Below are 57,671 nucleotides of genomic sequence, written 5' to 3' on the forward strand. Positions count from 1 at the left end.
TGCTGCGGCGGAAGGTAGGTTAAACCGGTAGCCGCGTGTTAAGCCCACTACTTTACTAAACTCCTGCCCCCACCATTGTTTACCGCTATTCAGGAAATTAAGACTGTCTCTTTCATAAAAGGCATGATAATCAAAAGTATATTCCGGCACTGCTCCCGCCGGCTCATCGCCTGCGGTGGTTACCCGGAGCCCTGTTCCGGTAGTGGTGATGTAATACCAGGCGGTATCTGCATACAGGTGCCGCTGATGGGTAAAGGTTTTGATGCTGCTGTTATACAGCCAGCGATGCGGACCGGGGGCATAAAAAAGGGCATAATCGCTGCCATCCAGCACCCCGTCGCCGCCGTCTTCCACCTGCAGGGCCACTTCCGGCAAATCGTCGTACCGCGGAGCTGCATTAGGCTCCCCCAGCATCTGGCCTCCGCTTCCAAAAAGCCGCAACCCGGCAGATGGCAACCCCGTGATCCCCATACTTTGGAGGAAGGCGGCATCTATTTTATAGATCCCGGGAGCGCTGATACCTATCTTATACCAGCTGCCTGCTGCCAGCACAGAATTTTTTTTATACTGCCGAAGGCTGCTTTGGGCATATATTTCCCCTCTTCCTAAAAAAGAAAGCAGGAATACACCTATAAAAATATAACTGAGTTTCATTACCTTAATCGCAGTTTTTCGGCCGGTTGATATAGAAAGACCCTTATCAGCGGGAACGATTGGCAGCAAATTACAAATTAATTTTTTTCGCCATAAAATAAAAAAGAGTACATTTGCGTTTACTGTAAATATACTAGACTAAAGCTGTATCGCATGCGTAGATTAACCTCTTTATCATTGCTCGTAGGTACCAGCGTAATGCTATCCATGAGTGCCTGTCATAAGGACGGCGGGGGACTTTTCGGCAAGAAGAAGGAAGCTTCTTCCGCTACGGGCTGGAACTATAACGACCAGAAAATGGGCGGTTTCAGCGTAGCTAAAAACGTGAACCAGCAAACTGGTCCGGGCCTTGTTTTTGTACAGGGTGGTACATTCGCTATGGGAGCGACAGAACAGGATGTAATGGGCGACTGGAATAATATTCCGCGCCGTATTACGGTTTCCTCCTTCTATATCGATGAATCTGAAGTAGCCAACGTACATTACCGCGAATATCTCTACTGGCTGAACCGCGTATACGGGGAATCATTCCCGGATGTATACCGCAACGCAATGCCGGATACCCTGGTATGGCGTAGCGAACTCGCCTACAACGAGCCACTGGTAGAATACTATTTCCGTCACCCGGCTTACAACGACTATCCCGTAGTAGGTGTTACCTGGAAACAGGCAACCGACTACTGTAAATGGCGTTCTAACCGTGTGAACGAAAAACTGCTGATGGATAAGGGTCTCCTCTCCAAAGCAGATGTGGGCAACCAGTCAGACGACAACACCTTTGACACCAAGTCTTACACAGCCGGCTTATACGAAGGTACGCCCGGTAAAATGTCGAAGAGTGCAAAAGACCAGTTCAAAAATTCCGACGGTACTCCCCGTAATGCTGCCTTTGAAGATGGTATCATGTTACCAAACTACCGTCTCCCGACAGAAGCAGAATGGGAATATGCCGCACTGGGTTATATAGGTCAGAACCCTGGCCCTTCCAAAAAAGAAGGCAAACACGGGGAAGAGCTGATCATGAACAAACAGGTGTACTCCTGGGGCACCAACACCAGCGGCTTACGTGATATCCGCCGCGGTACCATGCAGGGTCAGTTCCTGGCCAACTTCAAGCGCGGTTCCGGTGATAACATGGGTGTGGCCGGTGGTTTGAACGACCGTGCTTCTATCCCTGGTCCTATCCGCTCCTTCTACCCTAACACATTCGGCATCTATAACATGTCCGGTAACGTGGCAGAATGGGTACTGGACGTTTACAGACCACTGAACCCGATCGATGGTGAAGATTTCAACTACTTCCGTGGTAATAAATTCCAGACTGTTTACCAGAACGAAAATAAAGAGTTCGAAAAAGATAGTCTTGGTCACCTGAAAATGCGTGATGTAACAGACGAAGAAAGTGCTAACCGTCTTAACTACCAGAAAGGGGATGTGATCAACTACCTCGATGGTGACTCCCTTTCACAGGTGGAATATGGTTATGGTATCACTACCCTGATCAATGATAAATCACACGTGATTAAAGGTGGTAGCTGGAACGACCGTGCTTACTGGCTTTCACCAGGTACACGCCGTTACATGCAGGAAGATATGGCTACTAACACCGTTGGCTTCCGCTGCGCAATGGACCGCGTGGGTAGCCCTGAAGGTAATAAGTTCAAAACAGGTAACCTGTTTAAGAAACAACGCCAGAAGAGATAACACTCAACAGATATAAAAAGAGAAGGGAGATAGTTTCGCAACTATCTCCCTTCTCTTTTTTAATATCCTCTTACTTCCACAATTCCAGGATCTCTTCTGTATGATTTTTGGTGTCGGGCTTTTTGATGATGTGTGCAATCACACCGCTTTCATCAATGAGGAAAGTAGTACGGTGAATACCATCATACGTTTTACCCATCATCTGCTTTTCGCCATACACACCGTACTGGTGTACAATCTTTTTATCTTCATCTGCCAGTAAGGTAAAAGGCAGTTCGTATTTCTCTATAAATTTCTGGTGACTCTGCTCGCTGTCGGTGCTTACACCTACTACTGCATATCCCTTTTTCAGCAGGGTATCATAGTTGTCCCGCAGGTTACATGCCTGGGCCGTACATCCCGGGGTCATATCTTTCGGATAAAAATACAGCACTACCCGTTTACCTTTAAAATCAGTCAGGGATACGGTTTTGCCATGCTGATCTTTTCCTTTGAAAACGGGGGCTTTATCGCCTTCTTTTAAGTTTCCCATATTTACGGTTTTAGCTGTTTGAAATGATATCTTAACGTTTGAATGATAATCTGTAGATGCCTTCATTTCCTGCCACATCGGTTACTTTCAACACCAGCATATGCGCTCCCGGCGGACAATGTTCATCAAACGTATAGGTAAGTACGTTACCTCTCCGGGAAAACAGCAGCCATTTACCATCCAGTTCTGCACGGTAGCTTTTGATTCCGCTGGCATCATTCATGGCAAAAGACAGTTTAGCGGCTTTTGAAAGAACAGCGCCCGGCTTCACGCCCAGTGGCGTTACCTTTGGCGCCACGGTATCCACTTCCAGGTGGAAGTTGCCGAAGTCGCGGAAAGTGCCTTTGTACCAGCCGTTTTCCAGCGTGGTGGCGGAAGTGCTGTTGCTGCCCTGTGCCTCTCTCACCATCACTATTTTCGATTGCAGGTTTTCCGGAACAGCCCGGGTAGCGCGAAGACGTACATCAAAGAAATCGTGTACGGGCACCAGTGCGTTGTGCAGGTGGTACACGTTGGAATATGCTTTGGTGCTTACAGACGCTGTTTCCAGGTAATTGAAACACACCTGGTCGTACAGCGCGGTTTCATCCAGGTAAAATTCCACCTGGTTGTTTTCAAAGATATTGCGTGAATCGGGGTACATGGTGTTGGCGCATGCTTTCTGCGCGTCGTCCACGTCTGACTGTTGCAGGGCCAGTTTCACGGTGGAAGTATTGCCGTATGCATCCTTTACCAGCAGCTTTACATTATGCACGGCGCCGTCGGACAAGTGGATGGTACCATCGCCTTTCAGATCGTGGTAAATATCCAGTTTATTGCCGGGCAGGGAAAACACCAGCTGGTAGTACGGACCACCATCTTTTTTTGTTTTATAATCGATGTGTGCATTCAGGTAACGGGTTTCTTCGTAGCCGATGTTATCCAGCTGGAAGTCGATATCCGGTTCATTATTCTGGAACAGGGTCACTTCATAAATGCCGTAGATATTACCGGTGTTCATCCGGTCGATAGCGCTTACGCCGATGCCTGCCTGCGCAGCGTTAATTTTAACCACCGGCTGGGTGGTAACATATTCGCCGCCCACTTTTTTTAATGCTACTACGAGCGGCTTTTGTTCATAAATACTTTTTTCACGGTCGTATATCGCCAGGCGGTATACATCCGGGGCTTTGGTATCTGCAATATCAAAACCAAAGAGCAGTGGGTTCAGTGGTTTTTCTGTTGTGGTATTCCTGATTTCAAAGTGCAGGTGTGGTCCTGCAGATCCGCCTGTGTTACCACTCCAGGCTACAAAGTCACCTTTTCTTACAGGGAACATGCCGGCGGGGATGGTGAGATCGCTGGCCCAGCTTTCGGCCTGGTATTGCTGCTTTTTCACGTACTGCTGCAGGGCAGGAAAAAAGGCGTTAAGGTGGGCGTAAACCGTCGTATAGCCATTAGGGTGAGTAATGTAAAGTACATTCCCGAAACCGGTATGCGATACGCCGATGCGGCTTACATAACCATCTGCCGCAGCGTGTACCGGCAGATTTTCTTTTTGTTGCGTTTTAATATCCATTCCTGAATGGAAGTGGTTGGGTCGCAGCTCCCCAAAGTTACCGGCCAGTATGATCGGAACATTCAATGGGTTCCTGAAATAGCCTTGCGGATAGTCCTTTACCGGGATGGATTGCGCCTGTAATAGTTGCGGAAGCAAACAAAGTAGACCGATGACTCTCTTCATAATATGCAAATGTAGGGAAAAGCGGATTTATGCGGATTTTGTCTTATTCAGGATTACACTGATTATGCTGATTACTTTGATTTTATTTTTATTTTTCGGGAGATAGGAAAACAAGGTTCATGCCAGTGGCCGGCAATTTATTTTCATATACACGTATACGTATTAAGCATGCCTGTTGAAAAGCCCGGAAATGAGTGTCAGCATATCCGTTATCCATCTCCCTGAAAATAAAAACAAAATCAAAGTAATCAGCATAATCAGTGTAATCCTGAATAAGACAAAATCCGCATAAATCCGCTTTTTTAAGTACATTAGTTCCCGCAAAACGTGCAAGCATACATGTCTATCCAGGTATCAGAACTCAGTAAAGTATACGGCGAACAACGGGCAGTGGATGCTATTTCCTTTGAGTTAAAAAAGGGAGAGATCACTGGTTTCCTGGGGCCCAACGGCGCAGGGAAATCCACTACCATGAAGATGATCACCGGATTCCTGCCGCCAACCAGCGGAAAGGCCAGTGTGTGTGGTTTTGATATTGTATCGCAATCGCTGGAAGTACGGAAAAGGGTAGGATATCTGCCGGAATCCAATCCCCTGTATTATGATATGTATATCCGGGAGTTCCTGGAGTTTGTGGCGGGCATCCATCAGCTGGGAAAGGCAGGAGCACAGCGGATTACCTCGGTAATTGAGCTAACAGGACTGCAACCGGAGCGGCACAAAAAGATCGGCGCATTATCCAACGGCTATAAACAGCGGGTGGGGCTGGCACAGGCCTTACTGCATGATCCTGAAGTATTGATCCTGGACGAGCCCACTACCGGGCTGGATCCCAATCAGCTGGCCGATATCAGGCGGCTGATCAAAGAGCTGGGCGCCAACAAAACGGTGATCCTCTCCACGCATATTATGCAGGAAGTTGAGGCGCTGTGCGACCGGGTAATCATCATTAACAAAGGAAAAATCATTGCAGACGATAAATTATCGTTAATCCAGCAAAACAACAGTGGGAATGGTTATTTACAGGTTACCTTTGCGGAGCCGGTAAGCGAAGCCGAATTGATGGCAATTCCCGGCATAAGCCGTGTGGTGGCCAGGGAAGACCACAGCTGGCAGTTATTTACCAGCCAGGTAGATGAGGTGCGAAAAAACCTGTTACAATTTGCTTTGATTAATAACAGGAACATACTTTCTTTGCAGAGCAATTCACAAAGCCTGGAAGCAATATTCCGGGAACTGACATTGACAAAAGCTTCCGGCAACTAACTGTGGCCTTTGGCAACCCGAGAGTGGTGAGGGACTAACAGCTACAGCAAACGCCAGATGCTAAATAAATAGCTAACAATAATAACTTTTCGAATTATGAGTATTATTTCAGAAATCCATGCCAGGCAGATCCTCGACAGCCGTGGTAATCCTACAATTGAGGTTGATGTAACCACAGAAGACGGACATTTTGGCCGCGCAGCAGTTCCATCCGGTGCTTCTACCGGTAAACACGAAGCAGTAGAACTGCGCGATAATGATAAGGCTGTTTACATGGGCAAAGGCGTACTGCAGGCTGTAAGCAATGTAAATGATATCATCGCTGAAGAACTGATTGGCTGGGAAGTAACGGATCAGGCTGGTATCGATAAAATGCTGATTCAACTTGATGGTACTCCTAATAAAGCTAAACTGGGCGCTAACGCTACCCTGGCAGTGAGCATGGCGGTAGCCAAAGCTGCTGCTGAAGAAAGCAACCAGCCACTGTACCGCTACCTCGGCGGTGTAAACGCTTTCACCCTCCCTATTCCTTTAATGAACATCATCAATGGTGGTGCGCATGCGGATAATAAAATCGACTTCCAGGAATTCATGATCGTACCGGTAGGCGCTCCTTCTTTCTCTGAAGGCCTCCGCTGGGGCGTGGAAATTTTCCACCACCTGAAATCCGTACTGAAAAAGAAAGGATACAGCACCAACGTAGGTGACGAAGGCGGCTTTGCTCCTGAAATCCAGAGCAACGAAGAAGCTATCGAAACCGTACTGGAAGCCATCAAAGCAGCCGGTTACGAACCAGGTACCCAGGTAGCTATCGCCCTGGATGCCGCCAGCAGCGAAATGTACGATGACGCTACCAAGAGCTATAAATTCTACAAAAGCTCCCAGAAAGTAATCAGCAGCGACGAAATGGTGGCTTATTGGACTGAATGGGTGAATAAATATCCAATCGTTTCCATCGAAGATGGTATGGCTGAAGACGACTGGGATGGCTGGAAAAAACTGACTGAATCAGTAGGCAACCGCGTACAGCTGGTAGGCGACGATTTGTTCGTAACCAACGTACTCCGCCTGAAAGAAGGTATCGATAAAGGTATCGCTAACAGCATCCTCGTAAAAGTAAACCAGATCGGTACCGTAACAGAAACCATCGATGCGGTGAACATGGCGCACAAAGCCGGTTACACTTCCATCATGAGCCACCGTTCCGGCGAAACTGAAGATACTACCATCGCTGACCTCGCCGTAGCCCTGAACTGCGGTCAGATCAAAACCGGTTCCGCTTCCCGTACCGACCGTATGGCGAAATACAACCAGTTACTCCGTATCGAAGAAGCACTGGGTGAAGTAGCGATCTATCCTACCAACTCTATCAGTGTTAAAAAATAATCCTTCGGGAAAAACTTTTGGATCTCGGATATCCGGCAACATCACCGCCGGATATCTGAAATCCAAAAATGATTTGTAAATTGCTGTATGTCCGGATTAAAATCTATAAAAGTGCCAAAGGTCCTGAAGAATAAGTTCTTCATAGCTTTTGCTGCCTTTATAATCTGGATCGCCTTCCTGGACAAAACCAACCTCATGTACCAGTACCAGTTCCAGTCGGAGGTGAATAAACTCGAAAATCAGAAAGAATTCTTTATCCAGGAAATCAAACAAACCCGCGAAGAGCAGCAGGAACTGCTTTCCAGCCCGGAAAAACTGGAGAAATTTGCCCGCGAAAAATATTATATGAAGAAAGATAATGAAGACCTGTTCATTATCACCCCTGCCCCCGCTCAATAGCTCTTCCTTTCCCCCTTGTGCATCTTAAAAATTTATCTTAAATTAACAATAGATTCCGGGCAAAATCCGTTATAAAAGAGAACCTATTATTAGTATTAAAATAATAATGCATGAGTAATTTTACACTTTCTGTACTTTCAACCCTGTGTCTTGTTACCAAAAGCGATATCAAACATCACCAGGAGGATCTTTCTTTAACCCGGGAAGAACAAGCCAGCTTTGACGACACCAAAGCAGCCCTGAACACTGTACGTTATGCGCCAAGAGTGGCCACCCTCCAGCTGATTTTCGACTACGCCGCCAATAAACAAAAAGCGGAAGAGCAGTAACAACGACCATACTTTTTTCATTTTTCCTATCTTTATGGCATGACTCAAAAAGAGCGTTATGCATTTGTTCTCAAATACTTTGAGACACATGCTCCCAATGCCGAAACGGAACTCATCTACGACAATCCTTACCAACTGCTGGTAGCCGTTATCCTGTCTGCGCAATGCACCGATAAAAGGGTGAACATGACCACCCCTGCTATCTTTGCGCAGTACCCGGACGTATACGCCCTCAGCACCGCCACCTTCGACGACCTGTTCCCGCTCATCCGGAGCATCAGCTATCCCAACAATAAAACCAAACACCTCATCGGGATGGCGCAAATGGTGGTGGAAGACTTTAACGGCGAAATACCCGCTACCGTACCGGAACTGATAAAACTGCCCGGTGTAGGCCGTAAAACAGCCAATGTCATCACTTCCGTAGTACATCAGCAACCCAACATGGCAGTAGATACGCATGTATTCAGGGTATCCGCCAGGATAGGACTCACCGTCAATGCCAAAACACCCCTGCAAACCGAACTGCAGCTGCTGAAAAATATTCCGGAAGAAAAGGTACACATCGCCCACCACTGGCTCATTTTGCATGGCCGCTACATTTGCGTGGCCCGTAGCCCGAAATGCGGCGAATGCGGACTAAGACCCGCCTGTAAGTATTATGCAAAACTGGTAAAGGCAAGCTGATATGCGCCCATTCCTCACCGCCGCCTGGAGAAACCTGCTGATGATCAACTTTGAAGCAGATCCCGCTGTACTCAACGCTTATGTACCGGCTCATACCGAGCTGGACACCTGGAACAATACCACTTACATAAGCCTCGTGGGCTTTCTCTTCCAGGACACGCGGGTGAAAGGATTGGCCTTTCCCGGCCACCGTACTTTTGAGGAAGTGAACCTCCGCTTTTATGTGCGGTACAAACAGGCCGGTGAATGGAAACGCGGGGTAGTGTTTGTAAAAGAACTGGTGCCCAAAGCACTCATCACCTTTGTAGCCAATACACTGTACGGGGAAAAGTATGCCACGCACATCATGACGCACTCCTGGGAAAACCCGGATGAAGCCACGCTGAAAGTGGCCTACCGCTGGAAAGTGAAAAACGAATGGAATCATTTATCAGCCACTGCTCTGCAGGCAAGTCAGCCTATTGTTGCAGGCAGTGAGGAACAATTTATCACGGACCACTACTGGGGCTATACCCGGCTTGATCACCAAACCACCGGCGAATACCAGGTAACTCATCCGCAATGGGAAATTCATCCGGTCACCGGATTTGATTATCATTGCAGTACCCGGATACTATACGGCGCCGCGTTTGAAAACATGCTGCAACAAGCGCCTAAAAGTGCTTTACTGGCCGCCGGTTCCGGTATTTCGGTAATGCCCGGTAAAAAGATCAGAAACAATACTCTATGAACCGCAGGAGTTTCTGTTATCCATCAATAATTTCATGCTGCAATTATGGAATTTTATTATCTTAAGCGGTTCATCAAGATTCAATCAATAAAGCATTAGTCGTTATGAGATCAGCTGTTAGGGTACAACTATCATTTATGATGTTCCTGGAATTTTTTATCTGGGGCGCATGGTTTGTGACATTAGGAACATTCGTATTAAAAAATCTGCAGGGCGCCACCGATACCCAGGTGGGTTATGCCTTTCTTACACAATCTATCGGTGCAGTGATAGCGCCTTTTATTGTAGGCATTATTGCCGACCGGTTCATTTCCGCACAGGTCATCCTCGGAGTGATACACCTCGCTGGCGCAGCGCTGCTATGGACCTGCTCGGGCATGACCAGCTACGACAGCTTCTATCCCGTGTTGCTGGTTTATATGATCCTTTACATGCCCACGCTGGCACTGGTGAACTCTATCTCCTTCCGGCAGATGAGCGACCCAAGTAAAGAGTTTTCTTTTATCCGTGTATTCGGCACCGTAGGATGGATCATCGCGGGTTTACTCATCGGGTGGCTGCAGTGGGAAAAAACCAACTCGCTGGACCTTACCTTTAAAATGGCTGCAGGCGCTTCCCTCCTGCTGGGATTGTTCAGCTTTACCCTGCCTAAAACACCGCCGGCAAAAAAAGGCACCCAGATCTCTGTAAAAGAAATCCTCGGCCTGGATGCCATCCGGATGCTGAAAAACCGCTCTTACCTGCTGTTCTTCCTGGCGTCTATTGCCATCTGTATTCCACTGGCATTTTACTATAATTTCACCAATCCATTCCTGAATGAAATAGGCATGAACGCCGCTGCCGGCAAGCAATCTATGGGACAGATGTCTGAGTTCCTGTTCATGCTGGTAATGCCGTTGTTCTTCGCCAGGTTAGGTGTGAAAAAGATGCTGGCATTAGGTATGCTCGCCTGGGTAGTACGCTACGCCCTCTTCTCTTTCGGCGACATCGACGCCAACTACTGGATGCTGATTGTAGGGATCATCTTACACGGTATCTGTTATGATTTCTTCTTTGTAACCGGGCAGATCTACACCGATAAAATTGCCGGTGAAGAATTCAAAAGCTCTGCACAGGGTTTTGTAACACTGGCTACTTATGGCGTGGGAATGTTAATTGGTTTTATCATCTCCGGGCCTATTGTAGACGCCTATAAAACAGGCGCCAACAGCCACAACTGGCATACCATCTGGCTGATTCCTGCAGGTATTGCTGCAGTAGTATTAGTACTGTTTATGTTGTTTTTCAGAGATAGCAATAAGAATACGGTTGTTAAACATTAATCATCGGCAAAACGATTATTATGGCAAAAATAGCAATGCTTGGTTCAGGTTTTATTGCGCGGTTCTATGCCGATTCCCTGCAGGGGCAGCGTAGCCGCGATAAAATTGTAAGTGTATATTCCCGCCGGGAAGAAAGCGCGCAAAAATTCGCCACAGATTACGATGTTGCTTTTCAAACCACGGAAATGGAAGCTGCCATTGCCCGTCCGGAAGTAGACGTAGTTTGTGTATCTCTTCCCAATAACCTGCATGAAGCAGCGGTTAATCTTTGTTGCAAACACAAAAAAGCAGTGATCTGCACCAAGCCGCTGGGACGTAATGCACAGGAAGCAAAGCGGATGCTGGAAGCAGTAGAAAAAGCGGGCATCTTCCACGGTTATCTCGAAGACCTGGTGTACACTCCCAAGTTCCTGAAAGCGCTGCAAAGCGTGAAAGACGGCGCCCTGGGAAGGATTCTCTGGGCCAAGTCCAGGGAAACGCATCCCGGCCCCCACAGCGAATGGTTCTGGGATAAAGAACAGGCCGGCGGCGGCTGCATCCTGGATCTGGGCTGCCACTGCGTGGAAATTGGCCGCAACTTTATCGGGAAGGATATTAAACCGGTAGAAGTGATGTGCTGGGCAGATACACAGGTAAAACCTATTGATGCAGAAGATCATGCTATTGGCCTGGTGAAATATGAAAACGGCGCCATCGGCCAGTTTGAAGTAAGCTGGACTTTCCGCGGCGGTCTCGATCTGCGCGATGAAGTAATGGGTACCGAAGGAACCATCTGGCTCAACAGCTTCCTGCGTACCGGCTTTGATATGTTTACTACCGGCAAAGGCGCTGATTATGTGGCAGAGAAAGCTGAAAGCAATTCCGGCTGGCTGTTTCCCGTAGGCGATGAACTGAATGAACTGGGTTATAATCACATGTTCACCAATATGTTTGATGCAATGGAAGCCGGTAAGGAAGCCAATGAAACGTTTTACGACGGCTATGTGGTGAACGCCATTCTGGATGCTGCTTATAAGAGTGCAGCCACCAAGCAGTGGGAACCGGTGCAACTGGAAATATGGCGCGGACAGGAAGGGCTTACCAAAGCAAAAACCTTAACGGAGTACAACGACCAATATTATCTGGTAAAAGAAGAGATGACGCATTTCGGGGCGAAGAAGCTGATCCTGAAAGATAAAGTGAGCGGTCAGATCATTGAACAGGTATTGTAATTTTTATGATAGATGTGATTGTCCTGGTAAGCTATCAGGATAATCACATCCTTCGCAGTTAGCTTATTTTTACAAAAAAGGCTTTGCCCAGTGTATGATTTACCTCTACCTGTTTTAAGATGCCGTTTTCATATTTGAATACATTCTTTTTTCCCTCCGGCAATATAAGCTCATACACGCCCCCTCCCAGCGATTTCACAGGCAGGAAACGGCCCAGCGTTTCAGAAAACACACGGCTCAGTTGCCGGGGTTCCATAAAATAAAGATCCGCCACACACTCTTCTATTTCCGTATCTATTACTGATTTTGCGCCGTTAACTATTATCGTGTATTCCTTACCGTTACGATGGATAGTAGTCTGTTTATCTTCGCCCGATTTACCGGATACCCGTGAAACCTTTGCAGTGGTGAGTACATTATTGCTGTATTCATTCGCAATGTCGCTGTTGATCTTCGACAACATGATCTGGATCCGTGTTTTGATAATGATGCTTTTGGCGTTTCCGGCGAGCTTGCGGTTAGCTTCAATGGTCCCTACTGCGTGATTGGCAATACGCACTTCGAAAGTATTGGTTTGGGCTTTTGCCTGTAAAAACAATACAGCTACTGTGAAGGTGATAAACAATACCCTAAAAAGACTATTCATAATAGTTGACTTAAACTAACAATATTTTCCCGGGGAAGTAGTAGCTGCAAGTGTTCCTCCCATCAAGGAAAATACAAAAAATCCTGCCACTACGGACAGGATTTTTTATTGTGTACTTTAAAATAATATACGGCAGTAGCTTATGCCAGCATTTCCCTGATCTTTGTGATCAGTTCACCTTTGGTAATAGGTACGCCCATAATTTTATGATAGCCCTGTGCATCAATCAGGAACTGATCACGGATAATTTTGATCAGCTGGCCGTTATTGATTTCAGGAATCAGCACTTTATCATAGCTGTGCAGTATTTCCCCCAGGTTTTTGGGGAAAGGACGGATGTAGCGGATATGTGCATGCGCTACTTCATGTCCTTCTGCCAGCAGGTCCAGCACAGCGCTTTTGATGGCGCCATAGGTGGAGCCCCAGCCCAGTACCAGGATCTTTCCTTTTTCCGGACCGAGTTCTATTTTCTGCAACGGAATATGATCCGCGATCTTATCTACCTTTTCCTGGCGGATCTTCACCATCAGCTGGTGGTTTTCCGGATCGTAGCTCACGTTACCGGTGATGTTCTGTTTCTCCAGGCCACCAATACGGTGTTCCAGGCCAGGTGTACCGGGTACTGCCCAGGGGCGCACCAGGTTTTCATCACGGTGATAGGGCAGGAATTGTTCCTCTCCTTCTTCCAGTCCCTTCTTGAATTTCACTTCAATTGCGGGCAGGTCGGCAGCTTTAGGGAAGCGCCACGGTTCAGAACCGTTGGCGATATAGCCATCACTGAGGAAAATAACCGGGGTCATGTGCTTTACAGAGATCCGGAAGGCTTCAAATACCGCCTCGAAGCAGTCTGCTGGTGTGGATGCGGAAACAATTGGCATCGGGCACTCTCCGTTACGGCCATAATATGCCTGTAACAGGTCGGACTGTTCCGTTTTGGTAGGCAACCCGGTAGAAGGGCCGCCACGTTGAATATCAACGATCATTAAAGGTATTTCCAGCATTACTGCCAGTCCCATTGCTTCACCTTTCAGTGCCATACCGGGGCCGGAGGTAGTGGTAACGCCCATATGACCGCCGTAGGAGGCGCCAATGGCGGAGGTGATCCCCGCAATTTCGTCTTCCGCCTGGAAGGTACGGATACCAAAATTCTTAAAGCGGCTCAGTTCATGCAGGATATCGGAAGCCGGCGTAATCGGGTAAGTACCGAGGAACAGGGGCAGGTTTGCTTTCTGCGATGCTGCCACCAGGCCATAAGCCAGGGCGGTGTTACCGGTAATACTGCGGTAGGTACCAGGTTCCATCCGTGCCTTTTCCACGCGATAGCGGGTGGTAAAGGCTTCTACAGTATCAGCAAAGTTGTAGCCGGCATGCAGTACTTTCAGGTTACTGTCCAGGATATCCGGTTTTTTGCCGAATTTCTCTTTCAGGAACACTTCTGTATTTTCCATGTTACGGTCGTACAGCCAGTAGAGGAATCCCAGCACAAACATGTTTTTTGCACGGTCTTTCTCTTTCATACCCAGGGTAGTATCCTTCAGCGCTTCGCGCGTCATTTTGGTTACATCCATTGTATGCAGCTGGTACGGCGCCAGGGAACCATCTTCCAGCGGATTTACGCCTTCCGGGTAATTGGCGAGGCGAAGGTTTTTAGCGTCAAACCCATCGGTATTGGCGAGGATAATGCCGCCTTTTTTAAGTCCTTTCAGGTTAGCCTTCAATGCTGCAGCGTTCATCACTACCAGCACATCGCAGGCGTCGCCCGGGGTGAATATTCTGTTAGAAGAAAAGTGTAGCTGGAAACCGCTCACGCCGGGTAATGTACCTATCGGGGCACGGATCTCCGCCGGAAAATCCGGGAATGTGCTCAGGTCATTACCGAATAATGCGGTATTGTTTGAAAACTGGGTACCTGTTAACTGCATCCCGTCTCCACTGTCGCCTGCAAATTTTATCACTACATCCTCCAGCTGTTGAATCGAAGTATTAGGCATCTATTTATTCTTTTTAAGATATTCTTTTTAAAGATGTAAATTTAGGTAATCGGGAGGTAGGAACCCACAGCCCTGCAATATTATTCCCGATCCGATTACAAAAGTACACAACTTTAGTAGACTATTCTTACCGGAATAAAGCATTCCCATTACTTATAGTTATGGCTGATAACGGGAAGTTATGGTTATAGAAATGCTAATTTTGCCCTTTTTCAGTGGTATAACTGCCCCTGATATCAAATCAAATCGTATTTTTAACCCATAAATTTAAACTATACTTTATGGCACTCTTTCAATCGAACAACCCTGTACTGAAGCAAAGTGTATTTGATAAAGCGCCTCACATCGCAGGGGAGACCATGACCATCCGTGGAACCGTTAACAAAATGTCTTTTATGCTCCTGCTGTTAATGGCGGCTGCAGTTTTTTCCTGGGGAGAATTTTACAGAAATAGCGGCAGCGTAATGCCATTGGCATTTGGTGGCGCCATCGGTGGATTTATACTGGCATTGGTGATTATTTTCAAAAAAGAATGGTCGGCTTACCTGGCCCCCGCATACGCGATAGCAGAAGGTTTATTCCTGGGTGCTATTTCCGCCATGTTTGAAACCAAATGGCCTGGCATCGTAATGCAATCCGTAGGTTTAACCTTTGGTACTTTCATTGCCATGCTGATCCTCTATCGCACAGGGGTGATCCGGGCAACGGAGCGTTTTAAATCAATTGTGATGACTGCCACCCTGGGTATCGGTATCTTTTACCTGATCGCCATTGTATTGCGCATGTTTAATATTGAGATGCCGCTGATTCACAGCAGTGGTACCTTTGGAATCATATTTTCCCTGGTGGTGGTAGCTATTGCGGCCCTGAACCTGATCATGGATTTCGATATGATAGAACAGGGAGCTTTACAGGGCGCCCCTAAATATTTTGAGTGGTATGCCTCCTTTGGTCTGATGGTGACACTGGTATGGTTATACCTGGAAATACTGCGCCTCATGAGCAAGTTAAACAGAAGATAAGTATTACAGATACAAACGTCATAGAAAGGCCGCCACAGCGTATGTGGCGGCCTTTCTTTTTAAATATATGTTCCATTGTTTTTGTTAATGTCTTCCAAAAAATATGTTAAATGGCAAGGCTCCAAAACAGTATGGCATCGTAATTGCAAAATCGGGCTATAACAACAAGTTCTTTTACATCTTAAAACAGTAATAAAAAAAATGCTAACACCTTTACTTACCATGTAACCTTTATTGTTAAACCGTTTAAAATTGTAAGCTATGAAGAAGATAAAAGTAAGCATGTTAGCACTTGCAGCTGTGGCGATTGGAGCCTTCGCATTTAAGGGCGTTGATGGTGGATCCATAGCAGGTAAAGTAACACCGGCAGATGGGGCTACTGAAGCCTGGGCCATTCAGGGAACAGATACATTAAAATCGCCTGTTACTGATGGCGCGTTTAGTTTTCAGGCAGCGAAGGCCGGTGCGTATACCGTTATAGTAGGAGCGAAAGCGCCGTATAAGCCTGCAACTGTTACAGATGTTAAAGTGGAGGATGGAAAATCCACTGATTTAGGAGAAATTAAATTAGCACATTAAACAAGAGCAATAGTTTGTTTTCATAGGGGTTAATCAAAAAGCCGGTTCCGTACGTCTGTACGGCCGGCTTCTTTCATTTATAGCCTTCCTGTCTTCTCCCAAAAACTATCTTTTTTCACCCCATAGGGGTAAGTGTTTCTCTAAACGTCATTTCTTTAAGCACCTCTTTTTTAAAATGATGTTTATGAAAAAGCAGTTTATTATAACGTATACAAGTTTGAGTATTGGATGGCTGCTGCTGATGATTGCCATCTTTAGCATTATTTTATCCGGCTGTACCAAAGAAAACATTTCGGGCTCCGGTAATGTGGTGACGGAAACCCGCACCACAGACCCTTTTACGGATGTGGACATATCAGGACCATTTGAGGTACACCTGTTGCAGGAAAACAACGCGAAGGTGGAAATAAAAGCGGAAGACAATATTATAGGCGTGATAGAAACAGGCATGCGCAGCAACACTTTATTCGTCCGGGTAAAAAACGGGGTCAATATCCGGCATCATCAGCCCATGAAAGTATATGTTCACAATCCTCTTTTTCAACGGGTAAAATTTGATGGTTCGGGATCCTTAGATAATCAGGATACCATACATACTTCCTTATTTAAGTATGAACTAAACGGCAGTGCCGATGCGGCGCTTATACTGGATGCTGCCACTCTTAACACTACTATCAACGGTTCGGGCAACATTAACATGCGTGGATTTGCCGGCTCGCTGAGCAGTGATATCAATGGCAGCGGCAACATTGCCGCAATGAACCTGGAAGTGCAAAATGCCAGTATTACTATCCGTGGTTCCGGCGGGCATGGCGTGTATGTAAGGAAAAACCTGGACGCCAGGATCTATGGCAGCGGAAATATTGTTTATACCGGTGAAGCGAAAGTGGTAGCGGAGGTAAAGGGTTCCGGTAAGGTAGTAAAGCAGTAATGATGTAAACTTCGTATATCCTACACTGTTATACTGTCTGTGTTTAAAATGAAAAGGCCCCTGCAAGTGCAGGGGCCTTTTATTATTTTAAAGATGGGCATTTATCAGGCGCCACCTAATTTGCATTTCTGCAGCACTTCCCATGATTTACCGTTGTGACGGAGGAAGTAGAGGTTGTTTACTTTAAAAGTAGCCTCGTATTCCTTGTTCTCATATTCAGGCCATGCTTTGTTGAACTGATCATCTTCCAGGTCTTTAAATGCCACGGTAACGTGTGGGGTAAATCCTGTACGTGCCAGCATGGTGCTGAAGCCAAATTCCTTACGCAGGAAGTTGATCAGCTGACGGTGCATAGCAGACATGGTTTCACTTTTTTCCACGTTGATGAACAGTACACGGTTCTGTTTATTCGGGAAAGTACCGAAGCCTTTCAGGGAAACTTCGAAAGGCGCCTGTGTTTTGGCAAATTCCGTCAGTTCATCACAGAAAGCTTTTTCCAATGCCGGATCAGCAGTGAAAGGTACCTGCAGGGTAATATGTGGCAGCACTTTCAGTGCGTACATAGGACCGTATTGTTCTGCAAATTCCTGTTTGATCTTTATAATTTCTTTACCTACTTCTGCAGTTGGCAGCAGTGCGATAAAGTATATTTTGTTATCTGGTTTTGGCTCAAAGCGCTGAGGTCTTCCACCTTGTCTTGGAGCGCCGCCGCCACGGTATCCACCGCCGCCGCCACCGCCGCGATTGTATCCACCGCCACCGCCGCCGCGATCGTAACCACCGCCGCCACCGCCGCGATTGTAACCACCGCCGCCACCGCCACGATCGTAACCACCGCCGCCACCGCCGCGATTGTAACCACCACCGCCGCCGCCACGGTCGTATCCACCACCGCCGCTTCCGCCGCGATCGTATCCACCGCCGCCACCGCCGCGATTATAACCACCGCCGCCACCGCCACGGTCGTATCCACCACCGCCGCTTCCGCCGCGATCGTATCCACCACCGCCACTGCCGCCGCCGTAGCCACCACCACCACGGTTGTAGCCTCCGCCACCGCCGCCGCGATCGTATCCACCGCCGCCACTGCCGCCGCCGTAACCACCACCACCGCGGTTGTAGCCACCACCGCCGCTTCCGCCGCGATCGTATCCACCACCACCGTTGTAGCCGCCACCTGCGCCATCTCGGTTGTAATTACTGCCACCACCATCTCGGTTGTAGCCACCACCACTGCCGCCATCACGGTTGTAACCACCACTTCCGCCTTCACGGTTGTAGCCGCCACCTGTGCCGCCATCACGATTGTAGTCTGTGCGCGGACGATATCCGCCTTCTCGATTGTAACCAGTGCGCCCTTCTGAGCCACCACTGTTGTAGTCGGGTTTGCCGCCTTCCCGCTCGTTATTTAAATTGGGTTTGTCATCGCCTTTCTCCTTATTGGGATCATTCTCTTTGTTGGTATCAGAAGAATAAGGCCTGCGGGGGCGTTCGTTTCTCTCAAAAGTCATCTTACTTAATTAAGCGTTTGAAGCAATATTAGCTATGATTTCATAAAAATGAAATACGTCCTGATAGGAGTTATATAAGGGTGCCGGTGATACCCTGATAACTCCGGGCTCTCTCCAGTCAACGATTATACCGGCATCGGTCATCCGTTGATGTATCTCTTTACCTTTGTCTAGGAACAACAAAGATAACTGAGCGCCGCGTTCATTACAATTTTTCGGTGTTATAATCTGGAAATTTATGCCTTTTAACTGTTGCAAAAGAAATTCAAGATAATTGGTCATTCCTTCACTTTTGATACGTAAAGCGCCGATACCGGCTGCTTCAAATAATTCCAGGGATGCTTTCAGGCTAACCATGTTAAACACCTGAGCGGTGCTCTGTTGCCATCCTTCAGCTTCTTTTTTAGGCACAAACCCTTTTCCCATTTTAAAACGTGCACTCTCTTCATTGCCCCACCAGCCACCCAGTCTAAGAAAATTACGGTTGCTGGCGTGTTTCTCATGCACAAATGCGCCTCCTACTGCGCCGGGACCACCATTCAGGTACTTATATGAGCACCAAACGGCAAAATCTACTTCCCAATTGTGCAATTCTACCGGTATATTTCCTGCTACGTGTGCCAGGTCGAAACCTGCGTAAGCGCCGGCCTTATGCGCAGCTGCTGTTATAGCGGGTATATCAAAAAACTGTCCGGTATAATAGTTTATACCTCCAAACAAAACCAATGCTAAGCTATCACTTTCTGTGTTAATAATCTCTAAAATATCTTCCAATCTTATCAAATGTTCTCCGGGTCGCGGGGAAACTTCTATGATGGCACTTTCCGGATCGTAGCCGTGGAACTTTACCTGGGTTTCAACTGCGTACTGATCGCTCGGAAAAGCTCCTGCTTCCATTAACACTTTAAACCGCTGTTTGTTTGGCCGGTAAAAACTAAGCATCATCAAATGCAGATTCACCGTCAGCGTATTCATCACCGTCAGCTCCTGCTGACTCGCACCCAAAATCGCCGTTAAAGGCTTACTGCAATACTGCTGATAATATAACCATGGATTCTTAGCCTCCCAATACCCCTCTACCGCACATTGTTGCCAATCCGCCAACTCCTGTTCTATCGCCGATTTCACATTTTTCGACTGCAATCCGAGCGAGTTGCCACATAAATAAATAGCATCCTTTCCGTTACGTTGTGGAAAATAAAACTGGTCTCTGAATTTGTTTAAGGGATCCTGTTGGTCCTTCTCCTTAGCAAACGCTAATGATGCTACATACTCCATGGTCTTCCAATCTTTCGCCTTAGTATTCTTTTAATGGCGGTGCTGCTATTGTCAAGAAAGCTGTGCTGATTATCTTATTTCTCTACTTACTGATTATTACAGGCTAAATGCCCTAACTGTTCAAAACAGGCGTCTCTTATTATAAATTATCTCTTATTTTATCATATGGCATATAAGGCTAAGGCTGTATATGGCTAGTAACGTGTCAACAACTGTCTGAAGGGTCAAAAGTAATAAAGGCTTTCCAAATGCCACTCATTCCAAATGTTAAAATTTGTTAATGAAAGAAAAAAAGTCTTTCCGGCCGTAATATACGAAAAAAATCCGTCCCGAAGAATCGGGACGGAGACTGTTAACCTACAACTGTTACACTGTATTGAAAAAAAACTTAATTAACGGAGATACCATCCACTTTCTTCTTCCCCAATACCGGCTCCTCTTCAGCAACCTCCGGCTCCGGGAAGAAATCATATGGTTTTGGCGACAGGTACTTCGGATCGTGCATTTTCCTCACCTCATCCCGTTTCATGAACACCGCCTTGATGATCAGCACCAGGAAAGGCACGTACTTCAGCCACCGTGGCATATTAAACCTATCCAGCACGTCAATGGAACGCTTGTTCATCGCGTACATCACCGGCACCAGTACCAGGGTCAGGAAGGTCGCAAAAATCAACCCGTACACCATTGTCCAGGCCAGCGGGCCCCAGAACGCCACGTTATCCCCACCAAAGAAGATATGCGGCTTAAACTCACTGAACAACGCGGCAAAGTCGATGTTAAAGCCCACTGCCAGCGGGATAAGACCCAAAATAGCAGCAATAGCCGTTAATATTACCGGCGTCATACGGGTACGACCCGCTTCCACCACCGCTTCATATACCGGCATCTTCTGCTGGATTAATAAATCCGTGAACTCTACCAGTACGATACCATTACGTACCACAATACCCGCCAGGGCCATAATACCCACGCCCGTCATTACAATGGAAATATCCATTTTAAAGATGGAGAAGCCCAGGAACACACCTATAATACTGAACAGGATCTCCATAAAGATGATCATCGGGCGGCCGATGGAGTTAAACTGGGTCACCATAATCATCAGGATCAGCCCAAATGCACCCAGCATCGCCATCATCAGGAAGTTCATGGTTTCCTGCTGGTCTTCCTGTTCACCGGTCATCTTAATAGTCACAGAATTCGGATGGGTAAAGTCCTTCAGGGATGTTTCAATATGCTGCACCACTTCATTCGCATTTGCACCGGTTAAGATGTTGGAATACAGGGTAATTACGCGTTTCTGGTCGATACGCTTAATACCCGCATAAGTATTGGAATAATGAATATCCGCTACCGCCGACAATGGCACCTGGCGTATTGCCCCGCCCATATTCATGTCGCGGTATACCAGGTTGAGGTTCATCAGGTTATTGATATTATTCCGCTGATCCTCATTTAATCTTACCATAATCTTATACTCATCCTTCGCATCACGGATCTTGGAAGCCTCAAATCCAAACAGCGCTGTACGGAGGGCGCCACCAATCTGACGGGTGGAAATACCTTCTGCATTCGCCCGCTCACGGTCAATATTCACTACGATCTCCGGTTTATTATCTTCAAAATCGCTCTTCAGTTCCTCCACACCCGCAATCTGCAGGGAATCGAGATAACGTTTAAGTCTGAACGAAGAACTGGTCAGCTCATCAAAATTATCGCCGCTGATTTCAATATTGATAGGCTTACCGGTTGGCGGACCACCCTGCTCCTGCTCTACCGTGATATTGGTTCCCGGGATACCTTTTACCGCGTTACGGATTTTATCAAGATATTGTACGGTCGACTGCCCATCTCTCGCACCAAATTCCACGAAGGCTACCGTTACTTTACCTTTCTGCGGCTGCACGCTGAGATCCATCTGTGAAGGATCGCCGGCGCCTTTGGCCACATTGGAAATAATAGATTCCACTATCGGGTTCTTTTCACCCACTACCTTAGTGATACGCTTTTCTACCAGGTTGGTGATAGAATCGGTATACTTCTGATCAGTACCATTGGGTAACTCTATATAAGTATAGATGAAGTTGGGATCTGCCTGCGGGAAGAACACCACTTTCGGATTTCGTATAGCCGTCAGCATAATACTGAAGATCAGTAATCCAAACGTGGCCACCACAATCCATACCGGGCGCCATCCCAGCAAACACCACTGCAATATGCGTTTGTAACGATCCTGCACTTTGGGCCAGAATCCGTGCTGGAAACGGCGTGCCACGCCACCTAACCAGAAACGTTCCAGTACAATCACCAGGTAAAGGAATACTACAAAGTTGCCCACACCCATGCTGCCATTGGCATAACCCACCAGGGCCAGGAAGGCAAACACGGCGGAGAGGATCGTGAATTTCTTATCAAACTTAGGCTTGGGATGATTCTCCCCTTCATGCCTGTCCATGAAATCCACTGCAAACACCGGGTTAATGATATAGGCCACCACCAGGGACGCACCCAATGTAGTGATCAGCGTAACCGGCAGGTAGAACATGAACTTACCGATCACACCAGGCCAGAACAGCAGTGGCACAAACGGCGCCAGCACTGTAAGGGTACCGGAAAATACCGGCAGGAACACTTCTCCCGCAGCTATCTTAGCGGCCTTCACAATGCCCAGGTCCTTTCGCTGGTTATAAATACGGTGTACGTTTTCTATCACCACAATGGCATCATCCACCACAATACCCAATGCCAGCAGGAAGGAGAACAGCACCATCATGTTTAACGTAAACCCGTACATCGGCATCAGTAAAAATGCAATGAACATGGAAATTGGTACGGATAACGCCACGAAGATCGCGTTCACCGCTCCCATGAAAAACATGAGGATCACTGTTACCAGCAGGAAGCCGATAATGATGGTATTGATCAGGTCATGCAGGGTTACACGGGTAGATTTAGATTGATCTGCCGTGATGGTTACTTCCAGGTTTTTAGGGAAGTAATTTTCCTTCATGTCTTTTGTAATCGCCTGGATCTTATCGGATGCGTCGATCAGGTTTTTACCACTCTGTTTAATAACGTTGAGGGTGATTACATTTTTACCGCCGAGGCGTGCATAGCTTTCCTGTTCCAGGAAACCATCTACCACGTTGGCAATATCTTTCAGGTATACCGTTGCGCCGGACTGGCCGCGTACAATGATGTTACCTATTCTTGCAGGGTCTTTATATTCTCCCTTTACACTCAGGGTACGTTTCTGACCATCCATCGCAACAAGACCACCGGAGATGGTGATGTTTTCTCCCTGGATGGCGCCGATGATATCTTCGAAGCTGATCTGCGCCGCGTCCATTTTGTATTTGTCCACGTTGATCTGGATTTCGCGTTCCAGTTCCCCTACGAGGTCTACACGGGTAATTTCATTCAGCGCTTCAATCCGGTCTTTCATGTCATCTGCATACTTTTTCAGTGTTTGCAGATCGAAGTCGCCGGAAAGGTTTACGTTCATGATAGGAATCTGCGACACATCTATCTTCACAATCTGCGGTTCCTGGGTCAGGTCCTTCGGCAGATCTTTCTTCGCATCATCTACTTTTTCACGCACCTGCTGACGGGCAGCTTCAATATCTTCATTGGCATTGAACTCGATGGTGATCGCAGAGAAATCCTGCATGGAAGTACTCTTGATCTTCTTTACACCGGAGATGCCGTTTAATTGTTTTTCTATCGGTTTGGTTACCGTTGTTTCCATATCTTCCGGGGAAGTACCGGCGTTAATGGTATTGATATAGAACTGCGGGAACACTACCTCCGGGAACTGTTCCTTCGGCAGGTTAATATAGGAAAGTATACCTGCCAATGCAATGATAATGGTGGCTACGTATACGCTCACTTTATTATCAATGGACCAGCTGGTAGGCTTAAATTCTTTATGGAGATTGTCTTGCATACACTTGGTTTTAGCTGTTTGAATCAGCTTTATAATTTAATCAGGTCGTTATCGTTCAACCCCTGAAAACCGGTGGTGATAATTTTATCACCTGTTGTCAAACCACTCTTTATTTCAGCCTTATCGTTGTATGTGCGGCCCATATCTATTGTTTTGCGTTGTGCCACCATTTTACCATTGGCATTCTGCGCTACCATTACATAGGGTTTTCCGGAGGTGTACTGGATCACGCTTACCGGGATCACTACCGCGTTTTTAGCGGTATAATCTACGATCCTGATGCGGGCAATCATGTTAGGACGCAGGCCTGCATCCGGTTTCAGCGGCACTTCAATTTTGATGGTGCGGCTCAGCGGATCAATGGTCCTGGAAGCAAAACCAATAGTACTGCGTATTTCACGGTTAATATCCGGGAAAGACAAGATCACTGCGTCGCCTGATTTCAGCAAACCGGCGTAAGCTTCTGCTACGTTGGCAGTTACTTTCAGGTTGTTGGCGTTTACCACGCGGAAGGCAGGTGCGCCAGGTGCTGCATTGTCGCCTACTTTAGCAATTACCGCATCTACGGTACCGCTGATAGGTGCAATGATGCGGGTTTGCGATTGTTGATCCTGCAGGGTAGCCATCTTCCTTTCCAGGCTTTCTTTCTGGTTTTTGGCATTGAGATACTGTACCTCAGAACCTATTTTCTGTGACCACAGATTTTTCTGTTTTTCAAACAGGGTGTTAGCCAGATCCATCTGGGTGCGGAGTTCGGCCATGTTGGCTCTCAGCACCTGGTCGTCTACCTGGGCCAGTGTTTGTCCCTGTTTTACTGCCTGTCCTTCTCTTACAAAAATGTTGGTAATTACTCCCGGTACACGGGCGGAAACGTTTACGTTTTCACGGGCGTCCACACTTCCCTGCACATCTATATAATGTTCAAATATGGTATCCGTGATAGCGGTTACGGTTACATCTTTCATTTTCTGCGCCGTGGTATCTTTCACACCCACTTCTTTTTCCAGCGCGGCTATTTTTTTGTCGATGTTTTCGTTATATTTTACTTTCTCCTGTTTCAGCTTCTCCAGCTGTTCAGCTTTATTTCCGCCACCACCGCAGGCTGCGAGCACCAGGGTAATAAAAGGGATCAGGAAAGAATATTTTTTGATCATATAGTTAGTAGTGAATGGTGATTGAAATAATGAAGCTTATAGTTTGCCGTACGATTTCAGCAGATCTACTTTGGCTACAATAGCGTTAAACAATGCAGTGAAATAATTATTCTGTGCAGTAAGCAGATCGTTTTCAGCGGTGGTCATTTCCAGGCTGGAACCTACGCCCTCCCTGTATTTGATCTGGGTGGTGTTATACACGTCCTGCGCCAGCTCCATGTTTTTCTCCTGTGCTTCCAGCGTGAGTACGTTGTTGCGGAAAGTGGAGTACGATTGTTCTCTTTCCAGGTCGATGCCCAGCTTTGCATTTTCAATAGCCACTTCACTTTTCTTTACAGCCAGCCATGCCTGGTCTACCTGGCGTTTACGCTGCATCCCACTGAAAATAGGAACAGAGAGGTTCAGTCCTGTGTTTACATAACCGTACCACATCTGGTTCTGGAGGTAATCAAATTTATCGCTTCCCCTGATGGCGCCGGTAGAACCGAACAATTGCAGGGAGGGTAAACCTTTCAGCTTATATCTTTTCAGATCATATTCATTTGCTTTCTTTTGCGTTTGCAGCAACTGGTATTCGATCCGCTGTGAGTAGTCGAATTTATCCATGTCCAGCACATCTGCAGCAATCCTTTCTGTAGAAAGTGTATCCGTTAACGTTATGGCTTGTTTCAGTGGCATGCCCATCTGGTATTTCAGCGAAGCGGTACCAATTTCAATCAGGTTACGGAGTTTGGTTTGTTCTGTTTGCAGGTTGGTGTATTGTACCACCAGGCGGTCTACATCCAGTTTTTCCGCGAGGCCGTTTTTATAGATCTCTTTGGTTTCATTGAGGATCTTTTCCAGGGAACTGATGTTTTCGGAAAGGATGGTCAAAGCCTTGTTGGCCGACAGTACATTGTAATAGGCCTTGTACACGGTGGATTTCACGTCTATTTCCGCTTTTTCCACGCCCTGCGATACGAGATCTTCCAGTGTTTTACGGGCCTGTAAAGCTACGAGTACACTGGGGTCGAAGAGTGTTTGTGTAAGTTTCACTTCACCGAGCAGGTTATGCGGCAGCTGGAAGGAAACTGCGGTAAAGGAATCTTTGGGCAGGCCAAAGTTCCTCATGTTAAACATTTGTTTCTGGGTGATCGGGTTGTACTGGTAAGAGCCGGTACCAGCGATGTTGGGCAGTGCCAAACCGCTAACCTCCTTGTTCTTGGCCAGCTGGATGAGTTCGTCCAGTTTAGCGGTTTTAACGGTGCTCTGATTAGCCAGTGCGTAGTCTACCGCTTCTTTGGCAGACAAACGGATGGGTTCAGGCGAAACCTGCTGCTGGGCGCCGGCGATGGTGGCCAGCGACAACAGCCACACCCCAAAAGCCATACTGGTGAGCCTTTTGATTGATAGCATAGTGTTATTTATTTTGCGATAGTTGTTTATATTCTTCAATAAGCTGGTATCCTTTTACGGAAGCCACCCCATATAAAAAATTCTCCAGCAACACTTTCTGCACTTTGTTCATATCATTGGCGCCAGGGAACACTTCCGGTTGAAAACAGATCATACAAGCGTATATCCTGTATTGGGTCAGTATTTTAATGTCGATGTCGGGCCGGTATACTTTTTCACTGATGCCTCTTTCCATATTTTCACGGATCATGGTGGCCAGGGTGTTGTTCCGGTAGTCGAGGAACAGCTGGTAGGCTTTGGAGTGAAATTTCTGCAGGTCCAGGAGAATGACAGGGTTCATATTGCGCAGGCGGCGATCCAGCATGTCCATCACCAGGAATAACTCATCAATGGCGTCTTTCGATTTTTTCCGGTCTTCAATACAGTCTTCGGTAACGATATTTATGAACCGGCCGATGGTTTGGCAAACCATATCGTCCTTGTCGGTGAAGTGGGCGTAAAGCGTTTTCTTCGAGATCCCCATTCTTTCAGCGATGTCATCCATCGTAATAGAGCGGGTACCAAACTGACGAAAAAGGCCAAAAGCCGTGTCCATAATACGTTCCTGTACTTCCATAAATTTACAGCATTAACCCTGTTGTTATGCAGGACAAAACTATGGAAACTTTCCAAACTTCCAAAGTTTCCAGTATTATTTTTTTAAATGTGGCAACATTCAATTAACCGCCCTTACTTCCTCCTTTAAGCTTTATTGTCTAATTTGCAGCCCTAATCACAAACCATGTCGCCAAAGCTTAGATTAAAAGTATTTGCATCAAGATTGCTGCGTTACTTCTTTCAGGGATTGCTCATTCTGGCGCCCATTGGTATTACTGCGCTTACCTTGTACTGGGCCTTTATTACTATTGATAATATTATTCCGAAAGAGCTGATTCCGGAAGGCGCCTCTTTCAGTTTTCTGAAGTACAAAGGAGTAGGATTTGCACTGGTACTGCTGCTGATCATCGTGGTAGGTTATCTCAGCTCCTCCTTTATTATCGGGCGGATCTTTGATTTGTTCGACCACCTGCTGGAGCGTACGCCTTTTATCAAATACATCTATACTTCTATCAAAGATGTTTTTGATGCGTTTGTAGGGGAGAAGAAAAAATTTGACCATCCGGTGCTGGTGCAGATATACGGAGTGGATGTTTGGGAGATGGGGTTCATTACGCAGACAGATGTCAGCAACCTGGGCCTCGAGGGATATATGGCAGTATATGTACCGCACGCCTATGCCATTACCGGTAAGGTGTTTATGGTGCCGAAAGAGCGGGTTAAACCACTCACCAACGTTTCTGCCGGCGAAGCCATGAAGTTTGCCGTAAGCGGTGGCGTTACGCATATCTGATCCGGGGATGCGTCGTAGATGAAGCGTAGATACCCCGTAGTTGAAGCGTGCTTAAATTATTTGTCTGTATAACAATGCTGATATTTTATTATCCCTGGAGATAAAATATCAGCATACTTTTTTTCGCTATATTCGTCTTCCCAAAAATATAGTGACATGTTAACCCACACCTGGCTACGGATTCCCGTATTATTTACTGTAATCATATTTTCCTGTACAGATGTTTGTGCATGGGGATTTTTTGCGCATCAGCGGATTAACCGGCTGGCTGTATTTTGCCTGCCGCCGGAAATGATGATCCTCTACAAGCCGCAACTGGAATACATCACGGCGCATGCCACTGATCCGGATAAGCGCCGCTACGCGGTAGCCGCGGAAGGCGCGCGGCACTACATTGATATCGACCTGTTCGACAAGCCGCCCTACGCGCAGATTCCCCGCAACTGGGCCGATGCGGTGACTAAGTATTCCGCCGACTCCCTGAACCGCAACGGTATCCTGCCCTGGCATCTTGAAAAGATGATGGCCATGCTCACCGCCGCATTCCGGGAAAAGGACCAGCAGCGCATTCTCCGGCTCTCCGCTGAACTGGGACACTACATTGCAGATGCACACGTGCCCCTTCATGTTTGCTCCAATCATAACGGCCAGTTTACCGGCCAGCAGGGCATTCATGGCCTGTGGGAATCCCGCATCCCGGAATTACTGGCAGATAAAACGTTCGATTACTGGGCAGGAAAAGCCGTGTATATATCCGAACCCCGTAAATATATCTGGGACATTATCAGGGTAAGCGGAATGGCCGCAGATACAGTACTGGCTTACGAAAAGCGGCTTAGTGAAAAGTTTCCGCCGGGCAGGCGTTACGGATATGAAAACCGGAATGGGGTATTAATCCGTACTTACGCAGAAGACTATACGAAAGCATACGCGCTTTCGATGGGCGACATGGTTGAACGAAGGATGAAAAATGCAATAGCCGCCGTGGCTGCAGCCTGGTACACCGCCTGGGTAAATGCGGGACAGCCCTCTTTGCAGGAGCTGAACCACACCGTCCTTACCCCGGAGGAGGTACAGGAGATGGAGCTGCTGCAGCGTCAATGGCTGGAGGGTAAGCTGCCGGTGAGGGAGGAATGAGCCGGTTAAAATATTTATGCTAATACTTAATAATTAGAAAAGAAATTTTATCTTTGCCCGTACCATCTTTTAGCCTGTCCTACACCACGCGCCTTACTGGTTTTAAAACACCCGTGCCGTTTTTTTTCCGTTTCCTTAGAAAAACCAAAACAAAGTGGAAAGATCAAAAAATGAATTTAATCTGAATCGCAACATGAAGGTGCATAATTTTAACGCAGGTCCTTCTGTATTACCCAACGAGGTATTGTACAAGGCCAGTAAAGCTCTGATTGACTTTGAAGGGTCAGGGATGTCTATACTGGAAATTGGCCACAGAACGCAACCGTTTATAGCGGTGATGGACGAGGCGCGCAACCTGGTGAGGGAACTGATGCAGCTTGATGACGACTTTGAAGTACTCTTTTTACATGGCGGAGCCACCACGCAGTTTATGCAGGTGCCAATGAACCTGCTGGAAAGCAGCGAATCTGCCGCATATGTGGATACCGGAGTATGGTCCAACAAGGCCATCAAAGAAGCAAAATTGTTTGGCTTCGCCGACGTTGTGGCGAGCTCCAAAGAAAGCAACTACAATCACATTCCCAAACAGTTCACCATCCCCCCAAAGGCAAGTTATCTGCACATTACCACTAACAATACCATCTATGGTACACAGTGGCAAATGACACCTGTTACCGACGTACCCCTGGTAGCAGATATGAGCAGTGACATCATGAGCCGCAGCATGGACTTTAACAAGTACTCGCTGATCTATGCCGGTGTACAGAAAAACATGGGCGCCGCAGGCGCTACAATGGTAGCTGTACGCAAAAGCATACTGGGCAAGGTAACGCGCAAAATACCAGCCATACTGGATTACAGGAACCACATAGAAAATGGTTCTATGCTGAACACCCCTCCCGTATTCGCTGTGTACATTTCCATGCTCACACTCCGCTGGCTCAAAGAGCAGGGAGGTATCCCGGCCATTGAAAAAATCAATGATAAAAAAGCAGCACTCCTCTACGATGAAATCGATCACAACCCGCTGTTCCGCGGCACTGTAGTGAAAGAAGACCGTAGTAAAATGAATGCCTGCTTCATCATGGATAAACCGGAAATGGAAGAAGAATTCCTGAAATTCTGCAAGAAAGAAGATATCGTTGGTATCAAAGGACACCGTCTCTCCGGCGGATTCCGCGTATCTATGTATAACGCATTGCCATATGAAAGCGTTGAAGTAATGGTGGAAGCCATGAAATACTTCTCCCTGAAAAAGGCATAAGAAAATATCCTTATTGTATTACGGAGTTGCAGACAGATCCCCTGACTGCAACTCCGTAATTCGTTAGCGGTAATCCGTAATTTTTTTATTATTACATTTACCACTCACACATATCTACATCATGGCTATTATCAGACCCTTTAACGGATTAAGGCCTACAGAAGATCTGGCAGCAAAAGTAGCTGCAAGGCCGTACGACGTACTCAGCTCGGAAGAAGCCAAAGCAGCGGCATCCGGTAACCCCTACTCATATTATCATGTTTCAAAATCTGAAATAGATCTGCCCGAAGGAACAGATACCCACAGTCAGCCCGTATATGATAAAGCAGCGGAAAACCTGCACCGCATGGTTCAGGAAGGTACCCTTTTCCTGGAACCACAAGCGGCCTATTATATCTATAAACTGGTAATGAATGACCGCGCACAAACCGGACTGGTATGCGTTTCCGCCATATCAGACTATAACAACGGCATCATCAAAAAACACGAGTTTACCCGGCCCGATAAAGAACTGGACCGCATTAATCATATTAAAACCACCAAAGCGCAAACCGGCAACGTATTCCTCGCTTACAACGATGTACCGGAAGTAAACGCCCTGGTTGACCACTGGCAGGAACACAACAAACCAGTGTATGATTTCACCGCCGAAGATGGCATCCAGCACACCATATGGGTGATCAATACTCCCGCTGCCATCCAGGACATCACTACCCTGTTCGCCGAAAAGGTGCCCTGCACCTATATCGCCGACGGCCATCACCGCGCCGCTTCCGCCAGCCTCGTACAGGCTGCATTTGAAAAAGAAGGGAAGATCACCTCGGTGGATAACCCCGTTAACTATTTCCTCACCACCATTTTCCCGGCCAGCCAGCTGGCCATCCTGGATTATAACCGCGTGGTGAAAGATCTTAACGGCCTGAGTAAGGAAGCACTCCTCTCCCGCCTGGACTACGATTTTACCGTGGAAGAAATCGGGCACCTGCCGCAACAGCCCTCCATGCTGCATGAATTCAGCATGTACCTCGATGGCAGGTGGTACCGCCTGGTTGCAAAAGAAGGTACCTACACGACCGATCCCATCGGCATCCTGGATGTAACCATCCTTTCCAATAACATACTGGACAAACTGCTGGGCATCAAAGACCAGCGCACCGATAAACGCATCGACTTCGTAGGCGGTATCCGCGGATTGAACGAACTGGTGAAACGCGTGGACAGCGGCGAAATGAAAGTAGCATTCGCCCTTTTCCCGGTAACCATTCAGCAATTGTTTGATATTGCCGACAGCGGAAATGTAATGCCACCGAAAAGCACCTGGTTTGAGCCTAAGTTACGCGATGGACTGATTACGCATATTATTTAAATATACTATACGCTTCCCCGGTGATTTATCCGCCGGGGAAGCTTTTTATTTCATCATCCCCTTTTTACCCAACCCATGAAAACAACTGACAACACCCACTCTATCTTTGATGATGATCCCTTACTCGCAGAAAAGAAAAAGTTTTATCCCACACTGGGGCACGCATGGCTGATACCCGTTTATAGCCTCGTAGTGTTCATCACTTTTTATATTGCCGCCACGCTTGCCTACCCGGGCATTATAAACGACAAGTTGCTGAGCAGCCTGATCACAATACCCATCTATTGCAGCCTGCTACTGGTGATGCTGATTTACAGCTACAACAGGAAAAAGAAAGTGGAACCGGATTATATACTCCCCTTCAGAACGCCTTCTGTTGCCGTATTGCTGACAGGTCCTTTCCTTATGTTTTCCCTCTATTTATTTGTATTTGGCGTCCAGGAATGGATTCATCTGAGCGCATTGCAGGAATGGGATTCCGTTTTTTTACTGATCCGGGAAAAACCGGTATTCTATTGCTTTATTTATTTCCTCATTGATCCGTTTATCCAGGAAAGCCTGATGAGAGGAGTGATCCTGGATAGTTTCCTTAAAAACTATTCTCCGGTAAAAGCCCTCTTAAATGTGGCTGCTATCAGCTTTGCCTTCAGCCTGTCTCCTTACACATTGCTATATACCACCTCCTTTTCCCTGATGCTGTCGTGGATATATCTGAAAACAGGCAACCTCGGTAATACTTTTTATATGCAGGTATTATGCGGTCTTATACCCGCCTTGCTGGTATTTATCCTGCAGGATCAATTTAATACATATGTACAACAGGCATTACGTTCGCCTGTTTGGGTGGGCGCGGCCGGTATTATTGCCATCCTCTGCATTATTGTTCTGCAAACAAATCTCCCGTCAACAAATAAAGCAATAAAGTAATATAATAAACATATCCCTTCTATCTCCCTTCTCATAGATTGATCTGTGGGACATTACCCCATTTTCCTTACTTTTACAGCAAACGACAGACAGGGATGAACATACGGTCTTCTTTATTGAAAGCACTTTTTGTTGCGGGAGTTTTATTTTCACAGGTTGCAGTTGCACAGGATGCCAAAGAGCTGTATAATACAGCCACAGGCTTTATTCGTGGAGGAGATTATTCCAATGCCATACTGGTACTGAACCAGGCGTTACAACTGGAACCGGATAATTTTGAATTAAAGAAACAACTTGGTTTTACTTATTACCTGAAAGGAGACCTTGTAAAAGCAAAAAGCATCATTGAGCCACTACTTGGCAGCAAAGAAGCAGACGTACAGGTATTCCAGATTGCAGGAAATATTTATGTGGGAAGGGAAGAGTGGAAAACGGCACAACGCATGTTTGAGCGCGCCATCAAAAAATTCCCGAATAGCGGTGAATTGTACAACGATAACGGCACACTGCTGATGAACTTCAAAATGTATGACGGCGCCCTCCGGAGCTGGATCAAAGGCATTGAGCAGGATCCCGGGTTTCCCGGCAACTATTACAATGCCACCAAAACATACGACTTCAGCAATAATCCGCTGTGGTGCATACTCTACGGCGAAACCTTCATGAATATGGAAAGTTTCACCACCCGCACGGCAGAAATCAGGAATATTGTATTGGAATCTTATAAAAAATTATTCAACGACCCTTCGCTGTTTGAAAGCGCCATACCAGAGGATAAGAAGGGCAAAAAAGGCAGCAACGCATTTGTAGAAGCATATAAAGCCTGTATGGGCAAACAAATCAGTGTAGTAACAGGCGGTATAGATCCTGATGTGTTAATTATGGTACGTACCCGCTTTTTACTGGACTGGTACAACTTTTACGGTATGAAATATCCGTACGCCCTTTTCGACTATCAGCGCAGCCTGCTACGGGAAGGAATGTTTGAATCGTATAACCAATGGCTGTTTGGCCCGTCAGCCAACCAGGCCAGCTACAAAGCGTGGGTAGGATTACATAAAACCGACTATGATGCTTTCCTGAAATTTCAGCGCAGCAATCCATTAAAGCCGAAGCCTGATGAATATTACAACGATGGAAGGTTTACGCTGATCAATTCCGGGTATTAGTATTTAGATATTTTTTGATTTACCGGTTTAGTCAATTAGTTGCTGTAGCAACTGAATGACTAAATCCGTAAATTGTAAATCTCAAAATCTGAATATGCTCGTTAACAAACACCAAAACATTATCGACAATGCTGTAAAGGCGAACCACGAACGAACCTTCTATTCGCAATACCCGGAGCATCCCAAAGCTTACGGTGAAGAAGCCCATGCCAAAGGCGTACAGAGCTATCAGCAATTACTGGGGAAACCTTTCAAACAATTACTGCAAACCGGCGAAACCGGCTGGAGCGGAGAAGAAGTATCCCCTTACACCCGCGAAGTGCTGGGCGTTACCTACCCCGTTTTTGCTATAGGCGACCTGCTGAAGAAAGCCACTGAAGCCGGCAAAAGCTGGTCAAAAGTACCGGTAGCCGAAAGAGCCGGTATTCTCACCGAAACGCTGGAAAGGATAAAGGACTACTTTTTTGATATTGCCAACGCCACCATGCACACTACCGGCCAGAGCTTTATGATGAGCTTCCAGGCCTCCGGTCCGCATGCAAACGACCGCGCACTCGAAGCAGTAGCCACCGGCTATCACGAACTGCAGCGATACCCGCCCACATTGACCTGGGAAAAACCAATGGGTAAAACCAGTATCAAACTCTACAAAACTTTTAAACCAATACCCAAGGGGCCGGGTGTAGTAATTGGCTGCTCTACATTCCCGGTGTGGAACACACTTCCCGGCGTTTATGCCGACCTGATCACCGGCAATCCCGTGATTGTGAAACCGCACCCGAAAGCGGTGCTGCCTATAGCCATTGCCGTGAGCGCCATCCAGCAATCATTACAGGATAACGGCTATGATCCGAACCTTTGCCAGCTCGCGGCAGACAGCTCCGATCACCTCATTGCAAAAGAGCTGTGCGGACACCCCGACGTGAAACTGATTGATTATACCGGCGGCAGCGCCTTCGGCAATTATGTGGAATCACTCCCGGGCAAAACAGTATTTACAGAAAAAGCCGGCGTTAACTCGGTGATCCTCGACAGCGTAACCGACCTCGATGCCGTAATTCAGAACCTTGCCTTTTCTGTTAGCTTATATTCCGGGCAGATGTGTACTGCGCCGCAAAACTTTTTCATCCCCGAACAAGGTATCAAAACCGCCAATGGCCAGGTGCCTTTCAATGACGTGGTGCAAAAGTTCAAAGAAGCAGTAGTGGGCCTGGTAAACCATCCGAAGATGGGCGCAGGCACATTGGGTGCCATACAAAACGACAGCACCCTTACCCGCGCACAGGAAGCACGCCACCTCGGAGGAAAAGTGATCCTGGAAGGCACCCCGGTAGTGAATGAAGAATTCTCCAATGCAAGGGTATGCGCTCCTACTATTTTAGAAGTAACCAGCGCCGATACTGCTATCTATGAGAAAGAACTTTTCGGACCGGTGATCCTGATCATCAAAACCAGGGACACCGCACATAGTATACAACTGGCTAAACAGATGGCATCGAAATACGGCGCCATTACCTGCGGGGCTTATACCACAGATCCATCTGCCAAAGAAAAAATAGCAGAAGAAATGAACAGTGTTTTCACACCGGTATCTTTTAATCTTACCGGGTTTATCTGGGTAAACCAGCACGCTGCATTTTCTGATTTCCATGTTACGGGCGGTAATCCGGCAGGTAATGCCAGCTTTACCAACCAGGAATTTATTGTGAAAAGGTTCGTGTGGGTAGGCAACCGGGAGCTGGCGGAATAGAGCAATTTCCTGACAAGCGCCCTTTTAAACGGGCGCTTGTTTTAAAGCATACAAGTATTTATGAAGAGCATCTTATGTATAATACTCGTTGTTACCTGTGGCATCATGGCATGCGAGCAGGCGCCTAAAGCAGATAAGGCCCGGATCACCGATGCACAAACCGTGCAGGCCGGTACCGGCAATGCTTATCTTCCTGATACCGCCGTAAGCGTGGTACGATGGGTGGGTACAAAGCCTACCGGTAAACACTACGGCAGCCTGAAACTGGCCGGTGGCGCATTGTATCTAAAAGACAGCCTCATTACCGGAGGCCAGTTCATCATCAATATGAGTTCCCTCCAGGATATAGACCTGGCAGGCGATTCCGCTATGAAACGCAAGCTGGAAACTGAACTGAAGGGAGAGATGTTTTTTGATGTAAAAAAATATCCCACCGCTACATTTGAAATAACTGAAGTAACTGCCTTTCATCCCACCGATGGCGATGAACTTACCCTCAGGAATGCTACCCATATTATCAAAGGGAACCTGACCCTTAAATCCGTTACCAAAAACATTTCCTTCCCTGCCAGGGTAATATTCAAAGACAACAGCATAAGCGCAATAGCTAATTTTAACATCGATCGCACCGAATGGGGCATCAGCTACCGCGCAGATAAATCATTACAGGACAAACTCATCAATTCACAGGTAAATATCTCTTTCGATATAAAGGCCAGCCGTTAGGCCCTCTTTTTTCGTTTTTTCTGCGTGAAGCCAATAAAATATTTTAAATTTAGTACAACCACTAGTACCTAAAACTGACTTCCATGGAAACAAATCAAGAAAGAGATAACCGACTTTGGCGCATCGCAAAAGCCAGGGCAGGATTTAAGTCCCACCTGATCATCTATCTCGTGATTAACCTGGGACTATGGGCAGTATGGTTTCTGACAGACAGTGATAAAACAAGCGGCACTCCCTGGCCCGTATGGCCTGCACTGGGATGGGGCATCGCACTGGCTTTCCAGTATTTCAACGCATACCACAAAGATCCTTTCGGTGACGCGTTAGGGGAATATGAAAAGCTAAAAGAACAGGAACACACGCGTATCTGATATTTGAGCCAAAACAAAATTACAGCAGCATGGACCAACCGCAACGACTATTTGATGTGATTTCTTACCAATTAGCCAACTTTCCTAAAGAGGATATGCTGGCCGGAAAAGAAAACGGGCAATGGAAAAAGTATAGTACAAAAGAAGTAGCGGACCTTACCCTCAGATTCAGCTCCGGCCTGCTCAAACTGGGTATCAGACCGGGAATTAAAAAAAATGAGGAGAAAGATAAAATAGCCATCATTTCACCCAACAGACCGGAATGGATCATCACCGACCTGGCATGTCAGCAGCTGGGCGCCGTGCTCACACCCATTTACCCCACCATCAGCGAAACAGAACTCGCCTATGTACTGAATGACGCGGAAGCGCGCATTCTTTTTGTGAGCGACAAAGACCTGCTGGAAAAGGTAAATGCCATGAGGGATAAATTCCCCTCCATCCGTGAAATATTCACCTTCAATAAAGTAGAAGGCGCCCGCCACTGGACAGAAATCCCCGCGCTCGCCGACACTACCGATTTTGACCAGATCAATGAAATAAAGAAGAACATTTCCCCGGAAGAACTGGTAACCATCATCTATACTTCCGGTACCACCGGTACCCCAAAAGGCGTAATGCTCAGTCATCACAATGTGATAAGCAATGTACTGGCCTGCCAGCCCTACCTCCCTGTTAATAAAGAAGCAAAGGCCCTTAGCTTTCTGCCGCTGAATCATATATTTGAAAGAATGGTGACCTACCTGTATCTCCGCGCCGGCGTACCGGTTTATTACGCGGAGAGCATGGAAACCATTGGCGATAACCTGAAAGAGGTGAAGCCCACCATCTTTACTACCGTTCCCCGCCTGCTGGAAAAAGTGTACGAAAAGATCATGACTACCGGTCTTGAACTCAAAGGCATAAAAAGAGCCCTGTTCTTTTGGGCTGTAGACATCGGCAAACGGTATGAAATCAATAAAGACCAGGGCGCCTGGTATAACCTTCAGCTCAAACTGGCCAATAAGCTGGTATTCAGCAAATGGCGTGCAGCCCTGGGTGGCAACATCCAGTGTATTGTAAATGGCGCCGCCGCCTGCCAGGTACGTTTACTGAAGATATTCACCGCCGGCGGCATTCCCATCCTGGAAGGATATGGCCTTACGGAAACGTCTCCGGTGATCAGTGTAAACCGCTTCAATGAGGAAGACCGCATGTTTGGCACCGTAGGACCTGTTATCAACGGAGTAGAAGTAAAACTCGCGGAAGATGGTGAAATCCTTTGTAAAGGCCCCAATGTAACTATTGGCTACTACAAACGCCCCGATCTCACTGCCGATGCCATCAAAGATGGTTGGTTCCATACCGGGGATATCGGCGTAATGATCGATAACAAATTCCTGAAAATAACCGACCGGAAAAAAGAACTCTTTAAAACCTCCGGCGGCAAATTCGTGGCGCCGCAACCCATCGAAAACAAGTTTAAGGAGTCGCCTTACATTGAACAGATCATGATTGTGGGAGAAGACCGCAAATTCACGGCTGCGCTGATTGTTCCCTCCTTCAGTAACCTCCGCAACTGGGCACAGAAACGCGGCATTACCGCCACCTCCAACGAAGAATTGGTGAAAAACCCGGATGTACAGGACCTGTACAAACAGGCAGTAGACAAATACAACCAGTTTTTCAGCCATATTGAGCAGGTGAAAAAATACATTCTCCTCCCACATGAATGGACGGTAGACAATGGAGAACTCACCCCTACCCTCAAGGCAAAACGGAAGGTAATCCTGGAGAAATTCAAGAAGGAAATCGACAGTATTTACGCCCCCGCCGGTGGAAAAGTAGATATAGAAAGTCTTTAAATATTAAATTAAAACCCTTACTTTTGCCACCCGATCCCAGAATTGGGGTTAAAAAGTGCTGGCCTCATAGTTCAATGGATAGAATAGAAGTTTCCTAAACTTTAGATACAGGTTCGATCCCTGTTGAGGCTACAAAAAAGGAAAAGTGATTAATCACTTTTCCTTTTTTATTTTGAGGCAATCCGTTACCAAGTAAGCTTATTTCACTGAGAAGGCATTAGCCATACCACCATCCGCTAAGATATCGGCGCCCACAATGAATGTTGAATCGTCGGAGGCTAAGAATACAGCCGTTTTCCCAATCTCAGCCGGCGTCCCTTGCCTGCCAAGCGGCGTAAGATTTATCCAGACTTGCTTCACCTGGTCCACGAACTCCTGTGGTACCATCTTTCCAAAAACCGGCGTATCAATTGAGCCAGGTGAAATGGAATTCACCCTTATTCTCCTCGACAATAAATCGAGCGATAAGCCTCTGGCCAATGAAATAACAGCTGCTTTTGCAGCGGCATAGATTGTTGCTCCGGGTGCAGCCCGGTGTGCGGCGTTCGACGCGATCAGTATAATGGATGCGCCGTCATTTAAATAAGGAAGCGATTTTTTCACGGTGAAATAGGCGCTTTTTAAATTCAGCTCCATGTAGCGGTCGTAACCTTCTTCCGTTACATCGGTTATGGTCATCAGGGGAATCCCGTCCACAACGCCACCTGCATTCACTACCAATGCGTCTATCTTCCCAAACTTATCAGCTGTAGTCCTATACAGGTTCTCCAGGTCATCAAGATTGGTTACATCTCCTTTTACACCTATAAAATTACCCCCCAGGGTTTCAACAGCATTGTTTAACGTAGTTTCATTCCTTCCGGCGATTGCACCAACTGCGCCTTCGTTTTTAAATGCTTCCGCAATACCAAACCCTATACCGCTATTGCCGCCTGTAATCACGGCAACCTTGTTTTTCAGTCTACTCATTATTTCCATTTTTAAATGATTGAGCGACAAAGCTAGACTATCAAAGTTATTTTTAGTAACTTTGTACCGAAAAGTAACAGTAACACAGGTGTAACAAAGTAACATTATGGGGTGTAAAATAGAAGAGTTCCAACAGGAACAAAAGAAAAGGATAAAAGCCGTTCAGGATTCAATGGACGTGCTTAATGGGAAGTGGAAGATTGCTATTATCTCATCTATTTGCTGTTACGGCCAAAGGCGGTTTTCAGACATTTTGAATGATATTACCGGAATTTCCAACAGAATGTTGAGTAAAGAATTAAAGGAATTAGAAATAAACCAGTTGGTAAAACGAACCATTTTGGATACACAACCCATAACGGTTCAATATGAACTTACAGAACATGGCAATACGCTACAAACGATAATCAGTAATCTTACAGATTGGGGAATTGTACACCGAAAGAAAATTGTTGGGAAATAGTAACAGTCCACTCGCCGCCACCACTATCTTATTTAAGTTCCCACACATATGCTATCTTCCAAAATGCAGCACCAGGAATTTGAACCTCCTGAAGAATTACGGGATACCATTAAGTGCTTTTGGCACAACAAAATAGACTTCGGAGAACTACCACCGGATTTTGAGGTAGTACCTGATGGCTATGCTGAAATTATTTTTTATTTCGGGAACCTGTTTAGCAGTTCTTACAAGGAAGGCCAGGAGTCACTGCCCTCACCGTTTATGATGGGGCTGCTCAATCAGCCTGTTCATTTTTTTTCGAAAAACCGTTTAGAGATTATTGCTGTCAGGTGTTTTCCCTGGACGGTGTTTGACTTGCTCGGGCTGCCATCCGGGAAAGGCGGCATGCGCACATTTGATCATCCTATTGCCCAACTTCAATCCACGTTGAATAAGTATATTGAAGCCGGTAAAATAGAGGAAGCGCTGGCACGGTTAAAACAGTACTTCCTGCAGGCACGGTCGCAGGTTGCTACTGACAGCATGCTATTCAAAGCGGGAGCTGCTATGACGGCTGCAAACGGCACTATGCCGGTAAGCCAGGTAGCGGCAGCGGCGCATGCAACGGTTCGTACGCTGGAAAGGAATTTCAAGCAATCCTCCGGCTATACTGTTAAAGACGTATCTGGCCTGATGCGCTTTGAGCAGGTACGCAACCGGTTATGGCATTATCCGGATTCCAATATCGCCGGCCTGGCTCATGAGCTGGGCTATACAGATCAATCCCACCTAAGCAGGGAATTCAAACGTTACAGCGGCACTACACCAGCGGCATTCGCGCGGAAAGCAAAGAAAGGGAAGCAGGCTGTAAGCAACGATTTTGTCGCGTTTGTACAAGCCTAGTGCAAAAGCATTTCAGAATTTTGTGCTTCAATCATACTAAATGAAAGCAACATCTGAAAGCAATACATCTGCACAAAATCATACTATTTACGATGTAATCATTTCCGGGGCCGGCCCGGTAGGACTTTTCCTCGCCTGTGAACTGGCCTTAGCCAAATGTTCAGTTTTGATACTGGAAAAAGAAGAAGATCCACACTCTCCATTGAAGCAACTTCCATTCGGGATACGGGGACTTTCAGCGCCTACTATTGAAGCGCTTTACCGCCGTGGTTTGCTCGATGAACTGGAGATACATAAGCGTCTTAAAAATCCCCACTCAAACGCTGTACAGGGGCCACGCCGGCAGGGAGGGCACTTCGCCGGCATTCCGTTTCTTGATGGCAATATTGATATCTCACAATGGAAATATCGCCTGCCAGGTTCCACTGATACCAATCTGATTTCTGAAATAGCCGAGCTTGAAACGGTGTTGGCCCGCCGCGCAGCATCCCTGGGAGTAAGCATCAAACGCGGACTTGCCATTACGGGCTTTCATCAAACCGCCGAAGGAGTAACAGTGCTGGCCGGCGACCAATCTTTTCAAAGTAAATGGCTCGTAGGCTGCGATGGCAGTCGTAGTGCTGTTCGCAAGGCCGGCGGTTTTGAATTCGCCGGTACGGAGCCGGAATTTACCGGCTACTCCACGCAGGTGGACATTGCCGACCCGGAAAAGCTCAACCCGGGCCGGAATGTAACACCAAGAGGCATGTACATGCAATCGCAGCCGGGTTACTTATTAATGCAGGATTTTGATGGCGGGGCATTTCATCATTCAAAGAAGCCAATCACGCTGGAACATGTGCAGAAGGTGCTACGCCGCATCTCAAACACCAACGTGACCATCAGCGCCCTTCATATTGCAACCACCTGGACTGACCGGGCACGGCAGGCCACCACGTACCGCAACGGACGGGTACTTTTAGCCGGCGACGCCGCGCACATTCACTCGCCATTAGGTGGCCAGGGACTCAACCTGGGGCTGGGCGATGCCATGAACCTGGGCTGGAAGCTGGCCGCAACCATTCAACACAAAGCGCCGGAAGGCTTATTAGACAGTTATTATACCGAACGGCACCCAATTGGTGTCCAGGTGCTGGATTGGTCACGCGCACAGGTGGCCATCATGAAACCAGACCCCGGCGCGCATGCGCTGCATGCAATTATCCGCGACCTCATCAATACGCGCGATGGCGCTACCTATATCGCAGGAAGAGTGTGGGGCATTGCCACGCATTACAACCTGGATGGCCACCACCCTCTTGCAGGCCACAGCATTCCCAACTTTGAACTGGAAGACGGTACAAAGATTGGTGAACTCATGCGCGATGGTAAAGGGATGCTGCTTGACTTTGCTGTGAATCCCTCACTTAAAGCTCTGGCAAGTGAATACGGCGACCAAATCAGGTATGTTGCTGGCGGGGCGCAGGAACAATTGGGCCTGAGCGCTGTACTGGTACGCCCGGATGGGGTTATCGCATGGGCTTCTGATAACGGGCCGGATTACAACGAACTTCAAAAGGCCGCCGGTCGCTGGTTTTGTTCGTAATTCAGGAGACAGGTATTAGAAAAAGCTGAATAATATGGCTATTACTTCCCGGATACATCTCCGATACTTAGGACCTGCGTATGGCATGGATCATCTATGCACTATCCATACAGTCACCATACTGTTCCCATACTGTCCGCATGGACTCCTCATGCACTCCTCATGCACTATTGATGCACTATCCATGCACTATCCATGCACTACCAATACTGCTGTGCCTGCTATCTTCTTCACCAAACCAACCCCGCACCTGCTTTGTTATTAAGTTATGCCACGCCGCCATAATCCTGACCAGTTGACCTTATTTCCGCTGGATACCATTCCTACCACAATGGTATCCTATGCTGTTGTTATTTCACCACCCCGTAACATAGTGGATCATGTCAAAATCATGGAGAACAAGGTGTATGATTTCATCCCGGAGGCAAAACACGAACAATATCTGAAAGCCCATATCTCCCTCCTAAAATTCACATCAGAAGAGGATGATACCCGGATCATTCACCTGGTTAGAAGAGCAGTAGCTGCTTTGCCGTCTTTTGAAGTGCAGTTGAATGGTTACGACATTTTCCAGCACGGATATACTTCCGATTCACTGGTATTACAGATCAGTAACCCCCAACCAATAATTGAGCTTCATAAATCACTGTTTAAAGCGCTTAAACGGAAAACGCCCAGGATAACACCACACATGACCATTGTGAAAGAAGTACCACACCATAAGCTTCGCAAAATTGATCTCTCCTCATTCAATTATTATGATTCCTTCCTATGCACGCAAATTACTATTCTAAAGAAAATACCTGGCGCTAAACGGTATGATAAGCTCTTTGAAGTATTATTATCCGTTTAATAACTCGCCTGCCCGATATCCAACCGGTTAATCTTACCGTTTTTATCGATATGAAACTTAAAATAGGTTTTAAAATCGCCCCATTGATCGCTGTGAAACCGGCCATATACGTCCAGTCCATTGTTCTCTACTTTATCAATACTGGTAAAACGTTCGTGACCAACGGCCTTCTGCCAGAAAGATTTGAAATCCATTTTATTTCCATCATCAAACATTTCTGCCTTATCGGTAAATAAAGCAAACCATGCTTTGCTGTCGTTTGTTTGCAGGGCATTGATGGCCTGCTTCACGGTTGCGTGAGTGAGTTTATCTGTGTTCATGGTACGATTGTTTTGCTGTGCAAAGAGTATCACCGGCAGGAAGCCGATAATTGCCAATAACAATACTTTCATTTTGCGAGCGGATGTTGCAGATAAATGATAACAAGATTCAGGAGAAAGAAAGGCACTTCAATAGCAGCACCTTTCAGATCACGCCCATACAAAGAAAAACAGATGATCATCAGGATAGATGCTGCCATCAGGAAGTTACCCAACAAAAACGTTCTGGGAAACAGGATCATTAAAGCACTCAACACTGTTACCACTCCATTGATGATGATAGCTGTTTTACTAAAGTGCCACCGGCTGAACATGGTGATCATTTCCGGCTTCTGGCCAATCATAGCAAGTCCTTGTTTCAGGCCCATGAATACAGTAAAAATTATCAGAACGGCATTGAGTACTTTAATTATCATAGTGGTAGATTTTTTAGTTGGTGGCGCCTCCGTTCACCAGCAGGTGCTGACCGGAAACGAAAGAAGATAAATCGCTGGCGAAAAACTCTGCCAGGTTAGCTACATCTTCCACTTCTGCGAGTCTTCCCATCGGGCAGCTATCCAGTAATTGTTTTCTCAGTTCAGGATAAGCTGCCGGGTCCACAAAAATACCGGAGTGATCTACTGCAAAAGGGATAATCGAATTTACGGTAATTCCTTTATGTCCTATTTCTTTTGATAAAATATCTACCAGGTATCTTGGAGTGGTTTTGCTGCCACCATAAACAGCCATACCGGGAACCGGGAAAGAAGTGGTACTGGAAGCGATATAAATAATGCGGCCGTTGTTCTCTACATGTTTTGCGGCCTGCTGCATGGTAAAGTAAGTTCCTTTTGTGTTGATAGAAAATACGCGGTCAAACTGTTCTTCTGTAAAATCTGTTACCGGTACTTCCACCATTTCAATACCTGCGTTGGCCACTACTATATCTATCTTGCCAAATGCCTCTTTTGCCGCTGCAAATAATTTCTCCAGGTCGGCTACTTTACTTACATCTGCCTGTACGGCTGTTACACGGGCGCCCATAGCAGTAATGTTACTCACTACTTCATCGGCAGACGACTTATCTTTTGAATAGTTAACCACTATATCCGCGCCCAGGGCAGCATAGCGTTCTGCAATGGCTTTACCTAATCCCCTGGCTGATCCTGTGATCAGCGCTACTTTATTTTTTAAGCTGTTCATAATACTTGTATTTAATAATTTTTTGAGAGATATATTGAAAGAAGGATACCTGATCATCAGGCCATGCCACCATTTACACCGATGTTCTGTGCGCTGATCCATTTAGCGTCGTCACCTGCGAGGAATACCACTACCTGTGCAATGTCATTGGGCTCACCAATGCGGTTGAAGGCAGAAAGGGAAGCCAGGCGGGCAATCAATTCTTCTGATTTACCATTGGTAAATAGTTCTGTGTTAGTGGGGCCGGGAGAAACGGAGTTTACATTGATACCCCGGGCGCCTACTTCTTTGGAGAATACGCGGGTGAGTTGTTCCACTGCTGCTTTAGTGGCTACATAAGTTCCATAGCCAGGCAGCATAATACGGTTTACAGAAGTGGAGAAGTTAATGATACTGCCTTTGTCGGCCAGGCGGGTAGCGGCTTCTCTCATGGTATTGAAAGTTCCTTTTACATTGATATCAAACTGACGGGTGAACTCTTCATCGGTAGTATCCTTAATCAGTTTGGTGATCATGATGCCGGCGTTGTTCACCAGTACATCAATACGGCCATAATGCGCGATAGCGGCGTCGAATAAGGCTTTCACTTCTTCGCTTTTGCTTACATCCGCCTGCAGGGCGATGGCGTCGCCGCCTTGTTGTTTAATGTCTTCCACCACCTGTTGCGCGGCATCTTTACCACCGGCGTAATTAACAATTACTTTCGCGCCAGCAGCCGCCAGCTGACGGGCAATAGTAGCGCCAATACCTCTTGAAGAACCGGTAACCAGGATGATCTTATCTTTTAAAGTGCTCATGTTTTTGTGTTTTTATTTTGATAACACAAAGATGAACCAACGGCCGCCCTAAAAAGTATAAGAATTACACTAATAGTTACAAATATCTAAGATGTATGTTGCTTTCTGTATAATACGGGGGAAATACCGGTTTGCTTCTTAAAATAATTACTGAAATGCGTAGCCTCTGTAAAGCCCAGCTGACCAGCTATTTGTTTGATAGACGCCGGGGAATGCTGTAACAACGTACGGGCCTCGGTAATGGTTTTCTCCGAAATCCAGGTACCTATGGGTTTTCCTGTTTTACTTTTAATCACATTGCTGAGGTAATTGGGATGCAGGTGTTGTGCAGCTGCATAATCCTGTACCCTGAATACCTTATCCGCCTTTCCGTTTACCAGGTCGCGGTAATGCTGCTCCAGGGTTCTTTTAAACTGTTTTACAATCTGCGAGCTGCGGTTACCTTCATAGATAGGATTATAATCTTCCCAGAAGTATTCTTTGATCTTCAGCAGCAGCACCACAAACAGGTTACCTATCATCCGCGTTCTGTAGGTAGAAGAGGAAAAATATTCCTTTTCTATCTGCAGATATAATTGTTCAAACTCCGCAAACACTTCCGGCTGCAACGTTCTGGGCGGAACGGTTTCTGCGAGGAGAAAAGGGAATTCCTCAAAGATCTTCGGATGTACATTTTCTTTGAGAAAAGACTCGCTGAGTGTAACCAGGTGTACATCGCGGATCTCCTTCCATTCGAAAGACTTAAAATGCCCCGGGTTAGTGAAATAAATAGTTCCGGGAGAAGTGTTAAAAGTTTGCTCATCGGTGGTGTATTTGCCTATTGCATCTTTCACAAAAACAAAAGAAAAGAAATTAGTACGGTATACAATGGAGGTATAAGGCAGCTCGAGATGAATGTCCTTCAGGTTATGAATGGTAAAGGCGGTTTTCGCGTCGATGCTGTCTACCGGCAAACCCTGGTAGAGATACTGTTCCCGCAGGTTGTTAAATATGATCCGTTCTTCCTGGCGTGCTTTCTTTTCTGACATCCGGTGTTGCTTTATGTGAAATTAAATAAAAAAGACAGGCGGGTAATGCCTGTCCTTTCTATTTAATTTCACACCCCACTACTCCCTGATCGTATTCTTATCCGCCAGTGCCATCTTTGCAATATCATCTTTCCTTTTAAACGCCACGCCGGCATGCTTTTTCATGTAGGCAAACAACTCGCTGGTGGCCTTTACCAGTTGTGGGGTACCGCCTATTCTATCGTGGAAACTAATAGACATCATGCGTTTGCGGCGGGCAGATTCTTCGTACAACTGGTCAAATTCCATTTTTATCTGTTGCAGGAACTGATCGGTAGAAAACCACTGGCCTGCTACCAGCTGGATATCATTACAGCGTAAAGTGTAGGGCACTACTACAAAGTCGCCTCCATTCACTTTGGTGATAAAAGGCTCATCACGGCTCAGGTCATCGATATGATACAGGAAGCCCAGTTCCTGCAGGATGTTGAGCGTATTATCGCCGCGGCGCAGCCAGTTGGCGTTGTAGCCTACCGGTGTTACGCCGGTGGCCTTTCTTACTGCTTCCACGCCATCCCTGATAAATTGTTTTTCTTCTTCGTAGGGCAGCATGTATTGCGACGACCAGTCGCGGCCATGTGCGGCGGCTTCATGTCCGCGTTGTACAATCTCTTTCGCCAGGGCCGGGTGTTTTTCCACCGCGCTGCCTACCATATGGGAGGTTACTTTAATACCGTGTTTGTCCCAGTTATCCAGCATGCGGGGGATGCCTTCCTTGAAGCCGTACTCGTACCAGGTGGTGGCGGGAAGGTCTTTATAGCCGTTGAGCATATTCTGCGGGAAGGGACTTTCGGGCCTGTCGGGCTGACCACCGGCTTCAAACTGCATGGACACCGATACCACCAGGCGGGAGCCATCGGCCCATCCGGGGCCGGACTTAACTGCCGGCGTGGCATTTGTTTGCGACAGTACAGTTCCCGGCAGTACCATGCCTGCCAGTCCAGCGAGACCGGCTGTTTTCAGGAATTCTTTTCTAGTAGCCATTATTTTTTTATAAGATGATCAACAGCGATGGTGTTGTATTGGATAAAGGCCAGCAGTACCGCGAAGAAGGCCGCATGGATCAGCTGGGAGGGCAATGCTTCCCAGTTTTCTATCATGGCGGTGCCAAATATCAGGATGATCATTACTGCGCCGCCGCCAATAAGGGAAGCACGGGTAAATAAGCCCAGCAGGAGCAGCAGCCCGATTACAAATTCAGTAATGGGTAAAGCATAGCTGAAAGGTACCACCAGCAGGTCGGGCAGCATGGACTTTTCAAAGCTTTTTACCATCCAGGCGCTGAAGCCATTCAGCTTAGGGAGTCTTACCAGGCCGTGGCCAAACATACTGGCAGCTACCGCCAGCCGGAGCAATAGAAATACGATAGGGTTGTTTTCCATTTGTTTGATTTTTTGTGACACAAAGATCAGGCAGATCCCGGGAAATAATTTGTACTTTTTTAGGATCATTCTGTAATTTTGCAGGTATGTTACAAGAGAACTTATATCAGCCTTTTGAGATAGAATACCGCGAATGTACAGAATGCCCGATAGATCCGCATAAACATAACTTTTTTGAACTGGTGTATATTGTGGAAGGCAGTGGGATGCAGTGTGTGAATAAGAACCAGCTGCCATACAGCCCGGGAAAACTGTTCCTGGTAATGCCGCAGGACTGCCACTCGTTTGATGTACAGGAATCCACCAAATTCTTCTTCATCCGCTTCAATAACATCTACCTGCAAAATCAGCATAAAGACTGGATACAGCAGCTGGAATTTATTTTCCAGAATCATAACCACATGCCGGGGTGTATCTTAAAAAATAAAAACGATAAGCCGCTGGTAAAATCACTGGTAGAAGCGCTGATCCGCGAACTGGTGAACCAGCAGCCCTATCACCGGGAAATGGCCCAGCAGATTGTAAATACCATGATCATGGTGATTGCACGGAATATCCTGCTGCAAATGCCCGAACAACCCAAACATCCCGCCAGGCAGGATGCTTCCATGAATATACTGCATTACATCCACGAAAATATTTACACCCCTGAAAAGCTGCGGGCAGAGCAGATTGCATCCCACTTTAATATTTCGCCAACTTATCTGAGCGAATACTTCAAACGTAACAATGGTGACAGCTTACAGCAGTATATCACCCAATATAAACTGAAGCTGGTGGAAACAAGGCTGCAGTACAGCAGTATGCGGGTGGGAGAAATTGCAGATGAACTGGGCTTTACAGATGAAAGTCACCTGAACAGGATGTTTAAAAAATATAAAGGCGTAAATCCTTCTGCTTACCGGAAAGAGCTGCAGGCGCAGGATAACTGACGGGCATAAAAAAGCGCCCGCAATATGCGGACGCTTTTTTTCAATACCTTTTCTTTGTTACTATTCTTCGTCTTCTTCTTCCTCACCGTCATCTTCCAGCCACTCCATGTAAGAGTAGTACCAGTCTTCCAGCTGTTCCAGCAGTTCCTGTTTCTTTTCCGGAGCGCTTCTGTAGAATTCCTCTACATTATCGATTTCGTGAATGATATCGATGTAGGCAGTTTCTTCATCTTCTTCTACCCGTTTGGCAAAGAAGCGGGGTTTCTCGGTATGAAAAATATATTCATTTTCCGGATCTGTTACAGGATCGTCTGCAATCAGAAATTTAGGTAACTGTGCCATAAAGGAGTTATTTACTTTTAATGATGTTGTACTCTTTTCAAGAGCTACAAAATTATTGATAATTAGCTTATAAAAAACATGCAGTGGGAATGAATAAATTTATTGATTAAATTTCACATCTTTATAGTCGTTAAAACCCATACCATATGCAGCAATATTGGCTCAGATGGGAGAACTGGATGCAGCAGCACGCCCCCAGGTTGCTTAACATCCTCCATCCCGGCGTTACTTTTGAGGCGGTGGAATCTCTTGAAAAACTAATAGGAACGGCCATGCCGGCTTCCTTTAAAGCATTTTATGCTATTCACAACGGACAACAGAAAGCCAGGGCCGGGCTGGTAGACGCTGATCAACTCCTGAGCGTGGAAGACATCACCACCCAGTGGCATCACTGGAAAGACCTGCTGGATGCCGGAACTTTCAACTATCATGACGAACCTGTACTCTCCACACCGGATACCGGCATAAAAAACGACTGGTGGAATCCTTTATGGATCCCTTTTACCGGCGATGGCTTTGGTAATCACCTTTGTATTGACCTGGACCCTGCACCAGAAGGTAAACGCGGACAAGTGATTACGTTCTGGCACGACGACAGTCACCGGGCCATTGTAGCCGGTTCATTTGAAGAATGGCTGCAGGATTATCTCACTGCCCTGGAGAAAGGAGAATATATTTTTGTGAAGAAATGGGGAATCGTGCACAAAGACACCTTCCTGAACTACAACGATTGATTATACTGTACCGGCGAACTGCCTGTCCACCGCTTAAAAGCCCTTGTAAAAGCACTTAACTCATTATAACCAAGCATCCAGGAAATATCTTTCAAGGGGTAATTACCGGAAGAAATATAATACACCGCCAGTGAATGCCGCACCGCATCTGCAATATCCTGATATTTTACGCCTTCCTCTTTCAGTTTACGTTGTAAACTCCGGGGACTCAAATTGAAGTTAGCCGCCATGTCGTTCAGCGACGACACACCGAGGTATGAATTGGCCAGCAGGTAGTTGTAGATCCTGTTTTGTAAGGTTTTCTGCTGACCCGCCGTTTGAGGTAAACTGCTTACCTTTTGCAGCAGCAGGTTCTGAAGCTCATAATTGGCCGTTAACAGCGGTTCGTCCCAATACCTGCTGTCAAATACCAATACATAGTCTCCCACCCGTTTTGAAGGCTTACAACGAAAAACGCGCTCATATTCAGCCGGGTCAGGAACGGTATAAGCCAGCCGGGCTGCCTGCGGCACTATTTTCTCCAGCAGCAGGCCATCCAGTTCGTGAATCACCATCATCAGTAAAAGATCAATCAGTTGGCGGAAAGCATACGGTGGCGCGGCGCCATAGTCAACCGCCGGCAGCAGCCGCACCGTGAAACTTTTAGCGGAGCGGGTTACTTCCATCCGGCACTGGTCCGTTACCAGGTGTGTTAGCGCCGCGGCATGCGTTAATGCCTCCCCCACGGTAGCGCTGCTCCGGATAATTTCTCCCACCACCCCCAACGCAGCAGGTTGCAGGGATTCACCGAAGTGCAACCCAAACAGGGGATCGTTGGTTAGCCGGGCTGCATTCAGCCACAGGTCCTGCAACTGCTGCGCAGTAACAGGCGCAGTATGGCTTTTTTTCAGTGCCGCCAGATCAATACCGGCCAGCTTACAGAGCTGTGCTGCATCTACATCCCGCTGCACAGCATATGCGATAATACTTAATACCAGCTGTTTCATATAGCAAAGGTATTTCGTACGGTGTTTACAAAAATCATCATGTCGGCAAATGGTAAGTAATTGTCGTGTAAAGGTAAACGATAAAGAGGTGCCGGGTAATAGCTTTGCATTATCAATTCATCAACAACTAAAAAGTATAAAAATGGAACAACAAACATTACAGGTAGTAACCGATTTTGTAAACGCCGTACAACAGGTAAACCTTGAAAAATTAGGCGCACTGCTACACCCCGAAGTAAGCTGGGAACAACCGGGCAGCAACCGCTTCTCCGGTATCAAAAAGTCCAGCGGGGAAGTATTCCAGATGGTAGGCGGTATGTTTGAAGTATCACAAAATACGATGTCCCTGTCGGCCATCAAAACCATTGCGGTGAACGGCAACCAGGCGTCTGTAGTACTTACCTGGAAAGCATCCCGGCCGGGAGCAGAACTGCATACCGATAACGTAGACGTATATACGGTAGAAGATGGTAAAATTGTGGCAGCGAAAATATATGCGGAAGATATCAGTCAGGAAGATACTTTCTGGGGCAATTAATTGTAAGCATTCAACACGGGCAACACCTTCCGGACTACGGGCAGTCCGGAAGGTGTTTTTTTATGCATAAATAATCCCCCTGCTGTTACGGATAACAGTCATTTTTTTTAGCATCAGTTAATAAGGAGAAATCAACTACCGGTTATGTTACAGCTACGCGTTACTTTAATTCTCCCTGTGAGGTGTAGGAACAGATAGATACAGACCTTTCGATTACTTCACAGGCAGAGGGCTTACCGTAAATGAATATACGAAATTTTAATGACCCCGTCCCGGGAAAATCCCCGGTATGTACCAGCAATACGGTAAAAAGTACATCTGTAAAAAACTGTATTTCAATAAACAAATCAAGTGGCATTATTGTTGAATAATAACCAGCGTCAGGCAATCATTTTTTTTAAAACTAAAATTAAAAACAATAAACATGAAAACTCCAAAACTGCTGATAGCTGCGGCCATAGGCGTAGCGGTAACACTGGCCGGCCAGCACACATTTGCACAAGGAATTGATAGTACCGCCAAAAAAATAGGGAACAAAACAGCCTCTATAGCTGTTAAAGGAGCCTCCACCATTACAGATAAAACCTTTAAAGGCAAGGAAGGCCCCAACGGAGAAACCGTTTACATCGATAAAAAAGACAGGAAATACATTGTAGACGGAAAAGGCAAAAAGGTGTATCTGAAGAAATCGCAGATACATGACAAGAAAAAAGACTAGATCTACACTGCCATAAAATAAGCCGGCCAGGGAAACCTGCCGGCTTTTTTGTTGCCGGTAAAAACAGATATTGTTACGTATATTCATATTGCCAATAAATACCCGCTTATGCAACTGAAACCAGGCACCTGTTACAAGGTAAATACCAGGACCATTGCAGCGCTGCAGCAATTTGGGGAATACGAATTTGTGGTAGCGGTTATCCACGCCAACGACACCTCCGACAGCGTGGTGTTTGAACTCAAAAAACTGCTTGGACACTACAGCACCGAACAGGAACTAGCCACCCGGCAGGCCATCGAAACCCATGCCGATGGTTTTTCACTGGAAGATATCACCGGGCACCAGCTTAACCTGCTGCAATTTGAAAGAGAAAGCGCTTTTATAAAATGGATCGCAGAGGGCATTGCCGTTCCGTACGACTGTAACGCGTAAATAATTACTCGTAACGCAAGGCTTCAATAGGATCCAGCCGGGACGCCGCCTGCGCCGGATAGTAGCCAAAAAACACCCCCGTAAAAGCACATACCACAAAAGAAAGGATAATAGAAGACTCCGATACCAACGTAGGCCAGCCAAGCGTGAGCGTAATTACTTTGGCAGATGTAATCCCCAGCACCACCCCTATTAAACCACCCGTTACGCTAATAATAATGGCTTCCACCAGGAACTGCAGTAAAATATCAATGCCCCTGGCGCCGATAGACATACGCAACCCTATTTCCCGGGTGCGTTCTGTAACAGATACATACATAATGTTCATGATACCAATACCACCAATCACCAGCGAAATACCGGCAATAGCGGTTAACAGGATAGTGAGCAAACTGGTGGTGGAACTCAGCGTTTTTATCAGCTCTTCCATTGTTCGTACCTGGAAATTATTTTCGTCGGCAGGCCGTAACCGGTGCGTGGTTCTGAGGATGTCTATAATTTCATTGGTAGCCTGATCAGAAGCGCCTTCACTCACCGCGGAAGCATAAATACTCTGGAAATAAATGGTAGCCAGGATACGCTTTTGCACGGTAGTGTATGGTGTCAGGATGATATCATCCTGGTCCTGCCCGAAAGAGCTTTGCCCTTTTGGCGCCAGCGTACCTATTACCTGTAACGGGATGGAACCCAGGCGGATCACCTTTCCTACGGGACTTTCCCCACTGGGAAACAGGTTCTTGATCACGGTTTGGCCCAATACGCACACCTTTGCGGCGGTAGCCACGTCGGCATCAGAAAAACTGATGCCATCGCTCACCGTAAGCTTCCTGATATCAAAATAAGAAGGGGCCACTCCCTGCAGGGAAGTAGGCCAGTTCAGCGCCCCGTAAATGGCCTGTCCTTTGGTAGACGCCACCGGCGACACTGCGCTTACATATTCCGCATTCTTTTGTATGGCTAAAACGTCTGCAATGGTAAGCGACTGAAAGCTCTCTCCTCCTATTCTTACCCCACCGGCTACGTTACTGCTGGGCAAAATGGTGATCATATTAGACCCCATACTGCTCAGTTGCGTCTGGATACTTTCCTTTGAACCCTGCCCGATAGCCACCATCGCAATAACGGCGGCTACACCGATGATGATCCCCAGCATGGTCAGGAATGCCCGCAGCTTATTACGCTGCAACGCCTTTAACGCTATCATTATGAGATTGATTGCACTCATGCTTTCGGTTAGTTAATAGTCTTCGGCCGGAGGCAATGCTGCCAGTGCTTCCTTTGCCGAGCGTACGTTTTCGTTCTTGCTGTCTTTCACCACTTTTCCGTCGCGCAGCATCACCGTTCTGCTGCTGAATGCCGCTATATCCGGTTCGTGTGTAACGAATACAATCGTTTTGCCTTCCTGGTTCAGGTCCTGCATCAGGGCCATGATTTCGTAAGAAGTACGGGTATCCAGGTTACCGGTGGCTTCATCGGCCAGGATCATCACCGGCTGATTGACCAACGCCCTCGCAATGGCTACCCTTTGCTGCTGCCCGCCGGAAAGCTGGCTGGGGGTATGATCTTCCCGGTCTGCCAGCTTCACCGCCTGGAGCGCACCCAGCGCCCGGTCGCGCCGCTCCTGCACAGACAGCTCCGGGTTGTAAAACAGCGGCAACTCCACATTTTCCAATGCAGAGGTACGTGGTAACAGGTTGTATGCCTGGAACACAAATCCTATTTTATGATTCCGCAACCGCGCCAGTTCGTTGCGCGACAGGCCACTCACATTCACGCCATCCAGCAGGTAACTGCCCGAAGTAGGTTTATCGAGGCAGCCGAGAATATTGAGCAGCGTGGTTTTTCCGGAACCACTGCTTCCCATGATGGTGACAAACTCCCCGGCAAATACATCAAAAGACACGCCCTTTAATGCGCGTACCGTTTCGGTTCCCATCACAAATTCACGCTTGATCTGCTGTAGTTCCAATATCTTGTTGCTGTTCATCGTCTTCGCCCTCCCATTTTTGGTAAAAACGGACTGGTACCACCCGCTGCCGCTACGGCTCCCCCGGCTGTGATACCTGTCACTACAATATCATTTTCGTTTAGCCCTGAGAGTACTTCAATATGTGTATTGTCGTTCAGTCCTGTTCTCACATGTTTTTGCACCAGCGTATCCCCGCGCAAAATCCACACATAATTGGAGGAACCTATGCGGGTGGTGCTTTTGAACTTACCGCCCGTGGTATCCTTTGTTTGCGCAGTATTGCGGGTTCTTCTCACTGCACTTTGTATCACATAATCCTTTAACTGTACGGAGTCGGGAATAAATTTAAGCGCCTTTACAGGCAGCAGCAGGGCAGAGTCTTTCTCTGCCGTATAAATAGTAACGTTGGCGGTCATGCCTGGTTTCAGCTTCCTGTTATCATTCGGCGCATTGATAATGGTATTGTAGGTAACCACATTGGAAGAAACCGAGGGCTGCAGCCTGATTTCCTGCACACGCCCGGCAAAAACATCTTCCAGGTAGGCATCTACGGTAAAGGTTACACGAAGTGAATCTTTTACATTGCCGATATCTGCTTCATCCACACTCGCTTCTACCTGCATTTTGGTGATATCCTTTGCAATTACAAACAAAGTAGGCGTGTTGAAACTGGCGGCTACTGTTTGTCCTACGCTTACATTCCGGTTAAGTACCACGCCGTCGATCGGTGAATGAATTTCTGTAAAGGAGAAGTTCTTTAATGATGAATTCAACTGGGCATTTACACTGGCAAGATTTGCTTTGGCCTGTCCTATCTGGTTGGCGGCAATGTCATAGTCGGCTTTGCTGATGGCGCCTGTTTTATATAGCAGTTCCTGCCGCTGAAAATTATTCTTCTGGTATTCCAGGTTGGTTTGCGCTACCTGCACGTTGGCCCGCAGCTGATCTACCTGTGCCTGGAAAAGATCTTTATCCAGTTCCGCCAGCAGTTGTCCTTTTTTTACCTGGGTGTTAAAGTCCACGTACAGGTATTTGAGCGTACCGGACACCTGGGTACCCACCGCTACCGTATCAACCGGCTGAATGGTGCCGGTGGCGGTTACCGTAGTGGCAATGTGCCCGTATTCCGGTTTGGCGGTATCAAACCTAACCGGTTCTTCTTTCTTCCTGATAAAGAAAAACCAGATCGCCACCAGCAGCAGTATGATCACCACCGTTATGATAACACCTTTATATTTTCTCATACCTCAATTACATTTATAGTTTTACCGGTATGCCCCTGTAAAAATCATATATCCTGATATTCAGAGCAGCATTGTATTTCGCCTGTATATAAGATTGTAATGCCTGTATATATAAATTCTTCTGCTGAAGAAAAACCACGATATTGGCAGCGCCCACCTTCAGTTGTTCGCTGGCAATCCGGTAACCTTCCTGTGAATATTTCAACTGCTCCACAGCAGCATCGTACTGCGATTGCGCATTGAGCACATCGATATAGGATTGTTCAATAGTTTGTGTAAGATTTGTTTTGGTATCCTGTACAACCAGCTTCGACTGATCCACTTCTATTTTTGCTTTCTCCACATTGGTTTTCACGACCCGCCGGGTGAAGATGGGAACAGACAATGTGAGCCCTATCTGCTGATAAAAATTATTATCCATTTGCTTGAAATAGGCGCTGTTGGCTCCTCCGCTAACATAAGAAGATCCCAATGCCCCTCCTGCTGTAAGCGTGGGCAAATACCCCGCCCGCGCCTTTGCCAGGTCCAGGTTGGACACCTGGATACCCAGCTCGCTGCTTTTTACTTCCGGCCTGTTCGCCAGTGCGGAATCCTGTACTTCCTGCAACGCATACAACCGGGTGTTGGTGATCAGCGTATCCGGTTCCTGGATTTCAAAATTGTAGCTGCTGGGTAACTGCAACAGTTGTTTCAGCACCAGCTTGTTTTGCCGGTGCTGGTTTTCGGCGGTCACCAGCAGGTAACGGTCGTTCGATAACTGTGCCTTTAACTGCACCAGCCCTATCAGCGCGATGCTGCCCACATCATATTGTTGTTGTCCTTGTTTTACCTGGGCTTCGGAGGTGGCTACCACGTCCTGCACATATACAATGTTTTCTTTTGCCAGCAGGATATTCAGATAGGCTTGTGTAATCAACACCGTGATATCATTCACCTGCTGCGCAATATTCAGTCCTGCCACCTGTGTGAGCAGGTTCTTCTGCTTAATATCATTATTCAGGTATCCTCCCTGGAAAAGCGTAACACTTGAATTAACACCGTAATTGCCGGTGGTATTTACCCGGTAAGAAGAATTGCCGGCGGCAGTGACAGATTTACCACCATTAAGATCCTGGGAAACTGAGCCGGTAAGGTTAGGCAGCTTTGCGGCGCGTGACAGCAACAGATCCTGGTCACTGCTCATTTTGCTCAGGCGCAGGCTGTTTAACTGGATATTGTTTTTCAGCGCATAATCGAAACACTGCTGTAAAGTCCATTGTGCCGGGAGTTGCAGCATGGTGCTATCCTGCGCGTTCAGCCGGGGCTTCACTGACAATAGAAAAATAAAAATGAGTAGAAACTTTCCGGGCTGTCTGAAAAACATCATCGTATAATCATTGATGTTAGTAAAGGCTACAACTGGAATAAGGGGCCAAATGACAATACAAGATAACAAATTATTTATCTTCATACATCAGGGGCGTTGCCTTATTAACGAAAAACGGACCTATAGAAAGATAATAACGGATAAGTGCTCCGTTTGTTCTCTCCATAGATCCGTAAATTACCATCTCCGTCCTATCGACTTCTTGCCTGTCCTGTTGGCCTATTATATTGCGTTCTTAAATGTAGCGTTTGATCTGCCGGTGCCCTGCGGAGGGCCCTGGTGCCAGTTTTCGTCGTAGTATACAAAAAATGCCATCCAGATGGTGCGGGACCATCGCATCAGCAGGGGTTGCAGTATTATCAGCAGCAGGGCGTTTACGCCAAGCCACCAGAAAATCCGGTTGTCGTAAATGGAGAAGCCAATGAACAGCCACCAGGCGATAAGACTGGCCACGCATACGGCGATGGACAGTGCATAGCTCACATAGCCGGTACCGTAATAAAACCCTACTTCCACTTCCACCGGCTGACCGCATACCGGGCAAACATCGGGCATCTTTAAACA

At 46.9% G+C, this 57,671-nt stretch carries 57 protein-coding genes and 1 tRNA gene (2 of these 58 only partly in view); 32 read left to right on the forward strand and 26 right to left on the reverse strand.

The window, feature by feature from the left end:
• Positions 1–654: the 5' portion of a type IX secretion system sortase PorU gene (porU, locus tag V7S65_RS26450; protein ID WP_336389001.1), read on the reverse strand. The gene continues 2,751 nt to the left of window position 1, outside the view; only the first 654 of its 3,405 coding nucleotides appear in the window; the start codon lies at positions 652–654; the stop codon falls past the left edge of the window.
• A 153-nt stretch (positions 655–807) separates the two neighbouring features.
• On the opposite strand from porU, the gene V7S65_RS26455 reads away from it, so the two are divergent.
• Positions 808–2,358 carry an SUMF1/EgtB/PvdO family nonheme iron enzyme gene (locus V7S65_RS26455; protein WP_079471066.1) on the forward strand — a complete coding sequence of 517 codons (1,551 nt, stop codon included), beginning with the start codon at positions 808–810 and terminating at the stop codon, positions 2,356–2,358.
• A 70-nt stretch (positions 2,359–2,428) separates the two neighbouring features.
• On the opposite strand, the gene bcp is transcribed toward V7S65_RS26455, so the two are convergent.
• Both bcp and V7S65_RS26465 read right to left on the reverse strand, forming a co-directional pair.
• The gene (gene bcp, locus V7S65_RS26460; protein ID WP_079471067.1) at positions 2,429–2,890 is read right to left on the reverse strand and encodes a thioredoxin-dependent thiol peroxidase; all 462 of its coding nucleotides are present in this window, start codon (positions 2,888–2,890) and stop codon (positions 2,429–2,431) included.
• 31 nt (positions 2,891–2,921) lie between these two features.
• A complete protein-coding gene (locus V7S65_RS26465; RefSeq protein ID WP_336389000.1) occupies positions 2,922–4,613 on the reverse strand; it encodes a M23 family metallopeptidase in 1,692 nt (563 codons plus the stop codon).
• Positions 4,614–4,952: 339 nt separating this feature from the next.
• Between V7S65_RS26465 and gldA the strand changes: the two genes are divergently transcribed.
• From gldA to V7S65_RS26505, 8 genes are all read left to right on the forward strand, one after another.
• Positions 4,953–5,879: a gliding motility-associated ABC transporter ATP-binding subunit GldA gene (gene gldA, locus V7S65_RS26470; protein ID WP_079471069.1), complete on the forward strand. Its 927-nt coding sequence runs from the start codon at positions 4,953–4,955 to the stop codon at positions 5,877–5,879.
• A gap of 96 nt (positions 5,880–5,975) precedes the next feature.
• A complete protein-coding gene (gene eno / locus V7S65_RS26475; RefSeq protein WP_079471070.1) occupies positions 5,976–7,265 on the forward strand; it encodes a phosphopyruvate hydratase in 1,290 nt (429 codons plus the stop codon).
• Positions 7,266–7,352: 87 nt separating this feature from the next.
• Complete coding sequence (locus V7S65_RS26480) at positions 7,353–7,664, forward strand: FtsB family cell division protein (protein ID WP_079471071.1); 312 nt, start codon at positions 7,353–7,355, stop codon at positions 7,662–7,664.
• A 110-nt stretch (positions 7,665–7,774) separates the two neighbouring features.
• On the forward strand, positions 7,775–7,993 hold the full coding sequence (locus V7S65_RS26485) for a hypothetical protein (RefSeq protein WP_079471072.1): 219 nt from the start codon (positions 7,775–7,777) through the stop codon (positions 7,991–7,993).
• 39 nt (positions 7,994–8,032) lie between these two features.
• Positions 8,033–8,680, forward strand: a complete 648-nt coding sequence (gene nth, locus V7S65_RS26490; RefSeq protein ID WP_336388999.1) for an endonuclease III — start codon at positions 8,033–8,035, stop codon at positions 8,678–8,680.
• 1 nt (position 8,681) lies between these two features.
• Positions 8,682–9,410, forward strand: coding sequence for a YqjF family protein (locus V7S65_RS26495; RefSeq protein ID WP_079471074.1), 729 nt, complete (start codon positions 8,682–8,684; stop codon positions 9,408–9,410).
• 104 nt (positions 9,411–9,514) lie between these two features.
• Positions 9,515–10,732 (forward strand): nucleoside permease, encoded by a 1,218-nt coding sequence (locus V7S65_RS26500; RefSeq protein ID WP_079471075.1) that lies wholly within the window; start codon positions 9,515–9,517, stop codon positions 10,730–10,732.
• Positions 10,733–10,752: 20 nt separating this feature from the next.
• Positions 10,753–11,943 (forward strand): Gfo/Idh/MocA family protein, encoded by a 1,191-nt coding sequence (locus V7S65_RS26505; protein WP_079471076.1) that lies wholly within the window; start codon positions 10,753–10,755, stop codon positions 11,941–11,943.
• Between the two features lie 58 nt (positions 11,944–12,001).
• Here V7S65_RS26505 and V7S65_RS26510 read toward each other — a convergent pair whose 3' ends face one another.
• Both V7S65_RS26510 and V7S65_RS26515 read right to left on the reverse strand, forming a co-directional pair.
• Positions 12,002–12,589 (reverse strand): DUF6134 family protein, encoded by a 588-nt coding sequence (locus tag V7S65_RS26510; RefSeq protein WP_111579895.1) that lies wholly within the window; start codon positions 12,587–12,589, stop codon positions 12,002–12,004.
• Between the two features lie 140 nt (positions 12,590–12,729).
• The gene (locus V7S65_RS26515; RefSeq protein ID WP_079471078.1) at positions 12,730–14,580 is read right to left on the reverse strand and encodes a 2-oxoacid:acceptor oxidoreductase subunit alpha; all 1,851 of its coding nucleotides are present in this window, start codon (positions 14,578–14,580) and stop codon (positions 12,730–12,732) included.
• A gap of 281 nt (positions 14,581–14,861) precedes the next feature.
• On the opposite strand from V7S65_RS26515, the gene V7S65_RS26520 reads away from it, so the two are divergent.
• The 3 genes from V7S65_RS26520 to V7S65_RS26530 all read left to right on the forward strand — a co-directional run bounded on the left by V7S65_RS26520 (position 14,862) and on the right by V7S65_RS26530 (position 17,112).
• On the forward strand, positions 14,862–15,602 hold the full coding sequence (locus V7S65_RS26520; protein ID WP_079471079.1) for a Bax inhibitor-1/YccA family protein: 741 nt from the start codon (positions 14,862–14,864) through the stop codon (positions 15,600–15,602).
• Positions 15,603–15,863: 261 nt separating this feature from the next.
• Positions 15,864–16,181: a carboxypeptidase-like regulatory domain-containing protein gene (locus V7S65_RS26525; protein WP_079471080.1), complete on the forward strand. Its 318-nt coding sequence runs from the start codon at positions 15,864–15,866 to the stop codon at positions 16,179–16,181.
• Positions 16,182–16,365: 184 nt separating this feature from the next.
• Positions 16,366–17,112, forward strand: coding sequence for a head GIN domain-containing protein (locus V7S65_RS26530; RefSeq protein ID WP_159454359.1), 747 nt, complete (start codon positions 16,366–16,368; stop codon positions 17,110–17,112).
• Positions 17,113–17,216: 104 nt separating this feature from the next.
• On the opposite strand, the gene V7S65_RS26535 is transcribed toward V7S65_RS26530, so the two are convergent.
• The 6 genes from V7S65_RS26535 to V7S65_RS26560 all read right to left on the reverse strand — a co-directional run bounded on the left by V7S65_RS26535 (position 17,217) and on the right by V7S65_RS26560 (position 27,015).
• Positions 17,217–18,623 carry a 2'-5' RNA ligase family protein gene (locus tag V7S65_RS26535; protein ID WP_310009996.1) on the reverse strand — a complete coding sequence of 469 codons (1,407 nt, stop codon included), beginning with the start codon at positions 18,621–18,623 and terminating at the stop codon, positions 17,217–17,219.
• A gap of 9 nt (positions 18,624–18,632) precedes the next feature.
• A complete protein-coding gene (gene kynU, locus V7S65_RS26540) occupies positions 18,633–19,901 on the reverse strand; it encodes a kynureninase (RefSeq protein ID WP_336388998.1) in 1,269 nt (422 codons plus the stop codon).
• A gap of 388 nt (positions 19,902–20,289) precedes the next feature.
• Positions 20,290–23,850, reverse strand: coding sequence for an efflux RND transporter permease subunit (locus V7S65_RS26545; RefSeq protein WP_336388997.1), 3,561 nt, complete (start codon positions 23,848–23,850; stop codon positions 20,290–20,292).
• Between the two features lie 29 nt (positions 23,851–23,879).
• Complete coding sequence (locus V7S65_RS26550; RefSeq protein ID WP_336388996.1) at positions 23,880–25,004, reverse strand: efflux RND transporter periplasmic adaptor subunit; 1,125 nt, start codon at positions 25,002–25,004, stop codon at positions 23,880–23,882.
• A 36-nt stretch (positions 25,005–25,040) separates the two neighbouring features.
• The gene (locus tag V7S65_RS26555) at positions 25,041–26,399 is read right to left on the reverse strand and encodes a TolC family protein (protein ID WP_336388995.1); all 1,359 of its coding nucleotides are present in this window, start codon (positions 26,397–26,399) and stop codon (positions 25,041–25,043) included.
• A gap of 4 nt (positions 26,400–26,403) precedes the next feature.
• Positions 26,404–27,015, reverse strand: coding sequence for a TetR/AcrR family transcriptional regulator (locus V7S65_RS26560; RefSeq protein ID WP_111579892.1), 612 nt, complete (start codon positions 27,013–27,015; stop codon positions 26,404–26,406).
• A 165-nt stretch (positions 27,016–27,180) separates the two neighbouring features.
• Here V7S65_RS26560 and V7S65_RS26565 point away from each other — a divergent pair, with 165 nt between their 5' ends.
• The 11 genes from V7S65_RS26565 (at position 27,181) to V7S65_RS26615 (ending at position 38,475) form a co-directional block, all read left to right on the forward strand.
• On the forward strand, positions 27,181–27,789 hold the full coding sequence (locus V7S65_RS26565) for a DUF502 domain-containing protein (RefSeq protein WP_079471087.1): 609 nt from the start codon (positions 27,181–27,183) through the stop codon (positions 27,787–27,789).
• Between the two features lie 156 nt (positions 27,790–27,945).
• A complete protein-coding gene (locus tag V7S65_RS26570; RefSeq protein WP_235015964.1) occupies positions 27,946–28,926 on the forward strand; it encodes a zinc dependent phospholipase C family protein in 981 nt (326 codons plus the stop codon).
• A gap of 193 nt (positions 28,927–29,119) precedes the next feature.
• Positions 29,120–30,190 (forward strand): 3-phosphoserine/phosphohydroxythreonine transaminase, encoded by a 1,071-nt coding sequence (gene serC, locus V7S65_RS26575; RefSeq protein WP_079471088.1) that lies wholly within the window; start codon positions 29,120–29,122, stop codon positions 30,188–30,190.
• A gap of 121 nt (positions 30,191–30,311) precedes the next feature.
• Positions 30,312–31,556: a DUF1015 domain-containing protein gene (locus V7S65_RS26580; RefSeq protein ID WP_336388994.1), complete on the forward strand. Its 1,245-nt coding sequence runs from the start codon at positions 30,312–30,314 to the stop codon at positions 31,554–31,556.
• Between the two features lie 75 nt (positions 31,557–31,631).
• On the forward strand, positions 31,632–32,483 hold the full coding sequence (locus V7S65_RS26585; RefSeq protein ID WP_336388993.1) for a CPBP family intramembrane glutamic endopeptidase: 852 nt from the start codon (positions 31,632–31,634) through the stop codon (positions 32,481–32,483).
• 95 nt (positions 32,484–32,578) lie between these two features.
• Positions 32,579–33,652 carry a tetratricopeptide repeat protein gene (locus V7S65_RS26590; RefSeq protein WP_079471091.1) on the forward strand — a complete coding sequence of 358 codons (1,074 nt, stop codon included), beginning with the start codon at positions 32,579–32,581 and terminating at the stop codon, positions 33,650–33,652.
• A gap of 94 nt (positions 33,653–33,746) precedes the next feature.
• Complete coding sequence (gene paaN / locus V7S65_RS26595; protein WP_111579889.1) at positions 33,747–35,402, forward strand: phenylacetic acid degradation protein PaaN; 1,656 nt, start codon at positions 33,747–33,749, stop codon at positions 35,400–35,402.
• 60 nt (positions 35,403–35,462) lie between these two features.
• Positions 35,463–36,128: a YceI family protein gene (locus V7S65_RS26600; RefSeq protein ID WP_111579888.1), complete on the forward strand. Its 666-nt coding sequence runs from the start codon at positions 35,463–35,465 to the stop codon at positions 36,126–36,128.
• 83 nt (positions 36,129–36,211) lie between these two features.
• Positions 36,212–36,499, forward strand: a complete 288-nt coding sequence (locus V7S65_RS26605; protein ID WP_079471094.1) for a 2TM domain-containing protein — start codon at positions 36,212–36,214, stop codon at positions 36,497–36,499.
• Positions 36,500–36,528: 29 nt separating this feature from the next.
• Positions 36,529–38,343 (forward strand): AMP-dependent synthetase/ligase, encoded by a 1,815-nt coding sequence (locus V7S65_RS26610; protein ID WP_079471095.1) that lies wholly within the window; start codon positions 36,529–36,531, stop codon positions 38,341–38,343.
• A 60-nt stretch (positions 38,344–38,403) separates the two neighbouring features.
• A tRNA-Arg gene (locus V7S65_RS26615) sits at positions 38,404–38,475 on the forward strand.
• Between the two features lie 66 nt (positions 38,476–38,541).
• Here V7S65_RS26615 and V7S65_RS26620 read toward each other — a convergent pair.
• Positions 38,542–39,312, reverse strand: a complete 771-nt coding sequence (locus tag V7S65_RS26620; protein WP_111579885.1) for an SDR family oxidoreductase — start codon at positions 39,310–39,312, stop codon at positions 38,542–38,544.
• A gap of 106 nt (positions 39,313–39,418) precedes the next feature.
• On the opposite strand from V7S65_RS26620, the gene V7S65_RS26625 reads away from it, so the two are divergent.
• From V7S65_RS26625 to V7S65_RS26640, 4 genes are all read left to right on the forward strand, one after another.
• Positions 39,419–39,775, forward strand: coding sequence for a winged helix-turn-helix transcriptional regulator (locus tag V7S65_RS26625; protein ID WP_111579884.1), 357 nt, complete (start codon positions 39,419–39,421; stop codon positions 39,773–39,775).
• A gap of 48 nt (positions 39,776–39,823) precedes the next feature.
• Positions 39,824–40,657, forward strand: a complete 834-nt coding sequence (locus V7S65_RS26630; RefSeq protein ID WP_336388992.1) for a helix-turn-helix domain-containing protein — start codon at positions 39,824–39,826, stop codon at positions 40,655–40,657.
• Between the two features lie 40 nt (positions 40,658–40,697).
• The gene (locus V7S65_RS26635; protein ID WP_336388991.1) at positions 40,698–42,242 is read left to right on the forward strand and encodes an FAD-dependent monooxygenase; all 1,545 of its coding nucleotides are present in this window, start codon (positions 40,698–40,700) and stop codon (positions 42,240–42,242) included.
• Positions 42,243–42,537: 295 nt separating this feature from the next.
• Complete coding sequence (locus tag V7S65_RS26640) at positions 42,538–43,095, forward strand: 2'-5' RNA ligase family protein (RefSeq protein WP_336388990.1); 558 nt, start codon at positions 42,538–42,540, stop codon at positions 43,093–43,095.
• On the opposite strand, the gene V7S65_RS26645 is transcribed toward V7S65_RS26640, so the two are convergent.
• The 7 genes from V7S65_RS26645 to V7S65_RS26675 all read right to left on the reverse strand — a co-directional run bounded on the left by V7S65_RS26645 (position 43,092) and on the right by V7S65_RS26675 (position 47,843).
• Complete coding sequence (locus V7S65_RS26645; protein WP_079471100.1) at positions 43,092–43,487, reverse strand: hypothetical protein; 396 nt, start codon at positions 43,485–43,487, stop codon at positions 43,092–43,094. The two genes, V7S65_RS26640 and V7S65_RS26645, sit on opposite strands and share 4 nt — an antisense overlap.
• A complete protein-coding gene (locus V7S65_RS26650; RefSeq protein WP_079471101.1) occupies positions 43,484–43,831 on the reverse strand; it encodes a hypothetical protein in 348 nt (115 codons plus the stop codon). The genes V7S65_RS26645 and V7S65_RS26650 overlap by 4 nt, the downstream gene beginning before the upstream one ends.
• Positions 43,832–43,844: 13 nt before the next feature.
• Positions 43,845–44,597 (reverse strand): SDR family oxidoreductase, encoded by a 753-nt coding sequence (locus V7S65_RS26655; RefSeq protein ID WP_336388989.1) that lies wholly within the window; start codon positions 44,595–44,597, stop codon positions 43,845–43,847.
• A gap of 56 nt (positions 44,598–44,653) precedes the next feature.
• A complete protein-coding gene (locus V7S65_RS26660; RefSeq protein ID WP_336388988.1) occupies positions 44,654–45,394 on the reverse strand; it encodes an SDR family oxidoreductase in 741 nt (246 codons plus the stop codon).
• Between the two features lie 86 nt (positions 45,395–45,480).
• Positions 45,481–46,422 (reverse strand): helix-turn-helix domain-containing protein, encoded by a 942-nt coding sequence (locus V7S65_RS26665; protein ID WP_336388987.1) that lies wholly within the window; start codon positions 46,420–46,422, stop codon positions 45,481–45,483.
• A gap of 78 nt (positions 46,423–46,500) precedes the next feature.
• Positions 46,501–47,445 (reverse strand): polysaccharide deacetylase family protein, encoded by a 945-nt coding sequence (locus V7S65_RS26670; RefSeq protein WP_336388986.1) that lies wholly within the window; start codon positions 47,443–47,445, stop codon positions 46,501–46,503.
• On the reverse strand, positions 47,445–47,843 hold the full coding sequence (locus V7S65_RS26675; protein ID WP_336388985.1) for a DoxX family membrane protein: 399 nt from the start codon (positions 47,841–47,843) through the stop codon (positions 47,445–47,447). The genes V7S65_RS26670 and V7S65_RS26675 overlap by 1 nt, the downstream gene beginning before the upstream one ends.
• An 86-nt stretch (positions 47,844–47,929) precedes the next feature.
• Here V7S65_RS26675 and V7S65_RS26680 point away from each other — a divergent pair, with 86 nt between their 5' ends.
• Complete coding sequence (locus tag V7S65_RS26680) at positions 47,930–48,775, forward strand: AraC family transcriptional regulator (protein ID WP_079471105.1); 846 nt, start codon at positions 47,930–47,932, stop codon at positions 48,773–48,775.
• Positions 48,776–48,835: 60 nt separating this feature from the next.
• Here V7S65_RS26680 and V7S65_RS26685 read toward each other — a convergent pair whose 3' ends face one another.
• Complete coding sequence (locus V7S65_RS26685) at positions 48,836–49,117, reverse strand: hypothetical protein (RefSeq protein ID WP_079471106.1); 282 nt, start codon at positions 49,115–49,117, stop codon at positions 48,836–48,838.
• Between the two features lie 146 nt (positions 49,118–49,263).
• Here V7S65_RS26685 and V7S65_RS26690 point away from each other — a divergent pair, with 146 nt between their 5' ends.
• Complete coding sequence (locus tag V7S65_RS26690) at positions 49,264–49,851, forward strand: SMI1/KNR4 family protein (RefSeq protein ID WP_079471107.1); 588 nt, start codon at positions 49,264–49,266, stop codon at positions 49,849–49,851.
• Here V7S65_RS26690 and V7S65_RS26695 read toward each other — a convergent pair.
• Complete coding sequence (locus V7S65_RS26695; RefSeq protein WP_336388984.1) at positions 49,839–50,837, reverse strand: AraC family transcriptional regulator; 999 nt, start codon at positions 50,835–50,837, stop codon at positions 49,839–49,841. The genes V7S65_RS26690 and V7S65_RS26695 overlap by 13 nt on opposite strands.
• A 142-nt stretch (positions 50,838–50,979) precedes the next feature.
• On the opposite strand from V7S65_RS26695, the gene V7S65_RS26700 reads away from it, so the two are divergent.
• From V7S65_RS26700 to V7S65_RS26710, 3 genes are all read left to right on the forward strand, one after another.
• Positions 50,980–51,375, forward strand: coding sequence for a nuclear transport factor 2 family protein (locus V7S65_RS26700; RefSeq protein ID WP_336388983.1), 396 nt, complete (start codon positions 50,980–50,982; stop codon positions 51,373–51,375).
• Positions 51,376–51,799: 424 nt separating this feature from the next.
• Positions 51,800–52,093 carry a hypothetical protein gene (locus V7S65_RS26705; protein WP_111579877.1) on the forward strand — a complete coding sequence of 98 codons (294 nt, stop codon included), beginning with the start codon at positions 51,800–51,802 and terminating at the stop codon, positions 52,091–52,093.
• A 108-nt stretch (positions 52,094–52,201) separates the two neighbouring features.
• On the forward strand, positions 52,202–52,528 hold the full coding sequence (locus V7S65_RS26710) for a hypothetical protein (protein WP_133256261.1): 327 nt from the start codon (positions 52,202–52,204) through the stop codon (positions 52,526–52,528).
• 4 nt (positions 52,529–52,532) lie between these two features.
• Here V7S65_RS26710 and V7S65_RS26715 read toward each other — a convergent pair whose 3' ends face one another.
• The 5 genes from V7S65_RS26715 to V7S65_RS26735 all read right to left on the reverse strand — a co-directional run.
• Positions 52,533–53,753 (reverse strand): ABC transporter permease, encoded by a 1,221-nt coding sequence (locus tag V7S65_RS26715; RefSeq protein ID WP_336388982.1) that lies wholly within the window; start codon positions 53,751–53,753, stop codon positions 52,533–52,535.
• A gap of 12 nt (positions 53,754–53,765) precedes the next feature.
• Positions 53,766–54,515, reverse strand: coding sequence for an ABC transporter ATP-binding protein (locus V7S65_RS26720; protein WP_336388981.1), 750 nt, complete (start codon positions 54,513–54,515; stop codon positions 53,766–53,768).
• Positions 54,512–55,741 carry an efflux RND transporter periplasmic adaptor subunit gene (locus V7S65_RS26725; protein WP_111579876.1) on the reverse strand — a complete coding sequence of 410 codons (1,230 nt, stop codon included), beginning with the start codon at positions 55,739–55,741 and terminating at the stop codon, positions 54,512–54,514. Before V7S65_RS26725 ends, V7S65_RS26720 begins: the two co-directional genes overlap by 4 nt.
• Positions 55,742–55,754: 13 nt before the next feature.
• A complete protein-coding gene (locus V7S65_RS26730) occupies positions 55,755–57,107 on the reverse strand; it encodes a TolC family protein (RefSeq protein WP_336388980.1) in 1,353 nt (450 codons plus the stop codon).
• A gap of 222 nt (positions 57,108–57,329) precedes the next feature.
• Positions 57,330–57,671: the 3' portion of a DUF983 domain-containing protein gene (locus tag V7S65_RS26735; RefSeq protein ID WP_079471116.1), read on the reverse strand. It continues 120 nt past the right edge of the window; only the last 342 of its 462 coding nucleotides appear in the window; its start codon lies beyond the right edge, outside the window; its stop codon occupies positions 57,330–57,332.

This window comes from Chitinophaga sp. CCNWYY40, assembly GCF_037483205.1.
In the GTDB taxonomy this organism is placed as follows: domain Bacteria; phylum Bacteroidota; class Bacteroidia; order Chitinophagales; family Chitinophagaceae; genus Chitinophaga; species Chitinophaga ginsengisegetis.

Coding starts and splice junctions, on each gene's coding strand:
- V7S65_RS26585 (WP_336388993.1), top strand. CDS start 31,632: ATGAAAACAACTGACAACACCCACTCTATCTTTGATGATGATCCCTTA.
- nth (WP_336388999.1), top strand. CDS start 8,033: ATGACTCAAAAAGAGCGTTATGCATTTGTTCTCAAATACTTTGAGACA.
- V7S65_RS26545 (WP_336388997.1), bottom strand. CDS start 23,850: ATGCAAGACAATCTCCATAAAGAATTTAAGCCTACCAGCTGGTCCATT.
- V7S65_RS26485 (WP_079471072.1), top strand. CDS start 7,775: ATGAGTAATTTTACACTTTCTGTACTTTCAACCCTGTGTCTTGTTACC.
- kynU (WP_336388998.1), bottom strand. CDS start 19,901: ATGGAGTATGTAGCATCATTAGCGTTTGCTAAGGAGAAGGACCAACAG.
- V7S65_RS26630 (WP_336388992.1), top strand. CDS start 39,824: ATGCTATCTTCCAAAATGCAGCACCAGGAATTTGAACCTCCTGAAGAA.
- V7S65_RS26660 (WP_336388988.1), bottom strand. CDS start 45,394: ATGAGCACTTTAAAAGATAAGATCATCCTGGTTACCGGTTCTTCAAGA.
- paaN (WP_111579889.1), top strand. CDS start 33,747: ATGCTCGTTAACAAACACCAAAACATTATCGACAATGCTGTAAAGGCG.
- V7S65_RS26600 (WP_111579888.1), top strand. CDS start 35,463: ATGAAGAGCATCTTATGTATAATACTCGTTGTTACCTGTGGCATCATG.
- V7S65_RS26535 (WP_310009996.1), bottom strand. CDS start 18,623: ATGACTTTTGAGAGAAACGAACGCCCCCGCAGGCCTTATTCTTCTGAT.
- V7S65_RS26635 (WP_336388991.1), top strand. CDS start 40,698: ATGAAAGCAACATCTGAAAGCAATACATCTGCACAAAATCATACTATT.
- V7S65_RS26465 (WP_336389000.1), bottom strand. CDS start 4,613: ATGAAGAGAGTCATCGGTCTACTTTGTTTGCTTCCGCAACTATTACAG.
- V7S65_RS26695 (WP_336388984.1), bottom strand. CDS start 50,837: ATGAAACAGCTGGTATTAAGTATTATCGCATATGCTGTGCAGCGGGAT.
- V7S65_RS26590 (WP_079471091.1), top strand. CDS start 32,579: ATGAACATACGGTCTTCTTTATTGAAAGCACTTTTTGTTGCGGGAGTT.
- V7S65_RS26555 (WP_336388995.1), bottom strand. CDS start 26,399: ATGCTATCAATCAAAAGGCTCACCAGTATGGCTTTTGGGGTGTGGCTG.
- V7S65_RS26530 (WP_159454359.1), top strand. CDS start 16,366: ATGAAAAAGCAGTTTATTATAACGTATACAAGTTTGAGTATTGGATGG.
- V7S65_RS26720 (WP_336388981.1), bottom strand. CDS start 54,515: ATGAACAGCAACAAGATATTGGAACTACAGCAGATCAAGCGTGAATTT.
- V7S65_RS26610 (WP_079471095.1), top strand. CDS start 36,529: ATGGACCAACCGCAACGACTATTTGATGTGATTTCTTACCAATTAGCC.
- V7S65_RS26515 (WP_079471078.1), bottom strand. CDS start 14,580: ATGCCTAATACTTCGATTCAACAGCTGGAGGATGTAGTGATAAAATTT.
- V7S65_RS26570 (WP_235015964.1), top strand. CDS start 27,946: ATGTTAACCCACACCTGGCTACGGATTCCCGTATTATTTACTGTAATC.
- V7S65_RS26650 (WP_079471101.1), bottom strand. CDS start 43,831: ATGATAATTAAAGTACTCAATGCCGTTCTGATAATTTTTACTGTATTC.
- V7S65_RS26495 (WP_079471074.1), top strand. CDS start 8,682: ATGCGCCCATTCCTCACCGCCGCCTGGAGAAACCTGCTGATGATCAAC.
- V7S65_RS26730 (WP_336388980.1), bottom strand. CDS start 57,107: ATGATGTTTTTCAGACAGCCCGGAAAGTTTCTACTCATTTTTATTTTT.
- V7S65_RS26665 (WP_336388987.1), bottom strand. CDS start 46,422: ATGTCAGAAAAGAAAGCACGCCAGGAAGAACGGATCATATTTAACAAC.
- V7S65_RS26500 (WP_079471075.1), top strand. CDS start 9,515: ATGAGATCAGCTGTTAGGGTACAACTATCATTTATGATGTTCCTGGAA.
- V7S65_RS26580 (WP_336388994.1), top strand. CDS start 30,312: ATGGCTATTATCAGACCCTTTAACGGATTAAGGCCTACAGAAGATCTG.
- V7S65_RS26715 (WP_336388982.1), bottom strand. CDS start 53,753: ATGAGTGCAATCAATCTCATAATGATAGCGTTAAAGGCGTTGCAGCGT.
- V7S65_RS26550 (WP_336388996.1), bottom strand. CDS start 25,004: ATGATCAAAAAATATTCTTTCCTGATCCCTTTTATTACCCTGGTGCTC.
- V7S65_RS26560 (WP_111579892.1), bottom strand. CDS start 27,015: ATGGAAGTACAGGAACGTATTATGGACACGGCTTTTGGCCTTTTTCGT.
- V7S65_RS26685 (WP_079471106.1), bottom strand. CDS start 49,117: ATGGCACAGTTACCTAAATTTCTGATTGCAGACGATCCTGTAACAGAT.
- V7S65_RS26520 (WP_079471079.1), top strand. CDS start 14,862: ATGGCACTCTTTCAATCGAACAACCCTGTACTGAAGCAAAGTGTATTT.
- V7S65_RS26565 (WP_079471087.1), top strand. CDS start 27,181: ATGTCGCCAAAGCTTAGATTAAAAGTATTTGCATCAAGATTGCTGCGT.
- gldA (WP_079471069.1), top strand. CDS start 4,953: ATGTCTATCCAGGTATCAGAACTCAGTAAAGTATACGGCGAACAACGG.
- serC (WP_079471088.1), top strand. CDS start 29,120: ATGAAGGTGCATAATTTTAACGCAGGTCCTTCTGTATTACCCAACGAG.
- V7S65_RS26455 (WP_079471066.1), top strand. CDS start 808: ATGCGTAGATTAACCTCTTTATCATTGCTCGTAGGTACCAGCGTAATG.
- bcp (WP_079471067.1), bottom strand. CDS start 2,890: ATGGGAAACTTAAAAGAAGGCGATAAAGCCCCCGTTTTCAAAGGAAAA.
- V7S65_RS26725 (WP_111579876.1), bottom strand. CDS start 55,741: ATGAGAAAATATAAAGGTGTTATCATAACGGTGGTGATCATACTGCTG.
- V7S65_RS26625 (WP_111579884.1), top strand. CDS start 39,419: ATGGGGTGTAAAATAGAAGAGTTCCAACAGGAACAAAAGAAAAGGATA.
- V7S65_RS26710 (WP_133256261.1), top strand. CDS start 52,202: ATGCAACTGAAACCAGGCACCTGTTACAAGGTAAATACCAGGACCATT.
- V7S65_RS26605 (WP_079471094.1), top strand. CDS start 36,212: ATGGAAACAAATCAAGAAAGAGATAACCGACTTTGGCGCATCGCAAAA.
- V7S65_RS26670 (WP_336388986.1), bottom strand. CDS start 47,445: ATGGCTACTAGAAAAGAATTCCTGAAAACAGCCGGTCTCGCTGGACTG.
- V7S65_RS26655 (WP_336388989.1), bottom strand. CDS start 44,597: ATGAACAGCTTAAAAAATAAAGTAGCGCTGATCACAGGATCAGCCAGG.
- V7S65_RS26705 (WP_111579877.1), top strand. CDS start 51,800: ATGAAAACTCCAAAACTGCTGATAGCTGCGGCCATAGGCGTAGCGGTA.
- V7S65_RS26675 (WP_336388985.1), bottom strand. CDS start 47,843: ATGGAAAACAACCCTATCGTATTTCTATTGCTCCGGCTGGCGGTAGCT.
- eno (WP_079471070.1), top strand. CDS start 5,976: ATGAGTATTATTTCAGAAATCCATGCCAGGCAGATCCTCGACAGCCGT.
- V7S65_RS26690 (WP_079471107.1), top strand. CDS start 49,264: ATGCAGCAATATTGGCTCAGATGGGAGAACTGGATGCAGCAGCACGCC.
- V7S65_RS26480 (WP_079471071.1), top strand. CDS start 7,353: ATGTCCGGATTAAAATCTATAAAAGTGCCAAAGGTCCTGAAGAATAAG.
- V7S65_RS26505 (WP_079471076.1), top strand. CDS start 10,753: ATGGCAAAAATAGCAATGCTTGGTTCAGGTTTTATTGCGCGGTTCTAT.
- V7S65_RS26645 (WP_079471100.1), bottom strand. CDS start 43,487: ATGAAAGTATTGTTATTGGCAATTATCGGCTTCCTGCCGGTGATACTC.
- V7S65_RS26510 (WP_111579895.1), bottom strand. CDS start 12,589: ATGAATAGTCTTTTTAGGGTATTGTTTATCACCTTCACAGTAGCTGTA.
- V7S65_RS26525 (WP_079471080.1), top strand. CDS start 15,864: ATGAAGAAGATAAAAGTAAGCATGTTAGCACTTGCAGCTGTGGCGATT.
- V7S65_RS26700 (WP_336388983.1), top strand. CDS start 50,980: ATGGAACAACAAACATTACAGGTAGTAACCGATTTTGTAAACGCCGTA.
- V7S65_RS26620 (WP_111579885.1), bottom strand. CDS start 39,312: ATGAGTAGACTGAAAAACAAGGTTGCCGTGATTACAGGCGGCAATAGC.
- V7S65_RS26680 (WP_079471105.1), top strand. CDS start 47,930: ATGTTACAAGAGAACTTATATCAGCCTTTTGAGATAGAATACCGCGAA.